The sequence below is a fragment of the Acinetobacter sp. YH12045 genome (assembly GCF_013419925.1).
Taxonomy (GTDB): Bacteria; Pseudomonadota; Gammaproteobacteria; order Pseudomonadales; family Moraxellaceae; genus Acinetobacter; species Acinetobacter amyesii.
In genome coordinates this window covers 57,672-115,342 of the sequence record NZ_VOZE01000005.1, presented here as the reverse complement: position 1 = coordinate 115,342, position 57,671 = coordinate 57,672, and the positions used below count along the sequence as shown (strand labels likewise).

Genomic DNA, 57,671 nt, shown 5'->3' with positions numbered 1-57,671 from the left:
CTGATTATCCTCATCCCTGCGGTATTTATTCTTTTACTGTTGGTGATTATCAGCATCGCAATGTGGATTTTTGGTGACGGTGCAGGCACTACATTACAAACTGCGACTGTTGTTGTATTTATTGCTTGCTTGATTGCTGGCTTCATGTTCTATCGCGACCTGCCAGATTTCAAAATTTCAATGCAAGGTTTTATGCAATCACAGAAAAAATGGAAATGCCGCGAATGTAATCATGAGTGGGAAATCTAAGCCGGCCATTTAAATTACATCAGCGTTAGTGCTGATGTGATTCATCATGAGAATGCGCGTGATCATCTTGATGATGCCCATGTGCATGATCAGACTTTTGGGTATGTTGGTGTACCACACATTCATCTTCTTCGATTTGTAATGTCATCTCCGTGATTCCATGTTCATGTTGCAACATTTCAATCGCCTCAAAATACAAGGCATTACGATCGGCTTCAGGTGCAAAGAGATGAACTGTCAAATGCACATTCTTTGATGTTATTGCCCAGACCTTTAACTGGTGAATACTCTCTACCCCATTGAGTGCCAATAAATCATTGCGTAACTTTTCTATGTCAATTTCTTCTGGTACACCTTCCAATAAAATATTGATGCTTTGTTTTAATAAAATCCAAGTTCTTGGTAAAACCCAAAAGCCAATGAGCACCGCAATTAGTGTATCGACCCACATCCAGCCCGTAAAATAAATAATCGCTGCACCAATAATTACACCAACCGAACCTAGAGCATCACTCAACACTTCTAGATACGCCCCCTTCACATTCAAGCTTTCTTGTGAACTGGAAAATAAAATACGCATCGAGATTAAGTTAATGATCAAACCAATAACGGCGACCATCATCATGCCCATACTTTGAATTTCCGGCGGCGTTGAAAAGCGCTGATAGGCCTCATACAAAATATAAATCGCCACCACAAATAGCATCAAGGCATTAAACAAGGCTGCCAAAATTTCAAAACGCTGATAGCCAAAGGTGCGTTTGTTGTCAGCAGGAAGCTTGCCAATTTTGATCGCGACCAATGCTATGGCAAGGGCTGCGGCATCGGTGAACATATGTGCCGCATCTGACAATAGCGCCAAACTTTGCGTCATAAATCCTGCAATGACTTCAATAATCAAAAACGTCGTGGTCAGTGCTAAGGCAAAACTTAATTTTTTGACATTCCCTTCCGTCACAACGGCATGGCTGTGGTCATGCCCATGATGCTCACTCATTATTTTCTGACCTTTATAAATTATATATTCTTCAGCCTTGAGCTTAACAGGTGCAGTAAACGTAATAAAATTACATTATTCAACCTTCAGTACTACGTTTTACCTTCAAGCTTAAAAACTGCTTTTTCTGCATCCTCTTTCAATTTATTCAAATTAATTTTTCGCGATCTAGATGACTGAAATTACTTATAAATATTTTTCAACACCTATTCACATATCATGACAAGCATGCTAATTTTCATCTTAAGTGTGATCTGTTTAAAACAATTAAATCATTCATCGCAGCGCACGAATGACTGCAATTAATATTTTTATTAATCAAGTAGTTATATTTAGCAACAAGGAGTTTAACAATGATGATACAAGCTCTGAAAAAAATCTATGCACTGTTGTCACAACAGATGAATCCAAAGTTGCAAGGAATGCACCTTTCGATTCCAGAAGCCGAGGGTGATTACGCCCAAGGGACTTATTTTGAAATTCTTGCGGCTCAACACCATCAAGACTTTCTCAGTCACCATACTATGGATTCAGCAGACCAATCCCCTACTGACTATCGCAATGCCATGTGGAATTTCTTAAGTGCCGCATTAAAAGGTCATAAAGATGCCCAATATCGCTTAGGTCTCGGTTATTTACGTGGAGAACTCGGCTTAGACCGCAATTATGAACTTGCAGAGCTTTGGCTCAGTAAAGCGGCTGCACAAGGCCATGAACAAGCAGACTACGTCTTACATCATGCCTATGAAGACATTGTTGTATAGTCATTGCTTCTCACGCAATAAAAAACCAGCCCGCAGGCTGGTTTTTTATTTTAAAACTGGAACTTAGTTACCAATTTTGCGGTATTTTTGACGCTTTGCAACAAGGTCATCACCATCACGTTTACGACGGTATTCTTCAAATTCATGGTAGTTACCCGTGAAGAATTCAGGGGTTTCACCTTCAAATGATAAGATGTGCGTTGCAATACGGTCGAGGAACCAACGGTCATGCGAGATCACCATGACTGTACCCGGGAATACTAAAATGGCATCTTCAAGCGCACGTAAAGTTTCGATATCCAAGTCGTTTGACGGTTCATCGAGTAAGATGACGTTTGCACCCATTTGCAGGATTTTCGCAAGTTGTAAACGGTTACGTTCACCACCTGACAATTGACCTACACGTTTTTGCTGATCTTGACCTTTGAAGTTAAAGCGACCGATATACGCACGAGATGCGATTTCGTATTCACCAATTTTCAAGATATCTAAACCGCCAGAAACTTCTTCCCAAACAGTTTTGTTGTCATCTAAGGTGTCACGAATCTGACCAACATAAGCCACTTTAACAGACTCACCCAGTGTAACTGTACCTGTATCTGGTTGTTGTTCGCCTGTCATCATACGGAATAGTGTGGTTTTACCCGCACCGTTTTCGCCCACGATACCTACAATTGCAGCAGGTGGTACAACGAACGATAAATCTTTATAAAGTGTACGGTCACCAAAGGATTTACTAATACCTTCAACTTCTACAACTTTATTACCTAGACGTGGACCAGGTGGAATATAGATTTCAGACGTTTCGTTACGCTGTTGGAATTCGCGTGAGTTAAGCTCTTCAAAACGCTCCATACGCGCTTTGTTTTTCTTTTGCTGACCTTTAGCATTTGAACGAACCCATTCAAGTTCTTTTTTCAATGCTTTAGCAAAAGATTCTTCTTGCTTCTGTTCTTGCTCTAAACGGGCATTTTTCTGCTCTAACCAAGAAGAGTAGTTGCCTTGGTATGGAATACCCATGCCGCGGTCAAGCTCTAGAATCCACTCTGCCACGTTATCCAAGAAGTAACGGTCATGGGTAATCGCAACGATCGTACCTGGGAAGTCTTTCAAGAAACGTTCCAACCATGATACTGATGAAGCATCCAAATGGTTCGTTGGTTCATCTAGAAGCAACATGTCTGGTTTAGACAATAACAAACGGCAAAGTGCAACACGACGGCGCTCACCACCAGAAAGTTTAGATACGTCTGCATCCCAAGCTGGAAGGTTAAGCGCAGCTGCAGCTTGATCCATTTGGTTCACAATATTATGTGCATCCCATGAATGGATAATGGCTTCTAACTTCTCTTGTTCTTTTGCAAGTGCATCAAAGTCAGCATCTTCTGCTGCATATTCTGCAAACACTTCATCAAGACGCGCCAAAGCATCTAACGGCTCACGTAAACCGTCTTCAACGTTACCACGAACGTCTTTGCTTTCATCCAATGGCGGCTCTTGTTCAAGGTAACCAATTTTGATACCCGGTTGAGCACGTGCTTCACCTGAGAAATCTTTATCTACGCCCGCCATAATACGAAGCAAGGTAGATTTACCTGCACCGTTTAGACCAAGCACACCAATTTTTGCGCCTGGGAAAAATGATAAAGAGATGTCTTTCAGGATTTCGCGCTTAGGCGGAACCATCTTCGACACACGGTTCATCGTGTAAATATATTGGGCCACTTAGGACTCCTCAATAGTCAAAACATATACGGAACAACACAAAGTTGCCCCTGCTCAATTGAGCGAAAAAATAATCGGCTATTATACGCATAAAGTCGTGAAAAAATAAGGTTTCGCACACGCCTTCAATGCATTGTTACAAGTTTAATGGCGAACAAAATTTAAACATGCGTTTTTAAGCATGATTTCGCTCATCTTTAGCTGAAAATTTTTCAACAATATGAATAATTATGATATTCATTTTATAAATAAAGCACTTTTATTCATATATATAAATGATAGACTATTTAAAAAATTAGCTCACTTAGATGATGTAATCATGACATATAAAGACGAAACTTTAGCAATTCACGCGGGGTATACCCCGGAAGCAACCACCAAAGCTGTTGCAGTTCCGATCTATCAAACAACATCATATTCGTTTGATAACACGCAGCATGGTGCTGATTTATTTGACTTAAAAGTTCAGGGTAATATTTATACCCGCATTATGAATCCAACCACGGCGGTACTTGAACAGCGTGTTGCAGCGCTCGAAGGCGGTATAGGCGCACTGGCGTTGGCATCAGGTATGGCTGCCATTACATATGCGATTCAAACCATTGCTGAAGCGGGCGACAATATCGCTTCTGTTTCGACCCTGTACGGCGGCACATATAACCTGTTTGCCCACACCCTGCCGAAACAAGGCATTGAAGTTCGCTTCTTTGATTATCAAAACCCTGAAGCGCTGCGTAGCCTCATCGATGACAAAACTAAGTTGGTCTTTGTCGAATCTATTGGTAACCCATTGGGCAATATTATTGACCTCGAAGCAATTTCGAAAATTGCGCATGAATTTGGCATACCTGTAGTCGTAGACAATACTGTTGCCACACCTGTTCTGCAAAAATCATTTGAATTTGGTGCCGACATCGTGGTGCACTCACTCACAAAATATATTGGCGGTCATGGTAATTCGATCGGTGGCATCATCGTCGATAGCGGCAAATTTCCTTGGGGCAAATACCCTGAACGCTTTAAATCACTCAACACCCCTGATCCAAGCTACCACGGGGTCAATTATGTCGAAGCCTTAGGTGACGCAGCCTACATTGCCCGTGCGCGCGTGGTCCCGCTGCGTAATACAGGCGCTGCGATCAGCCCGCACAATGTGTTTTTGATCTTACAAGGTTTGGAAACCTTAAGCCTGCGCATGGAACGTCATACTGAAAATGCGCAAAAAGTGGCGGAATATTTACAAGCGCATCCAAAAGTAAAATGGGTCAACTACGCTGGCCTAAAAGACCATCCTCAGCATGCTTTGGCGCAAAAATATGTCAAAGGCAAACCATCTGCGATTCTTTCATTTGGAGTTCAAGATGGCCTTGCAGGCGGCACGCGTTTCATCGATGCGTTGCAGTTATTTACTCGCCTTGTGAATATTGGTGATGCCAAAAGTTTAGCTTGCCATCCTGCGACCACGACACATCGCCAGCTCAATGAAGATGAACTCAAAGCAGCCGGTGTCAGCGTTGATATGGTTCGTTTATCGATTGGGATCGAGCATGCAGATGACTTGATTGCCGACTTAGAGCAAGCCTTAGCTGCTGTTTAAACCACAAGTGCACAATCCACAGGTCTTATTTTTAAGGCCTGTTTTTATTTCCATTTCAATTAAATAACCACCCCCACATTATCCGCCTTTCAATTTTGCGCATCTATGGCCCTGCTTCTATATTTATTTACAATTTTATTTATCTTGAAAATCGACTTTTTTAGGTTGCAACGATGTGGATAAAAGCACTTCTCTTTCACATATTTATGTGTTAAAAAATGAGTAAATAGGGATTTTAATTTAGAGTAAAAACTCTAAATATTATTTTATTATCAATTACTTATCATATGGCTTTTTTTTAATAAAACGCTATCATACCGCTGACTTAAAACAGCCCTGCACATAGCATTGTCGGGCCGATAAATGAATACAATAAAACTGATTTAACAGGGAACCTCATCGTGAATTCAAGACTTGAGAAACGTTTCGTTGACCGTGTCAACGGCAAGACCATTTTAATCACCGGTGCATCAAGTGGTATCGGTTTAACCACAGCGCATCGCCTTGCCAACGCAGGCGCACATGTTCTATTGGTTGCACGTACCAAAGAAACTCTTGATGCCGTAAAAGCTGAAATTGAAGCCACTGGCGGTAAAGCTGATGTTTTCCCATGTGACCTCAATGATATGGAATCCATTGATGCTGTGGCACAACAAATTCTCGCTTCCGTCGATCATATTGACATTTTAATTAATAACGCTGGCCGTTCTATTCGCCGTGCCGTGCATGAATCAACTGATCGTTTCCATGATTTTGAACGTACTATGCAGTTGAACTATTTTGGCGCGGTACGTTTGGTGATGAATTTACTGCCGAAAATGATGATTCGCCGTGAAGGTCATATCATCAACATCAGTTCGATTGGTGTATTGGCCAATGCAACGCGCTTCTCTGCATATGTTGCGTCTAAAGCCGCATTAGATGCTTTCAGTCGTTGCCTAAGTGCTGAAGTTCACTCGCATAATATTGCCATCACGTCGGTCTACATGCCATTGGTGCGCACACCAATGATCGCCCCAACCAAAATTTATAAATACGTACCAACCCTTTCTCCAGAACAAGCAACCGACCTGATTGCCTATGCCATCGTGAAACGTCCGAAGAAAGTCGCAACCAATTTGGGCCGTTTGGCTTCGATCACCTACTCCATTGCTCCTGACATTAACAATAAACTCATGTCGATTGGTTATAACCTGTTCCCAAGCTCTTCAGCGTCTATTGGTAAGCAAGAAAAACTCAATTGGGTACAAAAAGCATATGCTCGCCTATTCCCTGGTGAACATTGGTAAGACCTGACTCACCCTTTAAAAAGCCCTTTTGAGGGCTTTTTTTATTGGGTTTTATGCGGCAACTTTGCTACATTGGGCTGAGATAAAATCAACTTTTATAACAATGAAAACTCAAAACATTGCCATCGTCGGTGCAGGTACTGCGGGATTGACTGCTGCAGCAATGCTTGCTAATCAAGGCCATCAAATCTGCTTATATGAAAAAGTCTCACAACTTGAACCTGTGGGCGCAGGATTATTATTACAACCCGCCGGGCTGGCGGTTTTCGAACATTTAGGCATTTTGGAACATGCCTTAAGCCTAGGTGCTGTGGTAACAGGTCTGGAAGGTCAACTGGCTGGCGGCGACTTGCTGATAAACAGTCATTATCGTCAAGCCGATGAACGTTCATATGGACTCGGCATTCACCGTGCCACGCTCTGTCATGTCCTCGCATCCAAAGTCCGTGAATATCCTCAACACGTTGAGTGGTGTATGGCGCATGAAGTGCATGAACTTCAAGAATCCAGTGAGGGTATAAACGTAATTGGGCAGTCCGCAGATCAATCCTTTCAACGTCAGTTTGATCTCGTGCTGATCGCCAATGGTGCACCCAGCCATTTACGTCCTAAAGCGTGGGAAAAGCTCAACCAAGCCTATCCTTGGGGGGCGAAGTGGATCATCGTGCCTGAATGCGAAGTACTCAATCTGCAGATCTTGCATCAGTTCTATGACCGTTCCAATATCATGATGGGTGTGATGCCAACGGGAGCAATTCCAACGCAGCCTGAACAGCGCCTTTCGAGCATTTTCTGGAGTCTACCTACAGAAGATTTAGAGGGATTCTTAAAAACCAAGAACGCACAGCAGCAATGGTTGCTTGAAGTTTCGAAACGCTGGCCTAGTGTTGCAGAATGGTTAGCGCATGTGATTCCACATCCAGATGATCCGCAACAATGGCTATCTGCCAATTATCGTGATGTGGTGCTGTGCAAACTTGGTGAAGGTCGTATCGGCATATTAGGCGATGCTGCTCATGCCATGAGTCCACAGCTTGGACAAGGCGCCAATATGGCTTTGCTCGATGCATGGGCCATCAGTCAAGCTCTGCTTCAATATCAACAGGACTCCTCACTGCAAAACCTCTGGCAGGAGTATCATCAGCTACGGTTGTCCTCCGTGCGATTTTACCAATTTTTTAGTCGCTTGCTGACTCCTTTTTATCAATCACATCATCGCTGGACAGCACCGCTCCGTGATTTTTCATTTAGTGCTATGTATCAGCTGCCGTTTTTCCGCAAAGAAATGGCGATTACGATTTCCGGCTTAAAAACGGGTGCATTTGGGCACATGAATTATGCTGACATTGCCCGAAAGCCTGCAGATGATTCTGCGGCTGAACTGCGCAATTTAAAATTTGATTAAGAATTAACTCCCCATCATTCTCTTGATGGCTTACACTATAGTGCTGCTCAAATGCTGCGGCATTTATTTTTTGATTTTTGAATTGGTGAAATCCTCATGAACAACCTGCAATGGCTCGATGAAGTAAAATTTAACGAACAAGGCTTAGTGCCTGCTATTGCACAGCATCATCAAAGCGGGCGCGTATTGATGGTGGCATGGATGAACCGTGAAGCGTTGGCGCAAACTGCAGAAAAAAATCAAGCGGTGTACTTTTCACGTTCACGCAATAAGTTATGGCATAAAGGTGAAGAATCTGGCCATTTCCAAACCGTACATGAAATCCGTTTGGACTGTGATGCTGACGTGATTGTGCTACAAATTGAACAGCATGGCGGCATTGCCTGCCATACCGGCCGTGAGTCATGCTTCTACCGCAAGCTTACTGCCAATGGCTGGGAAATTGTCGATGCGCAATTGAAAGATCCTGCTGCAATTTATGGTGTAAAATCAGCAAATCCGCATACCCTTGCGATGAATGCATCCAATGCGCAATCTGAGCAAGTCGAAGTACTCGACTACTTAGGTAAAATGATGGCTGAACGCAAACAAGCTGATCCTGAGTCCTCTTATGTGGCAAAGCTTTACCATAAAGGCCTGAATAAAATTTTAGAAAAAATCGGTGAAGAAAGTGTTGAAACCATCATTGCCGCTAAAGATTTCAAAATCGAAGCCAATGAAGACAACAAAAACGATTTGATTTACGAAGTAGCAGACCTTTGGTTCCATACCATTGTGATGTTGGGTTATTTCGATATTGATCCTCAATTGGTACTTAACGAACTCGCTCGTCGTCAAGGCCTTTCCGGTTTGGTTGAAAAAGCCAACCGTCAGCACTAAGACGCAACCGTGCCAGATCTTAAAAAACCGACCGCGACCTATGAGCAGGCCACCGCCATAGATAACGCACGTCTTGGTAAATCATTTAAAGTGATTGCCTATGCTGGCACAGGTAAAACAACCACACTGCAAATGATCAGTGATGCCATGCCTCAGCGGCGTGGCATGTACTTGGCCTTTAACAAAGCCATTGCCACCGAAGCACAGAATCGTTTTCATCAAAATGTCGACTGTCGAACCTTCCACTCATTGGCTTATCGTAGTGTTCCACGTGGAGTGACTGACAAACTACGTCTACCACGTTTAAGTCCGAGTTTTATTGCCAAAGAATATCGACTAGAACCGATCACCTTACGTCGTATGATGGGCGGTCGTTATGAAAAATATGTACTCATGCCTTCGCGTTTGGCGAGTCTAGTAGCAAATGCTGTTAGTTATTTCTGTTCGACCAGTTCACAGTACCCTGCCCCACGACATCTCCAAGCACCGAGTTGGCTGCATCCTGACGATATCGAAAGCTTACAAAAGCATTTATATCCTGCCATTGAACGTCGTTGGTTAGAGTCGATTGATCCGAACCATGCAGCAGGGATTGGACACGATATTTATTTAAAACTTTGGGCTTTGTCTGAACCGAATATTCCTGCGGATTATGTGCTGTTCGATGAAGCTCAAGATGCTGACCCGCTAATGCTAGGGATTTTACTGAAACAGCGGAATACCCAAGTCATCTATGTTGGCGATGCGCATCAACAAATTTATGCATGGCGTGGCGCAGTCAATGCCATGCAGCAACTCCCTTTACCCGAATCCCGTTTAACCACGTCTTTCCGTTTTGGTGAAGAAATTGCCTTGAATGCCAATGCTCTACTGGGCGCATTGAACGAAACCGTGCCTTTATTGGGTAATCCGCAGCTCAACTCTAAAGTGGTCAATAAACCACATACCAAGATGCGCGATGCCATTTTATGTCGTACCAATGCACGTGCGATGGAACTGTTATTGGCGGGTTTGGTTAAGGGCGAAAAAGTTAGCCTGCAAGCAGATCACGCGCGACTCAATCGTTTTGTCGATGCTGCAGCCATGCTCAAGCAAGGCAAGCGCGTAGTCGATGTCCCAGAGCTTGCGTGGTTTAACTCATGGCATGATGTGCATGAATATTGTGAAACCAATGACGGCAGCGATATTAAACCGCTAGTGAAGTTGGTCGATGACCACGGTACTGACCCACTGAAAAAGGCGCTGGCGAAAATCACCCCGATTGATCAAGCCGACTACATCATCTCGACCGCCCATAAAGCCAAAGGTTTAGAATGGGATCGGGTACATATTGAAGATGACTACCAATTTAAGCTCAACGATAAAGATTATAAAATTAGTGACGAAGAGTTACGGTTACTTTACGTGGCTTGCACACGTGCTAAAGTAAGTTTAAATATCCATCATATTTATGACTTGATGCAGCACTTAAAACGTCAAATGCCCAAATCTTTGGCACAAGCGGTCAGCTAGTATGATGAAAAAGGTGAATAAACAATAAATCAGTAAAAGGTGCACCATGAAATTACAATCGATCCAACTCAAGCACACCCTTCATTTTACTGATATCACCCTCAATTTTAATTACCACGATCTGCCGATCACCTTAATTTTGGGTGATCAAAGTTCTGGAAAAACCTCCCTACTACGCTTTAGTTATCAGGCCCTCACTTGGTTCGCTGCACGTTATAAAGATTTACGCACCGCAGGCGTGGTGATGCTCGATCAAGACATCATGTTAAATCGCCTGCAATCGAAACTTGATATTCAAGTCAGTTTTCCCGAAGACATTGGCTCATTTCAGCTTTCAAGTGATCAACAAGACCAAGACCCACAATGTTGTTCATGGCAATTGTACAAAACCTTAAACAGTCAAGGCGTCGGCCTCAGTAAGGCCGAAACACAGCAATTAGAATCGATGGTTGCACTGTATCAAAAAGCCCTCAAAGCTGATCCGTTACAAGGATTGCCGCTCATTGCTTATTACCCTGCTGAACGCTTCGTCAACGATGTGAATATTCTTAATAAAAACAATCCTGCTATTTTTCAGACTTCACATGCCTATGAAATCTCGGCCATTCCCTTTACCACGTTTATTCGTTTTTTTGAGTGGTTCCGAGAAATATCCGACATCGAAAATGCGCAAAGTGCCGAATTAATTCAAAATTTATTACATCCTAAAACCCAAGCAGATACATCCAACGCATCAGACACGCCACTTTTTGGGCAAAAACTAGCACAAGCTCAGGCCGATCTACACGCGCCGTCACTCAGATCATTAAAACAAGCTTTAGAGACCGTGTTGCCCGATGTGACCAATATTTATCTGCAATATCACCCCAAATTACAGTTAATGGTCTGCTATCAAGGCAAAGACATGTTATTTCAACAGCTGTCAAATAGTGTGCGCAACCTTGTGGCCTTAATTGGTGATATTGTGCGTCGCCTCTGTCTACTCAATCCTCATAGCTTATATCCATGCCAAGAAGGTGACGGTATTTTATTGATCGACGCCATAGACCACCAACTCGATCAAAACATGACTCAAGTGATTTTGACCCGTTTAAATCAAGCGTTTCCACGACTCCAAATCATTGCCAGCGGCAACCGTCCTGAACTGATGGAACAGGCTTCTCGCTTTCAGTGCTTACAATTACAGAATAAAAAGCTCAGTGAGATTCAGCCTGAAAAACTACAAGAAACCTATGATCAAATTTATCAGCAGTTGCAACTCGGATCTAAACCATCGCTTCCACCTAAAACTGAAGAGATTGAATTAAATGAGCCGCTGAATAATCCGGATATCACCCAGCACATGTTGCAGTTAATCCAGACACAACTGACCGAGCAACAGCAACAAGAATTGGTAAGGGCTTTATCACAGCGGGGTGATCAGGACATTACGATCCAACCGCTGAGTTAAAAATACTGAGGTTGATTGACTGAGTGTAATCCATAGCCTCGATGTTTAAATATTCAGCAATAAGGCCGCAATAGATGTCTAGACAGTTTCGTCAGGCGTATAATGTGTAAGTGGGTCATAAAAAAGATTGATGTTGTTTTACGCATGTAATATGATCGGTTTTATTTGCAATTTTCATAGTAACATCGGAAATTGCTATCGCTTCACGAGTTGCGCAACACAGCTTGTTTTTAATTTTTTTTGACACACATGGCTTTCAAGATTGAATTTTTGGACTGCTCTTTGCTGTCCTGTAATCCTTGAAAGATGAAATACACCTAGGTTTCACCGCCTAATCATGACAATGGATACGAGTGTGCTACCGATTATTATATTGTTACCGTTAATACTAGGCACAACACTTGTCTCGTGGTTGAAGCAATTCTCTCGCGGGGTAACAGCTTTAGGGGCGATTGGCGTCAGCCTCAGCAGTTTAGTTTTATTATTGAGTCAGGCTCAAGATGTATTTAATGGCAAAACCATCATTCAAACATGGCCATGGCTCACTCAAGTTGGCATTGATTTCAGTTTCCGTCTTGATGCACTGGGCTTATTGTTTTCCCTGCTCATTACCGGGATCGGCACCTTAATTTATATCTATGCCTACTATTATTTAAGTCCAAAGAATTCGCTCAGTAAACTGTATTTTTTATTGATGCTGTTCATGGCTGCCATGCTCGGCATTTCATTGTCTAATAATTTAATTTTATTGCTTATTTTCTGGGAACTTACCAGCATTTCATCTTTCCTTTTGGTTGGTTATTGGAGCAATTACGACGCAGCTCAGCGTGGCTCTCGAATGGCTTTGACCATTACAGGTATGGGTGGTTTATGTATGCTGGGTGGTTTTGTTCTGTTGGCGCAAATCACGGGCACCTATCAGATTGATCAAATCCTAACGATGAGTAGCCAAATTCAGCAGCATCCGCTTTTTGTGCCCACACTCTTATTAATTTTAATGGGAGCATTTACTAAAAGTGCGCAGTTCCCTTTCCATTTTTGGTTGCCAAATGCTATGGCGGCACCGACCCCCGTCTCGGCCTATTTACACTCTGCCACGATGGTAAAAGCCGGAATTTTCCTGCTTGCACGCTTATTACCGATTTTTGCAGGCGCTGCGTTGTATCACAACTTGGTCACCTTTATTGGCTTATTTACCTTATGTATGGCAGCATTCTTTGCCATTTTCAAAGAAGATTTAAAAGGGCTTTTGGCCTATTCCACCATCAGCCATTTAGGTCTGATCGTTTGCTTACTGGGGATCGGTTCTCCCCTTGCAGTTGCGGCTGCCATTTTCCATATCATTAATCATGCGACCTTCAAAGCAGCCCTATTTATGATCGCGGGGATTATTGACCACGAATCAGGCACACGTGATTTACGAAAACTCTCTGGTTTATGGCAATTACTTCCGTTTACCGCAACGCTAACCATGATCACTGCGGCCTCTATGGCAGGTGTCCCATTAACCAATGGTTTCCTCTCTAAAGAGATGTTCTTTACTGAGCTTTTAGCCAATCTGACTGGGCCTGTGATGATCGTATCAGCCATCATTGCCACCTTTGCCGGTATCTTTGCTGTCGCGTATTCAGTACGTTTAGTTCACGGGGTGTTTTTTGATGGTCCACTGGGGAAAGAAATTCCCAATAAAGAAGCACATGAACCACCGTTTGGTATGCGCGCACCAGCAACATTACTGGCTGCTTTATGTATTTTAGTTGGATTATTCCCTGCCCTATTGGTTGAGCATATAGTCAACAGCACAGCACGTGCGAGTATTCAAAACCCTGCGTTTGAAGGTACACATTTAGCGATTTGGCATGGTTTAAATGCACCGCTTTTGATGAGTGTAATAGCACTATTGGGTGGTTTAATTTTCTACTTCGCATTGGCAAAGGGCGGCAAATTACGCCGGATCGACTTAGATCCATTTTTGGGTCGTTTGCAAGGTAAAGTGCTGTTCGACTTATTTTTAAAATATCTTTTACTCAGCTCAAGAAAATTCCGTCGCTTTACTGAAAATGGCAAATTACAAAGCTATGTATTGTGGATTTTAATCTTTAGTGTAGCCATCGTCATCGTTCCATTTTGGCTGCAAGGCATCGGCACAGGCAGTCGTGAACTGGTACATGCACCGGTCATCGCGATCGTTCTGTGGCTATTATTATTCTCTGCATGTTGGATGATGCTTTGGTTCCACCATGAACGGATTAAAGCCGTCCTCATCAGTGGTGCAGTCGGTCTGGTTGTGACCATGGTGTTTATCTGTTTCTCCGCTCCCGATTTGGCGTTAACACAGATTACTGTTGACGTGGTGACCACCGTGCTCTTACTCATGAGCTTATCGTTATTACCACAGCTCACCCCTTATGAGTCGAGCGTGTCACGTCGTTGGCGAGATGCATTGATTGCGATTATTGCAGGTCTAGGGATTGCATGGATTTCATGGTTGATCATGACCCGTGATCACAATTCCATTTCATGGTTCTTCATGCAGCAGTCTATCCCACTTGGTGGTGGTACCAATGTGGTCAACGTGATCTTGGTGGACTTCCGTGGTTTCGATACCTTTGGTGAAATTACCGTACTGGGAATTGCTGCAATTGGTACGCTATGCATGATGGATGGTATGCGTGCTCATGGCACCACCATTACGCAAGGTCTGACCTATCGTTTTAATCCGTCGCCACTGATGTTCCGTATTACCTCATCTTGGATTTTGCCTTTGGCCTTGGTGGTCAGTCTGTATATTTTCCTACGGGGTCATAACTTACCGGGCGGTGGCTTTATTGCAGGTTTAATTACCTCTTTAGCCTTAGTGATTCAATATATCGCGCTCGGTCAAGACCGTGCCGAACAATTGATTGGTGCAAAATCAGGTCGCTTATATGAAGTGTGGATTGGTATTGGTTTAACCATTGCGGGTTTGACAGGGATCGCTGCTTGGCTATGGGGCCGCCCATTCCTGACCAGTGCTCATATCTATGTCTCACCACCCATTTTAGGTGAAATGCACCTTGCCTCCGCTGCCCTCTTCGACACAGGTGTCTACATCACCGTGGTGGGCGCGACGATGTTAATGATTTCCGTCTTAGGCGACTCGCGTCACTCGAGTATGTCTGGTCCAGTTCCAAGAGGCGAATAAGATGATTAGTTTAGAATTTTTACTCGCTTCAGCCATTGGCTTACTGACCGCAACAGGGGTATACCTGATTTTGCGGGCACGTACCTTTCCTGTCGTGCTGGGTTTAGCCATGATTGGCTATGCCGTCAACTTATTTTTATTTGTCATGGGGCGTATTCATATCAACGCACCGGCTGTGTTAACGGAAACAACCAAAGCGACCGATCCTTTACCACAAGCCTTGGTCCTAACCGCCATTGTGATTGGCTTTGCGACCACTGCCTTTATCGTACAATTGGCTCTGCGTAGCCGCTATGAAACCGGAACAGATCATGTGGACTCCAAAGAAGAAATACCGCAAATTGACCCGCGGGAGGATGAGCCATAATGCATGACTTCATCCAATTTTGGACTACCCACAGCCCGATTTTCAGTATTTTAATTCCTGCAATTACTGCATTTATTTTAGTCCTGTTGGGCAACCCCGGCTCTGGCTCGTTGGCACATGACTGGCGACAACCTTGGCGGCGTGGAATCAGCTATGTTTCTGGCATCCTTGGGCTGATCACATCTATCAGTTATTTGATGATCGCCAGCTCTGGCCAAGTCTTGGTTTATAACCTGAGTGAATGGGCTGCACCGTTTGGTATTGTCTTAGTCCTAGATCGACTCTCAGCTTTCATGTTGGTGCTGACCTATGGACTTGCTGTGCCAGTGATGTGGTTTGCCAGCAAAGAATGGGACGAGCGTGGTCGTTATTTCCATGCCATGTGCCATTTCTTACTGATGGGTTTGTGTGGTGCGTTCCTGACAGGCGATTTATTTAACCTGTTTGTGTTCTTTGAAATCCTGTTGATGGCATCGTACGTTTTGCTCTTACACGGCCAAGGCAAAGCACGTTTTCAATTGGGTATTCATTACGTCACCATTAACCTATTTGCCTCTGCCCTCTTCCTGATTGGACTCGGGATGATTTATGGCAGTGTAGGTAGCTTAAATATGGCAGATGTTGCACGACTTATGCATTTGCTTGAAGCGGATCAACATCGTATTGCTGTAGCTGGTGCATTGTTACTGTTTACCGTCTTTGGCATCAAGGCAGCAATGCTGCCTGTAGGGTTCTGGTTACCGAAGACCTATGCTGTGGCAACCACTCCTGTCGCAGCCTTGTTCACCATTATGACCAAGGTCGGCATTTATGCCATTCTCCGTGTTAATGGCACTGTGTTTGACGATGGGATTAGCCGTGAAATCTTACAGCAGTGGCTATTACCGATTGGCTTAGTAACCTCGCTCTATGGTGCCTATGGTGCTATCGGAACGGATCGTTTACGTCGTTTTGTCGGTTTTATGATTTTGTCTTCTATCGGCACAATATTGGTTGCGATTTCACTCTTTAATACGGATGCATGGGCTGCAGGACTTTATTACCTGATTCACAGTACCATTATTGGTGCAGCTTTTTATATTCTATCGGGTTGGATTACCTCACAACGCGGCGAATTTAAAGATCATTTTAAAATTGCGCCCCGCATGAAACAGCATAATACAGTTGCTGTCTGCTATTTCATCATTGCGTTGATGATGGCTGGTCTACCACCATTTAGCGGCTTTTTGGGTAAAGTATTTATCTTACAAGCAACAGCCAATTCACCTTACCAAATCATGATTATTATAATTGTTTTGTTGGTGAGTTTACTCAGTATCATGGCATTTACCCGCGTTGGTTTTGTACTTTTCTGGCGTTCATCTCGTCCAGAAGATGATATTGATACTGAAGAATATCAACGTTATCAGGCTTTGCCGAATAAGGCTCCGCTACGCAATGACAAGACCATTTATCTACTATTAACAGCGCTTGTGGGATATATGGTCTTTGCTACACCAATCTATGACTATACCTACAAAACTGCGCAGCAAATTCAAGACAACCCATTATATGAATCGTTGCTATTGAAAAAGGATAAAGAAGGTCAAATTATCAGTGTTCAACCTTATAACCCTGAAAATTTACCTGAAACCAAATATGGTGGCGAATCAGCGGATCCAAATGCACACCTCATCCCTGCATTGATTGCGCCTGAAACCCTAAATGGCGAACATATTTCTGAATATAAGCGACGCCAAATTCAGGGACAGCAACAAGAAGAAAAATTGCCTGAAGAGACCCAGCTGAAACCAATGGAGGTGCCTTAACATGGCGACACTATCTTTATTCAATCGCTGGTTTCCGCATCCATTGGTATCAGTCATGGTTGGTCTGAGCTGGGTGATGTTAGCGCACAGTTTAGATGCAGCCACACTATGCATGGCCTTGGTTTTAGCAATTGTTATTCCGCGAATGGTTCGCCCTTTTATTGATCGAACACCCAATATCAACTGGCTGGCAGCATGTAAATTATTCTTTGTGGTGTTATGGGATATTATTGTCAGTAATATCCATGTTGCAAAACTCGTCCTTGGTCCGACACATAAATTGCATCCGAAATGGTTCCGTGTTCCTCTCGATACACAGCATGAAGAAGTCAATTCTCTGCTTGCGATGATCATCACCACGACACCCGGTACGGTGTCTGCCGGAATTGACCAAGACCGTGGTGATATTTTGGTCCATGCGCTGAGCACGGATGATCCTGAAGCAGAAATTCAAACCATTAAAGAGCGCTATGAACGCCCTCTCATCCTCATTTTTGGCGCTGATACAGGAGAGTCTGCATGACAATTTTACCTTATGCGCTTGGCATTTGTTTAGTTGCGGTGACGATCTCGATGTTACTGTGCCTCATCCGCTTGGTGATGGGACCTTCAGTTGTGGACCGACTACTTGCTTTAGATACTTTGTTCTTAAATGCCACCTGCTTAATCGTCATTTTAGGTATTTATTGGGCAAGTACATCAATGTTTGAAGGGGCTTTATTGGTTGCCATGCTGGGGTTTGTATCTACAGCTGCTTTAGCGCGTTATTTCACTACTGGCCACGTCATCGACTAGGAGTCCTTTAATATGCAATTAGTCATGGAAATTTTGGTCTCGATTTTTTTGGTGATTGGCGCTTTTTTCATGTTGGTCGGCGGTATTGGCATGGTTCGCCTACCTGACTTATTTATGCGACTGCACGCACCGACTAAATCAAGCACCTTAGGTTTAGGAAGTTTTCTAATTGCTGCAATTATTTATGCAGCATTTCAAGGCCGTTTTGGATTTGCAGAAATCCTGATCACGCTTTTTGCTTTTATCACTGCACCGGTTTCTGCAAACCTCATGGCACAAGCGGCATTACATTTACGACTGCGCTCGATGAGTGGTGATGCACCAGAAGCTCTGAATCGCCCTCTTCCTTGGCAGCGAACTCGGCGCCGTGCATTTCACTCTAAACGCCATTCAAAACCGGAGGATCTGGATTAAATCTAGATCCAGTTTTGATTATCCCTTATAGCCCAAAAGTCTTTAATTTTCATCCATAATTTCTCAAATACATTTCCCTGAGCCATATATTGCAAACGCTTTTGGTTATATGGCGTTGTCTTTAATCCATATTTTTCAGCTAAATCAATCAGTATATTTGTTTCATAACGACTTTGAAAATGATCAGACTAATTAGGCTGATATTGACTCATCTCAAGATTCGCAAATTCATAAAACAGCTGTACCATCACGGCATCTTGTCTTGAAACAACATTTTTCTGCTCATTAATCTGTAAACTAGCCTGCTCTCGTATAGCATCATATTCTGCTGTTGTGAGTTTTCGCTGATTCTTCCAGTGTGCATCGGGTACATAACCTGTTCCATAATATACATTCAACAATAGATATTCATGAAAATATTTTGCTGTCGCACGTTTTTCTTTGGCTGTTAAAATATTCAGATGAATCCATTCACTGCCAAGATGTATCGATGGATCACGCTTCATACCTTCTGCAATCCAATTTTTGGCCAGTTTAATATTACCGATCAACTCATAAGCTGTGCCTAAATTCACTGCCATCTTCGGTAAACCTGGATACTCAATTTCCAATTGCACGTAAAACCTTAATGGCTAAATCGTATTTACCTGCATAAATCTGATGTACGGCATAATCATTTTCTGCCTGATAGTCTATTGGGCTAGGATGCCTTGATACAAAGTTATTCAATTTCTCGTCATGATGTTCTTCGCGTTGATTTTCTTTTTATGAATCAGATGTATAAAAATCTTCTACATAGGTATTTAAACATGCCCAACTTGGCATAGTAATAAATAATGCGCTACTCAAAAGGATTATTTTTTTCAATTCATTATTTTTACAGATTGGCGGATTAAATATCATGTTCGACCTGTCTTTCATTGGCATATTATAATTTTAAAGTGATTGAGTTTTTAAATTACCGTTATTCAAACATAAAAAAGCCACCCAAAGGTGGCTTTTTTCATTCAGCGAACTGAATTATTCATCATCTTTTTTTGCTTCGTCAGTAGGAGGTAAGTCCTTGACCGCTTCCGCAATTAGACCAAACATATAGTTGCCATAAGCATTTGTTTTGTCGTAATGGAAACGCAAACGTGGCGTAATACGTGTTTTGATACGACGGCTTAGTTCATGACGCAAGAAACCAGATGCTTTATTCAAGACATCTAAAGTCTCTTTATTTGCGGCTTCACTTTGCTCATCGCCTAGCTCACGACCCATTACAGTCACATAAACTTCGGCATATCCTAAGTCTGGGCTCACCTTCACGGCAGAGATGGTCACGAGACCACCTAAGCGTGGATCTTTCAGCTCCTGACGGATCAGTTCTGACAACTCACGTTGTACTGTATCCGCCATACGCTTCAGACGTTGACTACCCGCCATTAAAGACTCCGTTTAATCAATTGAACATCGTACACTTCGATCTTATCTTGTGCTTTGATGTCTTTATAGCCTTTCACCGCAAGACCACATTCCATACCGGCACGAACTTCTTCAACCACATCTTTGTAGCGACGAAGAGATTCAAGCTCGCCTTGGAATACCACCACGTCATCACGTAATACGCGAATCGGTTTATTACGGTGTAATGTACCTTCAAGTACCATACAACCTGCAGCAGCACCGAATTTACTTGAGTGGAACACTTCACGTACTTCAGCAACACCCAGAATTGTTTCACGGTGTTCAGGCGCCAATTTACCGCTCATCGCATCTTTCACATCATCAATTAATTGATAGATGATCGAGTAGTAACGAATGTCGATACCATCAGCATCAGCTTTTTGACGTGCAGTATTATCAGCACGTACGTTAAAGCCGAGAAGAACCGCTTCTGAAGATTCAGCAAGTGTTACGTCAGACTCAGTGATCGCACCAACACCTGAACCAATAATACGTACTTTCACTTCATCAGTTGCAAGTTCAGCAAGTGCAACGTGTAATGCTTCCAAAGTACCACGTACGTCTGTTTTCAATACCACGTTGACAATAGGCACATCTTTCTTGCCCATAGACGCCATGATATTTTCAAGACGCATCGCAGATTGACGTTCAAGACGTTTTTGACGTTCACGATCCATACGCGCATCAGCAACTTCACGTGCTTTTTTCTCGTCATTTACAACAAGAACTTCATCACCTGCCATTGGCGCTTCTGGTAGACCCAAGATTTCCACAGGAATCGAAGGACCAGCAGATTTAATACGTTGACCATTTTCATCTGTCATCGCACGTACACGACCGTATGACGAACCTGCAAGAACAAGGTCACCCACTTTCAATGTACCGTTTTGAACAAGAATCGATGTTACCGCACCACGCCCTTTGTCTACACGTGCTTCAATTACAACACCTTGTGCTGCACCCTCTTCAGATGCTTTAAGCTCAAGAAGTTCGGCTTGAATTGAGATCAAGTCAAGAAGTTCGTCGATACCTGCACCTGAATGCGCAGAAACCATTGCCACGGGAACGTCACCGCCCCATTGCTCAGGTACGATTTCTTTCGTCGTCAACTCATTCAATACGCGATCTGGATCAGCAGACTCTTTATCCATTTTGTTGATAGCAACAATAATTGGCGTACCTGCTGCACGTGCATGGTCAATCGCTTCCGCAGTTTGTGGCATAACACCATCATCTGCTGCAACAACCAACACTACGATATCTGTAGATTTCGCACCACGTGAACGCATTGCAGTAAATGCTGCGTGTCCCGGTGTATCTAAGAAAGTAATAATACCTTTTTCAGTTTTCACATGGTAAGCACCAATATGCTGTGTGATACCACCTGCTTCACCTGCAGCCACTTTAGAGCGACGAATACGGTCAAGAAGTGATGTTTTACCATGGTCAACGTGACCCATAATTGTCACAACTGGCGGACGAGTGGTTTGGACACCACGCGCTTCTTCAGCTGCTTCAAGTAAGTTGTCTTCTGCTTGTGTATCCGAAACAAGTACTGGATTGTGACCCATTTCTTCAACAACAAGTGCTGCAATTTCTTGATCAATCGCTTGGTTTTGAGTAACCAATTCGCCCATTTTCATGAGTGATTTGATAACTTCGCGAACTTTAACCGCCATTTTCGCAGCCAAGTCAGCAACAACAATTGTTTCACCAATTTCAACATCATAAACTTGTTTTTTAACTGGTTTTTCAAAGCCATGCTTGTTCGCTTGACTTGTTTTCAAACCACGTTTATGTGAGTTATCACGGAAAGATTGCTCTTCGCCACGACGACCACCTTTTTTAGGTGAACGTGAATTGTTGGTATTGGTACCACGTTTAATTTCACGGTCTTCTTTCGCAAATGAATCTTCATATGCCTGACCTACAAGGCCGGCAGCAAGCGGAGAATCATCTACAACACGAATGGTCGCAGTAGTGTCTTCGTTAGAATACTTAGACGCCATTTGACGCATTTGCTCAAGCGTACGTTGTTGCGCTTCTTCAGCGGCTTTACGACGCGCCGCTTCTTCTACAGCTTTCAATTGTGCTGCTTGAGCTTCACGTGCTTTTTTCTGTTCTAGAGTTTCAACAGGTTTTGTAATTGGCTTGTTGTTTGACTTACGTTTTACAACAACCGCAGCTTTCGGTGTTTCTTGCTTCGCATGTTCTTGCTTCGCAGCAGCGCGCATTGCTTCTAAAGCTTGTTTCGCTTTAGATACTGGTTGTTGCTTCGGTTCTTCAGCTTTCGCTTCAACCTTAGGTTCCTGTTTACGTGCTTGTTGGTCAGCTTGTGCTTTCGCTAATGCTTCAGCTTTAATTTGCTCAGGATCCGGTTTAACAAATGTATGTTTCTTACGAACTTCTACATTAATCGTTTTTGCCTTGCCCGATGTACTCGCCACTTTAGCAGTACTGGTAGTTTTACGTTTCAACGTGATTTGTCCTGCATTGCCCGCATCCTGACCATGAACTTTTTTCAAATGGTTAACGAGGGCATTTTGTTGTTCAGTGGAGATAATATCGTCAGGTTTAGTTTGTGGTAAACCCGCATCACGAACCTGTTCCAGTAGCTTCTCAACTGGACGACCCACGCTGAGAGCTAACTCCTTAATCGACTTGTCCGTCATATATTACCTCCTAGTTAAACCATGATTCGCGCGCTTTCATAATAAGTTGACCTGCTTTTTCAGCACCTAAACCTTCGATATCAGAGATATCGTCAGTGGCTTGATCTGCAAGATCATCTACAGTTACCACACCGCGAGCGGCAAGCGCATATGCGATTTCTTTAGTCACGCCTTCCATTGCAGCAAGCTCTTCGCTTGGCTCTTGGATGTTTTCTTGTTGCTTCAATGCATCAGCCAATGCGATTTCTTTTGCACGACCTTGTAGCATTTCAACAGTTTCAGCATCAAGTTCGATCTCATCGAATGTTTCCGCAGGAACATACGCGATTTCTTCTAATGATGTGAAACCCATTTCAACTAACGCCATCGCTAAGTCTTCATCAATATCTAGACGTGTAACAAACATATCTAAATATTGTTGCGCTTCGTTTTGTTGGCGTGCGTGATATTCTTCTTCAAGCATCATATTGAGCTTGTAACCAGTCAATTCAGATGCTAAGCGTACGTTTTGACCTTGAGAGCCAATTGCACGTGCTAACTGATCACTCGTTGCAAAAATAATATCTGCAGTACGTTCTTCTTCATCAATCACGATACCTGATACATCAGCAGGCTCTAGAGCACTTGCAATGTACTGTGCCGCGTCATCAGACCAAACGACTACATCAATACGCTCACCATTTAACTCTGATTGAACTGCTTGGATACGTGTACCACGCATACCAATACATGCACCTACAGGATCAATACGGTGATCGTTTGTTTTCACAGCGATTTTAGCACGAACGCCAGGTTGGCGTGCAGCAGCCTTAATCTCAATGATTTCTTCAGCAATTTCAGGAATTTCTTTCTTCATCAATGCAATAAGCATTTCTGGTTTAGAACGAGAAAGTAATAACTGAGCACCACGGCCTTCACGGTTTACGTTAAACAAAATCGCGTTTACACGTTGTTTAGGACGTAGAATTTCTTTAGCGATCATTTCTTCACGCGCAAGATATGCTTCTGCATTGTCACCTAAATCAATGATAAAGCCATCTTTGGTTTGTTTTTTCACTTCACCGTAGATGAGTTCACCAACTTTAGATTCGTAAGCATCTGCAATTAGCGCTCGCTCTGCTTCACGAATTTTTTGAACAATCACTTGTTTCGCAATTTGTGCCGCAATACGACCAAAATCAATCGATTCAACTTCAAGTTCACGGATATCCCCAATTGCCCATTTTGCAGGATCTACATCAGAGATCGCATCTTGGCATGCTGGCATTTCGTGATCTTCGTCGGCAACCACTTCCCATTGACGGAAAGTACGGTAATCACCAGTACGACGGTCGATTTCTACACGTAGACGAGCTTCTTCCGAGTGAGTTCCCTCGTAGAATTTCTTCTTAGTCGCTGCAACTAAAGCTTGTTCAAGCGCTTCAAAAATTGCATCACGACTTACACCTTTTTCGTTACTAACCGTTTCTACTACGGTAAGAATTTCACGAGCCATAAGTCACCTATTCGTTCAGATTCTTATTTATTAAATTAATCTTGGAAAACCAGATTTGCTTTATCAATATTGTGGCTGTCAATATCCAACACTTGTTGCTTTTCAACTTCAACCTGAATCATTTCGTTCTCAAGGTCTACGTTAACAAGTTTGGCTTGGAATTTACGACGATTATCTACAGCACTGATCAAACGCAAAGCGACTTGCTGACCAATGTATGCCGTCATTTGTTCCAATTTAAAGAACTGACGATCCCAACCTGGAGATGACACTTCCAATGCATATTCGCCTGAAATTGGATCATGTACATCCAACATCGCACCCACTTGCTGAGTGACACGAACACAGTCCTGCACGCCGATACCACGGCCTTGCTCAACTTCGCCATCTTCATTGATGACAGGTTCTGCATTTTCATCAACTTCACGGTCGATATAAATACGTAACAGTGAACGTTTTCCTTGAGGTTGGAAATCAACCCCCCAAAGTTCTACATCACATGCTTGCACCGCTGGGGCAATTAAGTCCTGAAGTGCTTGAGTTTTATTTGATAGCTTCATTTACTCTCGTCAAATTTGTGCGATTCGATGGTCGAAATGACCACTACAGACCAATACGAAACTATAGTAGTAGTGAAACATGACGGTTTGACCAAAATACTGTCGACACTACACGATAGCCAATAAAAAAGGGCGTAAATCGCCCCATTATTACACAGAAAACCATAGTCCACTGTGCAAAAAGGCCCACCTAGTTGTGAGCCTCTTTTAGAAACTTGGTAGCGGGAGCTGGATTTGAACCAACGACCTTCGGGTTATGAGCCCGACGAGCTACCAGACTGCTCCATCCCGCATCAACATGCAAAAATTATATACAATTTCTTGGTCATTTTCAATCTAAAACAACCTGAAGAATTGCCCTACTGAGTTGCATCTCAGAGGATTGGTAGCGGGAGCTGGATTTGAACCAACGACCTTCGGGTTATGAGCCCGACGAGCTACCAGACTGCTCCATCCCGCATCAACATCACAATGACTTTCAGATAAACTGCTTATATAGATTGTGTGCTATATAAGATTGGTAGCGGGGGCTGGATTTGAACCAACGACCTTCGGGTTATGAGCCCGACGAGCTACCAGACTGCTCCACCCCGCATCAATATGCAAATAGTTTTCTCAGCTTTAAAAGCTGTCCATTTAAAAGTTTGCATCTTAAAAATAGAATTGATTGGTAGCGGGAGCTGGATTTGAACCAACGACCTTCGGGTTATGAGCCCGACGAGCTACCAGACTGCTCCATCCCGCATCAACAGAGTTTTGCTGCATACACCAACTTATGTTCTGGATTATAAGTTGGTGCGGAAGGGGGGACTTGAACCCCCACGCCCGAAAGCACTACCACCTCAAGGTAGCGTGTCTACCAATTCCACCACCACCGCAGCTGTGACGCATTCTAGTCGCAACACGTCAAAAAAGAAAGTGCTAAATAAATTATTCAGCGCTTTTTGGTGCAGTTGGCGAAGTTTCAGCCGATTTTGCAGGCGCAGTCGGTACTGAAGAAATCGCATTCAGACTATAAACATCTGTCGTTTGTTTCTTTGCAAACACAGCAAGTGTCAAGCTCGTAACGAAGAACAAAGCCGTTAAAATCGCAGTCAAACGGGTCATAAAGTTACCCGAACCCGATGCACCAAATACAGTTGCAGCACCGCCGCCACCAAAAGATGCACCCGCATCTGCGCCTTTACCATGCTGAACTAAAATCAGCACGATCATTAAAATCGCTAAGATAATATGTACCACCAGCACAAACGTATGCATGCTGAACTCCTAATTATTTTGTATTTGCAAATGCTTGAGCAATTTTATAAAACGACTCTGCATTTAATGATGCACCACCGACCAGCGCACCATTGATATCCGGACAGGCTGCCAACTCTACTGCATTTTCAGGTTTTACACTACCACCATAAAGAATCGCAGTATGAAGTCCCATTGGGGTGATTTGGCTTAAACCTTCACGAATTTTAGCGTGCATCGCTTGCGCATCTTCAGGTGACGCTGTTTTACCTGTGCCAATAGCCCAAATTGGCTCATAAGCTACCACAATTTGTTTCCACTGCTCTGCTTGTACAACAGCAGCAATATCACATATTTGTTGTAACACAATCTGTTCTGCTTGGCCGCTTTCACGTTGTTCTAAGCTTTCACCCACACAATAAATCACAGTCAAACCTGCGTTTAATGCATTTTTTACTTTTTCATTAATGATATGCGGTTGATCAGCGAATATTTCACGGCGTTCCGAATGACCAATCAGTACAAATTCAACACCATAATCTTTTAATAGCTCAGCACTGAGTTCACCCGTATATGCACCTGTACCTGCAACGCGAGAAACGTCTTGTGCAACGGTCATAATATTACGGCTAGCTTGTGTTAATTCATTTTGCACCGTGGTCAGAGCAATAGCTGTTGGTGCAACCCCAATATGACATGCCGCTTCAGCAATATTTTGTTCATCTAATAATTGCTTAAAATTCTTAAGAAGTGCGCCAGCATCGGCTTGCAATGGGTTCATTTTCCAGTTACCCACTACCCAAGGCGTAATCGTCGAACCCGACATATTTATCCCACATGACAAAGATGAAATCGGGCACATTCTACACGTAATTCATAATTATGAAGATAAATTTCAACACATTTGCAAGTTCGAAGCACGCCAGTCACTCCAAGATCTTCACTTTTCTGTAAAAAAATTAAGCAGATTTAAGGACTGGTTCATGCTTTTTACCAATTCTTAGCTAGTGACAACACTTTAAGATATGGTATTTTTGTGCAACAAAAGTATAATTTTGCTATACCAATTATAAACAGACTGAAGCATAGGCAAGTAAAAGCATGACAGCAGTTCAAGGTTCTTCAAGATTTACGGGGTTTATTCGTCGCTTAGTTGACGAAGGGCATCTGTCTGCCGAAAAAATGCAAACAGCGCTGCAAAATTCAAAAAAGGCTCATCAAGATATCGTGCCGCATTTGATTCAGGAATATCAACTTTCAGCACGCCTGATCGCTGAAACCATCTCGATAGAATTCGGTGAACCGTTTTTTGATATTTCGACTTATGACACCTCCTTAATTATTCGTGATGAATTTGAAGATAAGTTAATTACCAAGCATCGTATTTTGCCTATTTTTAAACATGGCAATTTATTATTCGTTGCGATCAGTAATCCCACCAATATTGAAGCAGTGGATGCCATTCGATTTGGTAGTAAGCTGAATACTGAAACAATTATTGTTGAACATGACAAACTTGAAAAGTTAATTGAACAGAACTTTTCTGAAGAAAGTACTTTTGACTTTGATGATGACTTTGATCTTGATTTAGAACAGGAAACTATTGATCCAGCGAAAGAAGATGAAGATGAGGCAACGGGGGATGAAGCTCCGATTGTTAAATACATCAATAAGCTGCTAGTCGACGCAATTCGTATGGGTGCATCTGACTTACACTTCGAACCCTACGAAAAAACCTATCGCGTCCGCTACCGTGTCGATGGCGTGTTAAGAACAATTACAAATCCGCCCTTGCAGCTCGCTACTCGACTCGCTTCACGTTTAAAAGTCATGTCACAAATGGACATCTCGGAAAAGCGTATACCTCAAGACGGTCGTATCAAGTTAAAGCTGTCAAAGAACAAAGCTATCGACTTCCGTGTGAACTCTTTACCGACATTGTTTGGTGAAAAACTTGTTCTACGTATCCTTGATCCATCTAGTGCGATGCTAGGGATTGATGCGTTGGGTTATGAACCGGATCAAAAAGAACTGTTCATGCAGGCTTTAGAAAAACCACAAGGCATGCTACTCATTACCGGTCCAACGGGTTCCGGTAAAACCGTATCTCTATATACAGGTTTAAATATTCTCAACCGTGAAGATACCAATATTTCAACTGCCGAAGACCCTGTGGAAATTAACTTAGAAGGGATCAATCAGGTCAACGTAAATAATAAAGTCGGCCTCACCTTCTCTGCAGCCTTAAAATCATTCTTACGTCAAGACCCTGATATTGTGATGGTCGGTGAGATTCGAGATTTAGAAACGGCTGAAATTGCAATTAAAGCGGCTCAAACAGGTCACATGGTGATGTCTACACTGCATACCAATAGTGCACCTGAAACACTGACACGCTTACGCAATATGGGCGTGCCTTCATTTAACATCGCGACATCCGTGAACCTTGTCATTGCGCAGCGACTTGCACGTCGCCTATGTTCACAATGTAAAGAAACAGTAGACGTACCAAAACAAAGTCTATTGGAGCTTGGTTTTACCGAAGATGATTTAAATACACCAGAATTCCAAATATACCAGCCTGTGGGTTGTGCCGAATGCCGTGAAGGCTATAAAGGTCGTGTGGGTATTTACGAAGTCATGAAAGTGACACCTGAAATTTCAAGAATTATTATGGAAGACGGCAATGCCTTACAAATTGCCGAAGCTTCAAATCAAGCAGGTTTCAACAATTTACGCCGTTCAGGCTTAATTAAGGTCATGCAGGGGGTGACTTCACTTCAAGAAGTCAATCGTGTGACCAGTGAGTAAGTGAATTAGTATTTAAAAATAAGGATAAATTCATGGCTGTAAAAAAAGCGCAGATGATGCCAACCTTCAGTTATGAAGGCGTGGATCGCAAAGGGGCGAAAATCAAAGGGGAAATGCCTTCGCGTAATATGGCTTTAGCTAAAGTCACTTTACGTAAGCAAGGCATCACCATTAAAACCATTCGAGAAAAACGTAAAAACATTCTCGAAGGCTTGATGAAAAAGAAAGTATCCACTTTGGATATCACGGTATTCACGCGCCAACTTGCAACCATGATGAAAGCCGGTGTACCGCTCGTTCAGGGGTTCGAAATCGTGGCGGAAGGCTTAGAAAACCCAGCCATGCGTGAAGTGGTCTTGGGGATTAAAGGTGAAGTTGAAGGTGGCAATACATTTGCTGGTGCACTCCGTAAATATCCGCAGTATTTCGACAACCTATTTTGCTCATTAGTTGAATCAGGTGAACAATCGGGTGCACTTGAAACCATGTTAGACCGTGTTGCAATTTACAAAGAAAAAAGTGAATTGCTTAAGCAAAAAATTAAAAAAGCCATGAAATACCCAGCTGCGGTAATTGTTGTCGCGGTTATTGTGACGATCATTTTGATGGTGAAAGTAGTTCCCGTATTCCAAGACTTGTTTTCATCGTTTGGTGCAGACCTACCTGCCTTTACCAAAATGGTAGTGAACATGTCGGAATGGATGCAAAAATATTGGTTCTTCCTCATCATTGGAATTGGCGCTGTGATTGCTGGTTTCATGGAAGCAAAAAAACGTAGCAAAGCTTTCAGAGACTTCTTAGACAAAGCTGCACTCAAAGCACCAATTTTTGGGGATTTGGTTTATAAAGCAATTATTGCCCGCTATAGCCGTACCTTGGCAACCACTTTTGCTGCCGGTGTACCCTTAATTGATGCGCTTGAATCAACTGCAGGTGCAACCAACAACGTGGTCTATGAAACAGCAGTCATGAAAATTCGTGAAGATGTGGCGACTGGTCAACAGCTGCAGTTTGCGATGCGTGTCACCGATAAATTCCCATCTATGGCGATTCAAATGGTGGCTATTGGTGAAGAATCCGGTGCCTTGGATGCTATGCTAGACAAAGTGGCAACGCATTATGAAAATGAAGTGGATAATGCCGTAGATGGCTTAACTTCGATGATGGAACCCTTGATTATGGCGGTACTAGGTGTCCTCGTTGGTGGTCTTGTGATTGCAATGTATCTTCCAATCTTCCAAATGGGTTCTGTGGTTTAATGCAAGAATTAATAACATATTTAATTAATACACCAATTGCGTTATATATCGCAGTTGGGATTTTTAGTCTTTGCATCGGTAGTTTTTTGAATGTAGTAATTTACCGCACACCAAAGATGATGGAACAAGAATGGCGTACGGATTGCCAACTGTTTTTACATCCGGATCAACCGATTATTGACGAAACAAAGATCACCCTGAGCACACCTGCTTCAACCTGCCCAAAATGCAAAACGCCCATTCGTTGGTATCAAAACATTCCAGTCATCAGTTGGATCGTGTTACGCGGAAAATGTGGAAGTTGCCAAAATTCAATCAGTAGCCGTTATCCACTGATTGAATTACTCACCATGATCTGTGCGCTGATTGTTGTTGCAGTTTTTGGTCCAACTATCCAAATGCTGTTTGGTCTAGTGCTGACTTATGTATTGATTGCCTTAACATTTATTGACTTTGACACCCAACTTTTACCTGACCGCTATACCCTTACTTTGGCTGCATTCGGGCTTGGCGTGAATAGCTATGCCATTTATACCTCTGCAACCTCAGCCATTTGGGGGTATATCATCGGGTTCTTATGCCTATGGATTGTTTACTTTTTATTTAAAATCATAACTGGCAAAGAAGGCATGGGCTATGGTGACTTTAAACTTTTAGCTGCGTTGGGTGCATGGATGGGCCCTTTCCTGCTCCCACTGATTGTATTACTCTCTTCACTAGTAGGTGCAATTATTGGCATTATTTTGCTCAAAGTTCGTAAAGAAAACCAACCTTTTGCATTTGGTCCCTATATTGCCATCGCTGGATGGATCGCCTTTTTATGGGGTGATCAAATTATGAAAATTTATTTGGGTCAATAAGGTCGTTGTATGACATTTGTCTTGGGTTTAACAGGTGGTATTGGTAGCGGTAAATCTGCTGCAAGCAATTGGTTTGAACTCCAAGGCATTCAAGTGGTCGATGCTGATATCGTTGCACGCGAGGTTGTCGAACCGGGGCAACCCGCACTGATTCAGATTCAACAACAATTTGGTGATTGGGTTCTACTGGAAAATGGTGAGTTAAATCGGCGCGCTTTACGTGAATATATCTTTAAAGATCCTACAGCACGTCAAGCACTTGAAGCCATTACCCATCCTGCAATACGTCAGTCCATTATCCAACAGTTAAATGAAGCCACCAGCCCCTATGTCATCTTGGTTTCGCCGCTGTTATTTGAAACCAATCAACATGAATTAACCAATCACACCTTACTTATTGATGCCACAGAACAATTGCAAATTCAGCGTGCATCACAGCGCGATGGTCAAAATATCGAGCAAATCCAAAAAATCATTCAAGTGCAAATGTCGCGTCAGGAAAAGCAAAAAATTGCAGATGATATCGTGCTGAATGATGGTCATTTAGATCATCTTTATGCACAGCTTCGGCCGTTGCATCTCAAGTACTTAGCGCACGCTGAAAAAAGCTAAATAAAAAAGCAGTCTTACTCAGACTGCTTTTTTTTGTTGTTCGAGTTGCTGCTCTAGACTGTCCTTTCGTCCCAACCATTTCCACGGTTGAATCGCTCCAATCCCCATCCCGACCAATCCACACACAATTGCAAAACTTAAGGGTTCATTCAGCAGCGGTACCGCTAAAATTGCAGCAATAAAAGGTGCCAAAGTTACGATACTTCCGGCTTTAAATGCACCCAGACGCTTGATCGCCTCTACATACGTTAAAGTCGCAATAATCACCACAAAAATACCGTGAAAGATAACTTGTCCAATGAGTTGCAATGGCTCTGGGTCAGACCAATGTTTAGGGAAAAATAGTAGATAAATAGGTACGAATACCACGGCAGACCAAACCGCAACCCCCGCCATGGCATGCCAAGCAGAGAGCCTCCATTGCTTAAGCAATACCGTAAATATCCCCCACCAAATGGCACTGATAAAAAATAGCAAATCACCTAAACCAAATGCCACACCAGTCTCGACGTACATTAAATAGCTCATTAAGCTAATGGCAGAGACCATAATCACCACACTGATCCACGTATGCTTATCGAGCGGCTGCTTGAAGATCAAAAACGCGGCTATGGCTGTACATAAAGGAATACAACCATTGAGGAAAATTGCAGCATGGGCCGCAGGAGCATAATGAAATGCGCTATAGGCCGTTAAACAATAGGTCACCCCACCGAGCATAGCAAGGATAAAAGGCTCTTTTTTCCATAAAAAAGCCGTATCTTTTTTATAAATCAAAATTGGCATTAAGATGCAAAATGCCAAAGCAAACCTGAGCGCCGTGATATCCCAAGCACTGATTCCCCAATTGGCGCTTAAACGCGCCGTTAAGGTAAATCCACCCCAAATACACATGGTAATGAACACATATAAATAACCTTGCTTTTGAGGAGACATCATCACTGCTATTTCAATTCATTATTACGTTGACGGCATGCTTCATACAATGCCATACCGGTTGCGACACTGACATTTAAGCTTTGCAAATTACCAGCCATTGGAATGTAAACAGTTTGATCACATTGCGCCTGCGTAATAGGACGTAAACCTGTATCTTCAGCGCCCATCACCACACATACACCCGTACCTGTGAAGTCAAAATTTTGAATCGGCAATGCTTTTTCATCTAGCATAGTGCCGACCACACGTACATTAAAGTCTTCTTTGATTTGAGCCAAGGTACGTGCCAAGTTCGTCACCTGAATAAACTTCACTTTTTCAGCACCACCTGCAGCAACTTTACGGGCTGTTGGGGTAAGCGTCGCTGAACGATCACGCGGTGCAATCACCGCTTCAACACCCATGGCTGCCGCTGTACGAATGCATGCACCAAGGTTATGTGGATCTGTAATATGATCTAATGCCAATAGCAACGCATTTGGATTGGCTTGTAATAAAGCCTCTAAATCTTTTTCGTTCAAAACTGGATGTGGACGTACAGCAGCAACCACACCTTGATGGAACGGTTGTCCCGCAAGTTTTTCCAAACTATCACGGCTAGCTTTTTGAATGCTGACACCAAACGGTTCTGCAAGCTCAAAAATACGTTTTAAACGCTGATCATCACGTCCTTTTAACGCAAATAAAGTTAAAACGCGTTCTGGCTCAAGTTCCAGTAATGACTCCACTGAATGAACGCCATAATAATATTCCGGTTTCGCCATGAACGACCTCTAAATTGCAAACTTCGATAAACTTTTGAACAGGGTATGATATCCCTAGAGCACAGCATAGGCTGCCAAAAAGAAAAATCCTGCAAAGCAAGCTTTACAGGATTTATGCTATGACACATAGTTTAACCGATTTGAGGTTAAAAAACTGTGCCTAAATGGATTGAATCATTAGCCTTCTAAGTGGCACACATAATCCAACACTTCGTCTGTTTCAATTTTAAATCGGCTATTACCTGGCACGTAGAATGATTGACCCGCACGGAATAGTTCGCTTTCTTCGCTATCTGCAATTTGAACACGACATTCACCTGAAATAATTTCCATACGTTCAGGTACATGGGTTTCAAAAGTCAGCGCTTGTTCAGTTGGAAGCAACACACCCAGTGTTTTCTTTGTTCCATCTTCAAATTGCACAGTATGGCTGATGCATAGACCGCCAAAATAAACATTTGATTTTTTGATGACTGATACATGATCAAACTGTGCTGACATGCGTTTTCTCCAGATAAAGCATATTTATAATATTTTGATCGATGTAGTTTAATTGTGCTGCAAAAACTAATCAATCTGTGTTGAAAACTGTGCGATAGATAATTACAAAAATCTGAGTACTGGATGTGCCCCTATTTCATCCCACCACCTCAACATTGAGAGTCTAAAACAAGCTGTGCTGTTGTACAAAATACTTTTTTGTTTCATCCACTAAAGTCCTAGTTAGGGTCTATTGAAACGCTGCAAAATCATTTCACAGATATATACATGGATAATGAATTATATGGACGGATTTAAGAGACCAAATCATGACGTTTTAAGGCAATAACACGTTAGATTAGATACAAGAATACATACACAAACGTGTTTTGTGAGAACTTAGCAAAATGTTGGATGATTTAAGCTCACGTTATGCAAGATCATTTACTCTTTGCATCACTACACTGCGTGCTTACGGCAGATACGAAACTAATTTCTTATTAAACTGAAATTTAGGATAGAATTATGAGGTTTTTCGTCATCTTAAAATAAAACTTATCTTGTGACCAAAACAAAACTTAATTATCTTTAACTAGAACTTTTCGCAGCTCGGATGCGTTTATGCTGACACATTTAACTCTGATCAATTTTGCATTAGCCGACCATTTAGCCATCGACATTGAACAAGGCTTTAACGTCCTGACGGGTGAAACAGGTGCTGGTAAATCTTTGCTGCTAGACGCACTATCAGCATGTTTAGGTGAACGAACAGACACCAACTATGTGCGCTATGGATCAGACAAAGCCGATGTGACAGCGACCTTTAGCTACCAAGAGCACAGTCCTGAAGCACTGTGGCTCAAAGAACATGAGCTGGATGATGAGTCTGGAGAAATCCATTTACGTCGCGTGATTTTTGCAACAGGTCGTAGCAAAGCATGGATTAATGGACGTCCGAGCAGCTTATCTGAGTTAAAAGAAATTGGCCGCTTATTGGTACAACTCTATAGCCAACACAGCCAACAACAACTCTTGGAACCGCCTTATCCAAAACATTGGCTAGATCGCTATTACAATTTTTATCAGCCTGCTCAAGCCGTGCGTGATGCCTATAGCAAATGGCAAAAGGACATTCGTCAGCACCAAGCAGCGCTCGATGCCCAAGCCACACGTAAGCAACGGATAGAAACACTTGAACTTCAATTGGAAGAACTTGAAGACCTTGTGCAAACGGACTACAAAGAAATCGAGCAAGAATTTGACCGTCTCAGTCATCATGAACATATCATGCAAGATTGTAGCTATGGTCTAAATGCCCTCGATGACGCCGAGCAAAATATCAATCAAGAAATGGGCGCGATCATTCGTCGGATTGAATCGCATGCAGGACGTAGTGAACAACTTTCTGAAATTTATACGTCGCTACTGAACGCTCAAAGTGAAATTGAAGATGCCACCGCAAATTTACGTCAGTTTATTGATCGTCAAAGTTTTGATCCTGAACGTATGGACGAATTAAATACCAAACTGGAAGTTTTTCATCGCTTAGCGCGTAAATATCGTACTCAGCCTGAAGATTTAAAACAAGAATACGAAGCATGGCAACTTGAGTTAGAGCAACTGCATCAGCTGGAAGATCCTGAAACGTTGGCAGAACAAGTTGAGGTTTCTCATCAAGACTTTTTAGCCAAAGCACAGCATTTGGATGATATTCGTCGTGAAGCGTCTACCCCATTGGCGAAGCAATTGACCGAACAAGTGAAGCAGCTCGCGCTCCCAGAAGCACATTTTGAATTTAAATTTGAACCGCTTGAACATGTTTCGAGTGAAGGTTTAAGCTTTATTCAGCTGTTATTCACAGCCAACAAAGGGATTCCTGCTCAGCCTCTAGCACGCGTGGCATCGGGGGGTGAATTGTCACGTATCGCCTTAGTCATGCAAGTGATGAATGCTGAAAAAACCGAATCCGAAGTGTTAGTCTTTGATGAAATTGATGTCGGGATCAGTGGCGGAACGGCAGAAATTGTCGGGCGTTTGTTGGCTGATTTGGCGCAGCATGTTCAAATTCTATGTATCACGCATCAAGCGCAAGTTGCAGCACAATCCGATCAGCACTTGTTGGTGAAAAAACGTCAAACGGATCCTGCAAGCAGTATCATTATCGAATTAGAAGAAGATGATCGGATCCAAGAGCTGGCTCGAATGACTGGTGGTGTGGAGATTAGTCAAACGACCTTACAACACGCAAAACAGTTGCGACAATTAAAATTTCAACATAGTTAATTTTTGATGCTTTCAAAAAAGCCTGTGTATTCAAAGTACACAGGCTTTTTTCTTAAATACACTATTTGACAATCCCCTGATACACAAAGGCTTTCGAGCCTAAGCTATAGCGTAAATATTTATACTGCGGCTGATGTTGTTGATTGAGTAACATAACATCCACGTGTTTCGGACTGATTTTGAGATATTCATTACCGCTACGACGATCGGTTTCATAATGGCAGTCATAATCTACCGAGATTTGATCTAGTTTCTTTTGCTTAGTTTGAAATACATAAGATTTAAGTAACTGTTTTGGTCCAACTTCAACAGCTCTTAAATGATGTAGTCCACTGCAATTATCACCTTTATAATAACTCTTCACCAAATATACGGTTTTATTTTGGATGTTGACCGGCAAAATTTGATTGATATAGCCTGAGTCAAATTGATCTAAATGTTGCGTTTTTCCCGTTGCATATTGCACATAGCTGCTCCACTCCCCCATGGTGCCTCCGCCAGACACATCAAAACTATAAAATTTAAGTTTTTTATCTGGTGAATATTGCACATGAACAAAACCTTGCTTTTCGAGTTGCGTAAATCCGTAGTGAAAACTGCTCGGATCTGCCGCAATGACATCCACAATTTCACGTTCTATCGCTTCATTGACCTCATAAAAATTTAAGTTTTTATATTTTTTAATCACCTGAGATTCATGTTTTTGTAAGTCAGCGCTTCCTGCAAAGCCTGAAATAGGTAGGCTTGCACAGAGTGCCATCCCTATTATTTTTGAAAAATGTGTCATTGTTTTACCCTCAGTTTATCCTGCTATTTTAAGCAATCCTTATCATCCATCACGTATATCTTCTCCTCACTTTTGTACTGCTGTTGTTCAAATCACCAATCATCGCTTCACAATTCACCACATTGCAGACCCGCCTGCACGATGAAGATTTTTAGCATGTCCCTCACTGGTCGAGCATGACAAATATTGAATTTGCAGAAAAACTCATTGTTGAAAACTTGTGAGTCTAGTATGTTGATAAATACAACGTTATTCGAATGCAATTCCCCCCAAGAATCAAACTTACCCCAATAAGGAGAAGCCATTAGGTGACTAAACAATACCTCACACACCGCTGCCTGATTGCTCCACCCGAAATGAACGATGAATTCTTTGCCAATACGGTGATTTATTTAGCGCGACATGATGAAGATGGCGCTCAAGGCATTATTATTAATCGTCCTTCGGGCTTGCAGATCAAAGAACTCTTGAATGATTTGGAAATTGAGGCAGATAATGTGCATCCTCATGAAGTGTTGCAAGGTGGACCTTTGCGCCCAGAGGCAGGTTTTGTTCTTCATACTGGTCAACCGACATGGCATTCGTCTATTGCTGTAGGTGAAAATGTCTGCATTACCACGTCTAAAGATATTTTAGATGCGATTGCACACAATGAAGGTGTGGGTCGTTATCAGGTGGCTCTAGGCTATGCCAGTTGGGGTAAAAGCCAATTAGAAGAAGAAATTGCTCGGGGTGATTGGCTCATTTGTGACTCAGACATGGATTTAATATTTAACTTACCTTATGACGACCGCTGGGACGCTGCCTATAAAAAAATGGGCGTAGACCGCATGTGGTTATCATCTGAGATTGGACATGCCTGATTTACCACAATATCAAATGATTATGGCCTTTGACTTTGGCACACAAAAAACAGGAATAGCTGTGGGACAAGCCCTGATTGAAAGTGCAAATCCCCTGCCACTCTTTCCCATGAAAGATGGCATTCCCAATTGGGATAATCTACTCAAGATTGTGAAACAGTATCAGCCGGATTTGTTCATCGTGGGTCTACCGCTCAATATGGATGATAGCGAATCTGAACTCTCCACACGTGCGCGTAAATTTGCACGACGCCTTCGCCACCAAACCAATATTGAAACCTTGATGGTCGATGAACGCTTAACGACACGTGAAGCGCGTGATGAATTAGATCATTATCAAGCCCAAGGCCGTGCGAAGAATCTTTCTGCCGACAGCCTTGCTGCAGCATTGTTTATTGAAAGTTGGTATCGAAATCCAGTCGGGCTAAAACCTTAAGCGCTTTCAACAAACAGGCAAATAAAAAAGCATCCAAAAGAGGATGCTTTTTTATGCGCAAGATTGATCACTCAATGCTGCGCAAATGAAATGATTGGGGATAACTTAGTTTTTATCCACAATATGAATCGTGGTGGTTCGACCCGCGACAAAAGCCAACTGATCATGCGGTACTTCATCCAGTACAATTTTCACTGGTACACGCTGTGCCAAACGGACCCAACTAAAGGTTGGATTGACATTGGCCAGTAAGCCATCAGTCGAGGTACGTTCACGGTCTTCAATCCCTGTTGCAACGCCTTGTACATGGCCTTTATAAACTTCAGAACTTCCCATCAGTTGGATTGTTGCAGGTGCGCCAACATAGATTTTATCCAGTTTGGTTTCTTCAAAATATCCCACAACATACAATTGTTGACGGTCAATTAAGGCCGCCACGGCTTGTCCTACTTTGACGTAATTCCCTGCTTTGAGTTCAAAGTTAGACAAAGTTCCATCTGTTGGTGCAACCACTTCCGAACGTTTTAAATTCAATTCTGCCAAATGTAAACTGCTATTGGCCGCTTCAATTAGGGCTTTTTGCTGCACCACACTGGCTTTGGCTTGTTCAATCGCTGCCTGAGTTTGCTCATACTCTGCATGTGATTGATCACGTACTGCAAACATTTGATCTTGTTCTTGTTTTGAAATCGCACCGTCCATCAAACTTGCATAACGATTTGCATTTTTATCTGCAAGATTAATATTGGCTTGCGACTTCACTAAATTCGCTTTGGCTTCAGCAAGCTGCGCTTCAGCCCCTGCGAGTCCTGCTTTGGCTTTCGCCAAGTCAGATTTGGCTTGCTCAAAATCCAAGGCTTGACGTGCCACATCTATACGAAACAGCACTTGGCCTTTTTTCACTTGTTGGTTGTCTTGAACTAAAACGTCTGTGACCAAACCTGAAACATCCGATGACACTTGAATCACGTCACCACGTACCCGTCCATCACGCGTCCATGGTTCCGAATTGTAATAGTCCCAAATATGTTTCAGCGCAAGTAATGCGCCGCATAGCACGATTATCAACAATACAGGCCGAACATATTTTCGGACATTCAAATTGGTCATACGATTACCTCAATCATTTCATTTTTTTAGGGGCTTAGAACTGGCAGAAAATAAAGATTTCATGCACCAGCCAAAGCAACATCACAAATACACCCAAATAAAAAATATTGGGCATCGGCACCCAATCTTGCGCCATCCATCGGTCAAGCAAACGCATGATGATCCGCAATAACAGATAGGCCAATACCGCTTGAATCAATAGAATGGGCACATAGACGCCATATACATTTAGCTCACCCATGTTGTGCCTCGACCTGTAAATGATTTGGAGTCTGCTGTGTTAGAACATGACACAAACTGCTTTGAATATTGTTCAGTGAATACTGAATTCGATGCATAACATCGTCGTTTTCAATACCCTGAACGGCCTGATTCAATCGTTGAATTCGCTCTACAATTTGCTGTTTCAAGCTCATATACACATTATTTTGCCCTTGTTCCATGGCACGAAAATAGTCATCTAAATCTTGTTGTAACTCTTCGAGTTCGCTGACTAGTGCATCATTCGGATCGAGTTTATTCATGAGTTCTTGCAAGCGGGTCAAATCAATCACCGCACTGGCTTCCACCAAAGCCCACTCGATCTGTTGTTTCAAGTTCCCTGATTGCACCATTTTGCTATTTAGGATGCCGATTCGGTCCAACATACTGCGTAAATGCACCCGAAACGGTAAGCCGTACGGCAGATATAAAGCCTGACGCAGTGCCTTGTAATGCTGTGAAAGTATGCGTTGGGCCGTCATATCTGGTGACATCGCACGCACTAAATGAATAATAAACACCGAAATAATGGGTCCCAAAACCGTCCCAATCGATGCATCAAAGAAAAACACCTGATCAAGGCTAAAGCGGTTTTGAAAATTCAGCCCCATGATGGTCCCCATCAAAAGCGGCAAGCTGATCCCAATCAAAGGCGGATGTAAAAACAGCATCAGACAGAACATCACAAACGGTGCTAGCACCACGATCAACTGCCAAAAGGCGGTCACATGCGGAAAAATGCCATAGGCGTAGATGAACACCATGAACGCCGCATACATATTGGCGCGAATAAACATTTTCAATGCAGGAACAGGATTATCCATTGCCGTTAAAATACAGGCACTGATCGCAGCCATTTCAGCCATCATAAATCCAGCTTTCCAACCACTAACGATCCAAAAACCCGTGGAAATTAAAATAATCAGACACGCAGACACTCCGCCACGAATAGCAACCCCCGCATCTCGGTGCAAAGTCGGATAATGACTATTGCTCAAGGCGGTCAGTGTGGTTGGTAAAGTGGAGTCGCCTTGCTGTACCCGCTGCCAAAGCAGACGAATCGCACGAATATTCTGAATAAAATGGCGAATATCCATTTTTAGACTACCCAAAATCACCTGCTGTGATGGCAATGCCTGTGTCTGAATGTGTTGAAAATCTTGCTCAAATTGTTCAGGTAATTGATTAAGTTCACTTTCCTCAATCTGATGTTGATCTAATAAAAACGCGGCAATATGTTCATGGGCTTGCTTGAGTGCCGTCCGATAATGTGTGTCTAAACCGTCTAATTGTTTCATCCGCTCAGACATGGCCACCAAGTTACTGACCAACAAACTCAACTGATGCAAGATTTCCTGCAACGGACGTGTCATGCCTTTTAAGGTTGATTTTTCATAAGACAAATGCACCGCCATGACATGTATATCCGCGATATCTCGTGCAATATTGCCGAGGTTTTTTGAATAATTTTCTAGTTCGGCAGGCTCTAATAAAATTTGATCAAAAATTTCTTTGGTATCGGCAAAGGTTTTACTCACCCGTGTTTCGACTGCAGGACCAATATGCATTGGAAATAATGTCGTAGTCACGATGGCACTACATACCACACCCACCGTAATTTCGAGAAAACGCCCCAAAGCCATATCGAAGATCGAAGCGGTATCAATAAAATACACGACGTTAAAACAGATAATGACCGTGGTATAACCCGCCAACATGGAAACATAACTACGAGGCGTACGGTCTAGCAGTGACAAATACAGGCAAAACCCAACCCAAACCGCCAAAAAAACTGTAAACAGTACTGGCATATGAATAAGATGTGGCAGTGCCACCACTGAAACAGCCGCCCCTAAGAATGTTCCTAATACACGATACAAACTTTTTGAAGACGTCATCCCTGAATATGGATTCGCGATCACGAAAACGGTGCCAATTGCCCAAATCGGATAAGCCAAATTCAGTACAAAGGCTACATACAATGCCAACATGCCCGCGATGAACGTTTTGGTCGCAAAAATCCAGTCCATTTTATTGGGCCGAAAAGCGAGTATTTGTTTCGTCAGCAGCATGATTGATCTCGTCGGTTTGCTTCTTTTTAGTGAAAACGGCCTCGTATCGAATGCTTAAACATTCGACAGCACAACCTGTATCACGGCACAGAAATGACTAGAAATTTCAATAAGTAAAGAAGCGATTCAAATCGTGTTTCAAACCATTTGAATACAAAAAGTAATGTGCAACATTGCCTGCGCATCGAAAGAATGGGCAATATTTATTCAATATAGGATATTTTCACAACAATTTTGCTAAAAAAACAAATTAAAGTCAATATTAATATCTTATTTTGATAATTGACCTATATTTTAAGTGCGTATTTCAATTTTTTATTATGCTTTTATCAGAATAACCCAAGAAACCCTGTGATATTTCAGATTTGTTTCATTTTCAATGTAGAAAAGCGCAACATCAGGCCGAGCAATTTGTTATAAAGTAACTTAACGATTCATTTTTTATTGTGACCAAGCAGGTTCTTATGGCGCTTTCCAGTTTTGGTAAAATTCTCACCGTACTCGACTTATTTTCAGTTGCTCGTCCCATCATCAATGTCGACATTATTAGTGAAGAATTAGGCTTATCTAAACCAACGAGCTATCGCTATTTAAAAGAACTGGTTTCTGCTGAATTATTGCAGCGCCTCAGTGGGACTTCTGGCGATTACACACTGGGTTCAAAAATTGCTGTGCTTGATTTTATTTCTCGCACCACCGATCCATTGGTGCAAATTAGCATTCCCTTCATGAAAGAAATTGTGGAACGCACAGAGTCTTGTTGCTTATTGACGCATCTGAATATCGACTCTTGCATTGATGTACATCATGAACTTTATAAAGACTATGCAGCCTTGGCATATGGTCGAGGTAGCCCACGTCCAATGTACAAAGGCTCATCGTCTAAAGTGATTTTGTCGCAGTTACCTAAGCAACGGATTTTAGATTATTACCACCGTTTTGCGGACGAGTTATCACAAGTTGGTTTTGCGCATAATGAAGAAGAATTTATGCTGCAAATGAAAAAGATTAAAAAGCAGGGTTATTATTTTTCCAATGGTGAAGTTGACCCGAATATGTCGAGCTTATCGATTCCGATTAAGTTTTCCAGTAAAGAACCCCCACTTGCTTTGACCCTATTGGCGTCTAAAAATCGTTTTGAATTTATGAATTTTCAAAAAGTCGTAGAAATGATGCAAGACTGTACAGCGCGTATTGAGAAAAAATACAGCAGTATGATGGAAGAATCGGACGCCATTTAAATCTGATCAGATTGCGCAAAACTGATGCGATGTTGTAAAGATGATATTTAATTAATCTGATAAACCCATATTATTAATTGAATTTATTAATTATAAATATTGGATAAATTATCATAATATGATTATTGTTCTTTAGCAGTCATCTCAGCCATGTGTTCCATGATTTCAGTTGATTGTCGCTATACTCTTCCTCAGAGAAAGAAAAAAGCTCATCTAGATATGGGCTTTTTTTACGGCTGTTGATCATAGAAATAACGAAAGGTTAAATTCACCCTCGGCTCAGTCACTTTCATCGACTTCATTAGGGCATGCTTCCAATATCGTTGGGTTTGCCCACGCATCACGATCAACTGTCCACTTTGCAGTAAAAGCTGTACTTTCTCTTGAGTGCTCTTATGTTTAAAGCAAAACTTTCGGCTTGCACCAAAACTCAAAGATGCGATCACCACCTGCTGTGTGGGTGAAAGCAAAGATGGCTCATCATCACTATGCCACCCCACCGCTTGCGTACCATTTTCGTATAAATTGGCCAAACAGGAATTAAACGTCTGACCCACCCGTTGCTCAATATATTTCTTTAAGCGCAGTAAAGCTGGATTCCAGATCAATGCCTGCTTTTGCATGCCCGAATAGTGATACTCATAATGAGCATCTCCATACCAAACCACTTTTCGTTCCGTTTGATAATACTGTCCATGCAAAATGACTTCATCATGCTGCCAAGCTAACTGCGTGAGGAAATAGCGTAAATATTTTTCACTGTCTTCAGCATTGAAGATCAGTTCATAATCTTCAACTTCACCATCATAGGGCAGCAGGTTTGCATGCGGTTCAGGCGCAAATAATTCAAAATTCATCGGTTCAACTCAACACTGTTTGGCGCAGCACCATGATGCTGATGTCGTGAGCACATTTAAAAAATATCTTAGCCGAAAAACTCTCGTCACAAATCAAAACATTGTCATTACTTGTCGCATAGAATTTTCAGTCTTAGACTAAAGCTCATATTCACAATAAAAATAATTGCTTATGAACCTGTGGCAGCTTTTCCAAAAATTACGTCCATTCGTACAGCCATACCGCTGGCTGGTGGTCGTGACGCTGATCTTGACCTTAATTGGCTCACTCACGGCACAGGTGAATGCCCTGACACTCAAATATGCCGTAGACAGCATCAATCAGCTTTTACAGCAAGGCCTCGGTCTAGCCAATGGTTGGCATATATTAATCACCATCACCGTAGTCTTATTGGGAAAAGAAGTCATCAATGCCATCGTGCAATTTGGACAAAAATCGTTTGGTGAAAAATTACGTATTTTAATTTCTCAGGATTTGTCCCAAGGCATTATTGAAAAATTTATCACCTATCGATTGGCATTCTTCGATCAACAAGACAACCAAGCAGGCAAACTCCAAACTCGAATTGATCGGGGGGTTAGCTCGCTCACACGACTGGTTCAAATCTTTTTTATCGATATTTTACCGTTATTTACCAGTGCTATTATTGCACTGGGCTTAATGTATTATGCCAATGTTTGGGTTGGCGTGGTGGCCACAATTATTGTGCCGATTTATTTTTGGCTAACTTTCAAACAATCACAAAAACTGGCAGGCAAACGCCGTGCCCTACGCGATAATTTTGAAAAGAAAAATCAGGGTATTCTGAGTATTATCAACTCGATAACGGTCATTAAATCTTTTAACAAAGAAGCCGTCGAATCGAAAAAACAATTAAATCTGCAAAAGTCGCTGACTGAAAACCAGATGCAGACACGGCAAACCAGTTATATCTTTGACGGACTCAAAACCTTTATTGAACAGGTCGGTGTGGTACTGATCATCATTCTGACAGCCTATTTTGTTTTGGATGGGCAAATGAGTATCGGGATGATTATGTATCACGTGTTGTTATTTAATAATGTCTCTGCCCCGATTCGCTCGCTGCATCGTATCTATGATGAAATTAACTCTGCGATGATTTATTCGGAAAGCTTCTTTAACATCTTAGAAGCGGATCATGAAATTGAAACCAGTGGCACTGCTCAACCTCCGATTCAAGGTCAGTTTGAATTAAGCAATGTCGACTTTAGCTATCCCAATGGTTTTCAGGCACTGCACCGTATCAACATGACCATCCAACCGAACAAAATCACCGCCTTGGTTGGTTTATCTGGGGCTGGAAAATCGACATTAATTAGCTTACTGGATAAGTTTTATCATCCTCAAGCGGGCAATATCAAACTCGATGGCATCGATTTAGAACAGATTGATACACAGTATTTACGTGAAAATATTGGTTTGGTATTGCAAAAAAATCATATTTTCCCAGGTTCAATTTTTGAAAATATTCGCTATGGCAAAAGTACAGCTACAGAGCAAGAAGTCTTTGATGCAGCACGGAAAGCCTCGATCCATGATCAGATCTTAAAACTTCCGCATGCCTATGAAGCCGATGCTTTACTGCTCTCAGGTGGACAGCAACAGCGCATTGCCTTGGCACGCATGTTTCTAAAAAATCCGCCGATTATTTTCTTGGACGAACCGACGGCTAGTTTAGATGCGATCGCTGCTGAACAAATTAAAAATAGTCTGGATCAAATTAAGCAAGGGCGTACCGTCATCATGATTTCGCATAGTTTGTCGCAAATTATCGATGCTGATTACACCTATGTGATGAAAGACGGACAAATCGTAGAACACGGGGAGCATCATGATTTGTACCATCAAGAAGGTGCTTATAAGCAAATCTTCGATGCGATGGCGAAAAGTTTAAATATTGACAAAATTGCCCGTACTTTTGAAGAAGACGAAGAAACACATAGTTAATTTTAGACAAAAAAAAAGCCCATCGTGTGATGGGCTTCGTTCATATTGGTTTTTATCAATTAACGCTGAACTTTTTGCTCAATTTCTTCAACACTGGTGTGACGGACATCTAGACCTTTCACCATATAAATCACTTGTTCAGAGATATTTCGAGCATGGTCACCAATACGTTCAAGTGAACGCAGCACCCAAAGTACATTCATGACCCGAGTAATGTGCCGTGGATCTTCTATCATATACGTCATGAGGGTACGGGTTGCCGATTGGTACTCGCGGTCAATATCAGCATCAGCCAAAAGAACACGTAAAGCCTGATCTACATCCAAACGTGCAAAGGCATCGAGCGCATCATGAATCATCACGCGGACTTGGTTGCCAATATGCCGTGTTTCCATATAACCACGCGGTGAACCACCCTCTTCACACAAGCTTTGTGCAATACGGGCAATTTTTGCCGCTTCATCACCAATCCGTTCTAAATCGGTGTTGGCTTTCGACATCGCAATCACCATGCGTAGATCAATCGCAGCAGGATGACGGCGCGCCAAAATCAGGGTAAGCGCTTCATCAATTTCAGTTTCCATACGGTTCACCGTATTGTCTTGAAATTGAACATCGATCGCCATCGTTGCATCCGTATCCAATAAGGCATGAATGGCATTTGCAACCTGCTGCTCCACCAAACCACCCATGGTCATAAATTTGGTATGCACATCCTGCAATTCTTCATTGAATTGCGAAGAAATATGATGGTTTAAAACAGGATTATTAGGCAAAGCGAGTCTCCACTACAACGTGAATCGGCAGATTTTAGTGCCATATTAAAGCATATTGATTGTGAAACTTTTATGACCATGGCCTATTTCTTTAGTAAGATCGATGGCTGATTTTTCTGATCGACCAACCATGCATTCATTTCCACTAAATCAGCTTCCGTTAATTTCCCAACTGAGGCTTTAAGTTGTAGAACATGTATTAAATAATCGTACTTAGAATTCAGATAATCTTGACGGGCTGAAAAGGCATTACGCTGTGCCAGTAGCACATCAACCATAGTTTTCAGACCTTCTTGGTACTGGGCTTGTGAGGCCAAAGACACTTGCGCGGAAGAATCCATCGCGGCTTTACGTGCCTGTAATTTACTTTGATCCGTTTCGACTTGCATATAAGATTTTTTTACATCGGTTTGTGCTTTTCGAATTGCTGCATCCACCTGTGCTTGGCTTTTTTCAACATTGATCGCCGCTTGCTTAATGGATTTCTGTGTCCGTCCACCATTAAACACATTCCAGTTCATTTCAATCCCCACCTGATCAAATTGACCATCTTGCGACATGATGGATTGTGGACTTTGCTTGTTATAACCATAGGTCCCTACCGCTTCAATCTGAGGATATAAGGCAGCTTTTTCGACGCGTTTGCCATCTTCCGCATAACGTTGTTGCATACGCGCTTGTAAAATGCCTAGGTTCTGCTCCTGAGCCAGTTCTTCCCACGCTTGTACATTGTTTGGAATCGGTTTTTCAAACTGAAAATCTTCACGTAACACCGCCAAATTTTCTCGATATGGCCCAATCAACTGTTGTAATTGTTCCTGCGCCAAAACCAATTGAACATTAGTCGCCATGCGGTTGGCCCGAGCATTTTGATATTGAGCATTGGCTTCGCTGACATCACTTTTTGCCACCAAACCTTCTTTTAATTTAGCATTCATCATGCGCAGCTGTTCCGATAGCGCCTGTTCTTCTTGTAAGTTGGCAACCGTCAATGCTTGCTGACGTAGGACATTAAAATAAGCTTCAGAGACATTTAAAATATGATCTTGTTTTTGAATCCGCAGATTGATTTCACTTAAATTAATCGAGGTCTTGACTTGCTTCAGCCCTTCCCATGCATCCCAACGAAAAATGGGCTGACGGGCAGTGAGCGCAATTTGTCTTGTTGTGGTGCTGTCTGGCATAATCAGCCCGGCTTGAGCGCCGCTTTGGTTGGAATTTTGATTTTTTCGAGTCACATTCCCAGAGATTGTTACCGTCGGGAGTAAGTTCCCATTGGCAATCCCCAAATTCAATTTATCCGCTTCATATTGTAGTTTATTGGCTTGCCAATTGGGGTCTTCTTGTTTTGCACGTTCATAAGCTTGCACAAGGTCTAGCGCACACGCCCATTGACTCGTGAAAAGCAAACAAAGACCCACCACAACTTTTTTGTTCATTTTTTTTGTAAATTCCTAATATTCAAATACCCGAGATTGAATATTCAAGCCTAAAACTAAGCAGATACTAATCATATCCTTACAAATTTCCGTATGATTTTTATTAATTTTTTATATCAAATGCGACAAAACCAGATAATTTCAGTCGTTTTCAGACACTACTCACAACGCTATAACAAAGAACTGTACAATAGTACACATATTGCACGTGTTTCATCTATAAAATAGTCGACATTCCATCGGACAATACCACTTCTATAGCGCATCGAGTTCCTGTGTCAAAATTTTTTCAGCTGCCTGCAAAGTTTAGTGCAATGTTTTTATGTTTCAGTATGTTGAATGGATGCCAACAACAGCCTGAACCTCAACCTGCACCAGAGTTTCCCAACAATAAGACTGTTCAAAAAGAAGCAGTCGATTTGTCTTTGCTGTGCAGAAAACTTGAAAAAAACATGCTGGAAATAGACGATCAACGAACAACTTTCGCTTTAGAACAAATCAACCAAGATCTCAAAGTCTGCTTACCGCTATTAAAAGCGGACGAACAAAAAAAATTACTGCGTTTGTCCAATCAAATGTATCGCAACTTTTTACATGTTGAACGTACAGCTCAACAGCAAATGGCGTTCGAACAATTTGCCTTTGATATGGCTCAGCATCCCACCATTCAACAAAATCATTATGAGCAGCTCACTGCCCGAGATCAGTATTTACTGAAACATAAAGGCCAAGCTTATGTGGAGTTGTTCGATGCAGGTGAAGGACAGTTACGCTATCGCCGCAGTCCTGAATATTTAGCCAAAATTTTTGCGCCTTATATGGAAGAATCTGAGCAAGTCTTTATTGAAAAACTGGCTGAACAAAATGCACAACCTGCCTTGCTGCAACAAAGTTTAGCCATTGAGCCACAAGAGATTGCGACACGTGCAATTTTTTGGGAAGACTATCTCAAACAATATCCAGATAGCCCCTACAAAAAAGATGCACAACAATTGCTATATCAATATAGCAAATTGTTATTTATTGGTTCGACACATAGTCCCGTTTCTAATGATTTTTCAGACCGCCTCAGTATTCAAGCCAGTTCTTTAGAAGAAATTGAACGCTTGGCTCAACTAAAAAACTCCAAATTGGCAGATCAGGCGCGTTTATTTTTAAAATTATTAGATCAAAATACTGCTGCATCTAATCAGCGATCAGAAGCACAGCTGTTGAATTTAATTGGTGTCCGCAATCCTGATCCGCATTATAAGAAAGACTGTTTTAGTGACGCCATCTGTGTAAATCAGTCCTCTACTTAGCCAATGCAAGTTCAATTGCACACGGGCCTAGCCAAAATTCTGCACTTGAAAATCGATGAAAAATAACACTGTTTTAAAACAGCCTTCATGCTAATATCCGCACAAAGCTTGACGGAGCGCAGGTAATTTCCTGCTGAGATCATCTAAATTTAGTTCGCTAAATTTAAGGATGAGTACCGTTGAACCTGATCAGGTTAATACCTGCGTAGGAATCAAGCCATCTAAAAACTTAAGCCCTTCTTATCTCTTGGTTTTACGCCTTTATTTTCAGGTGAATCCATCAGATAAACTGCCACGTTTTTGGTCGTGCTTGATTCGTTGATGTCATTCATAAGGATCATTGCAATGAACCAATTAACGAATCTCACCGCTTCAGATCGCGCTGCTCAGCATGAACAAGATGCTAAAGATCTCACTCGTATTCTCCCCGCGTCAAAAAAAGTCTATATCCAAGGCTCACGTCCAGATATTCGCGTACCAATGCGTGAAATCAGTCTTACAGATACGCCTACAGGTCTGGGTGGAGAAAAAAATCTACCGATTATGGTCTATGACACCTCTGGTGCTTATACCGACCCCAATATTCAAATTGACCTGAATCAAGGTCTACCTAATGTCCGTGAATCTTGGATTGAGTCTCGAAATGATACGGAAATACTCGATACCTTAACTTCAAAATTTGGACAAGAGCGTCTTCGAGACATCCGCACTGCAGAGATTCGTTTTGCGCATATTTCAAAACCGCGTCGCGCTCGTCGTGGACACAATGTCTCTCAAATGCACTATGCCAAACAAGGCATCATCACCCCTGAAATGGAATACATTGCGATTCGTGAAAATCAGCGCCAGCGTGAAGGTGTTGATATGCGCCAACATGCCGGTCAAAATTTTGGCGCACGCAATTTAACTGAAATCACCCCAGAATTTGTACGTCAAGAAGTGGCTGAAGGTCGTGCCATTATCCCTGCCAACATTAACCACCCTGAATGTGAACCGATGATTATTGGTCGTAACTTCTTGGTGAAAATCAATGCCAACATTGGTAACTCAGCACTTGGTTCAAGCATCGATGAAGAAGTGGCAAAAATGACTTGGGCAACTCGTTGGGGCGCTGACACCATCATGGATTTATCGACAGGTAAAAATATCCATGAAACCCGCGAATGGATTATTCGCAACTCCCCTGTACCGATTGGCACCGTGCCGATTTACCAAGCTTTAGAAAAAGTTGATGGTGTCGCAGAGGACTTAACCTGGGAAATTTTCAAAGACACACTGATTGAACAAGCCGAGCAAGGTGTCGATTATTTTACGATTCACGCAGGCGTGCTGCTTCGTTATGTTCCACTCACCGCCAACCGTTTAACTGGTATTGTGTCACGTGGCGGATCCATCATGGCGCAGTGGTGCTTAGCGCATCATGAAGAAAACTTCCTGTATACGCATTTTGATGAAATCTGCGAAATCATGAAAGCCTATGATGTGTCATTCAGTTTAGGTGATGGTTTACGTCCAGGGTGTATTCAAGATGCTAACGATGAAGCTCAATTTAGTGAATTACGCACCTTAGGTGAATTGACTCACCGTGCATGGGAACATGATGTACAAGTCATGATTGAAGGCCCTGGCCATGTCCCAATGCATATGATCAAAGAAAATATGGATCTACAACTAGAAGTTTGCAAAGAAGCGCCTTTCTATACCCTTGGACCACTCACCACCGATATTGCCCCGGGCTATGACCACATTACCTCTGCCATTGGTGCGGCAATGATTGGTTGGTATGGCACCGCCATGCTGTGTTATGTGACCCCGAAAGAGCACCTTGGTCTACCAGATAAAAAAGACGTCAAAGACGGCATTATCACCTACAAAATTGCAGCCCATGCCGCAGACCTTGCCAAAGGTCATCCTGGTGCGCAGGCTCGTGATAATGCATTATCCAAAGCACGCTTTGAATTCCGCTGGGAAGACCAATTTAATCTGAGCTTAGACCCTGATACAGCGCGTAGCATGCATGATGAAACTATGCCGAAAGAAGCACATAAATCAGCCCATTTTTGTTCGATGTGTGGACCTAAATTTTGCTCGATGAAAATCACACAAAATGTGAGAGATTATGCAAAAAATCAGCAAGATATGCAGCTTTCTTCAGAATCTAATCCTGAAATTGAAACAGGTTTACAGAGCATGAAAGCGGCCTATCATGAACATGGTCAAAAGTTGTACCACAAAGTGTAAAGCTTAAAAAAAATCTTTTGTATTCAACAAAATCTCGGTTAGGATGAAATGGAAGATTTCATCCTAATTAGCGCTTATGAATATTATTAAACAGGCCACATATAACAAAAAAGATTACAGCATTGAAGGGCGTGAACATCTTTATAAAGGCTTTATTCAAGTTGAAAAAGTTCAGCTTCGACACCGCTTATTCCATCAAGACAGCATGATTCCAACCATTCAGCGTGAATTGATTCATCGTCCTGAAGCAGCAGGTGTGCTGATCTATAGTCATCAACAACAAAAATTTGCCTTAATTGAACAATTCCGCATTGGGGCGATTGATGATGAAACTTCGCCATGGCAACTAGAGATTATTGCCGGCGTGCTCGATGGTGATGAATCTGCTGAAAGCTGCATCCGCCGTGAAAGTTTGGAAGAATCAGGCTGTGAATTAGATGCACTACAGCATTTATTTAGTTTTTATCCCTCTGCGGGTGCCTGCGCGGAATTATTCCACCTTTATAGTGCTGAAGCTGAACTTCCTGAACATGGCGGAGTCTTTGGCATGCCTGATGAAGGAGAAAATATTCAATTGCATATCTTAAACTATACTGATATTCCTGAATTATTAACCAATGGTCGGCTAAAAAACGCACCTGTCATTATGGCCTTGCAATGGTTACAACAACAAATACATACTACAAGGAATGTCTAAGGGGAAGGACATGACTTTAAGGGATACACCACAATACGACTGGACACTGATCCAGATCTCGGACACACATTTAATGGATCAGGAAGATCTTGAATTTGTCCGCATGAATCCAGAGCAGAGTTTTCACGATGTGATTCAACAAATTCAGTTGAACCATCATCACATCGATACGCTTGTCCATACTGGCGATCTTGCACAAGTGCCGGTAGAGCGTACCTATGCGCGTTATCTCGAATATATGCAACAGCAGCCGTTTCCGTTTTATCAGATTCCGGGGAACCATGACGAAGCGTCTTGCTTCCCATTTCATCAACAGGAAGATCGTGCTCACTGCATCGCATTAGGCAATTGGTGTCTGATTTTACTGAACAGTGCGGTTAAAGGAAAAGTGGATGGTTGGGTATCACAACAGCAGTTGGAACAATTAGATCAGTTACTCACAGCACACCCAAAGCAACACATCATTGTGGCATGCCACCACCACCCTTTTGCCATGCAATCGCATTGGATAGATCAGCATAAACTAAAGAACGCTGAACATCTCATAGATGTGCTTTCACGCCATGACAATGTCAAAATTGTACTATGCGGACACGTACATCAAGACTCGTCTAATCAATGGCGCAATATTCAGTTTTTATCGACGCCTTCGACCAGTGTTCAGTTCAAACCGCATAGTGAAAATTTTGCCTTAGATGAGGCTTTACCAGGGTATCGTGCACTCTATCTGAATGATAATGGTGAATTTAAAACTGAAGTTGTTCGGGTCAAATTGAAACAACCTCAAATTAATGTTGAAATTTCAGGTTATTAACTTTTCAATTTGATTTTTTTGCTTTACTTTATGGCTTCTAAAGGAAAAGTGATAGTTAGAATCCAAACATCAAAGACTATCAATAAGCAGAAAAAGTCTATATGATGACGACCCCCACAGAAGGAAACTCTGTGTTGGGTGGATAAAAAACTTGCATATCACCATATTTTTTGCGTATAGATATATGCATATGATGAGGAATGCCCTACATGGCGAATGACAACCAAAATCAAGTCTTAGACGAACAAACTGATGTAGTAGACGAAAAGTCTACCAAACGCGTGCGCAAATCAAAGCCAAAGGCGACTGAAGGTGGTTCTACTGCAAGCTTATTTGGTATTGAACCTTATCAGCCTAAAAAGAATGAAGAATACATGTCTGAAGGGCAACTTGAGCATTTCCGTCACATCTTATTGGCGTGGAAAGCTGAGTTAATGTCTGAAGTAGACCGTACTTTGAATACCATGCAAGACGAAAATACTGCGCTTCCAGATGTGAACGACCGTGCAACGCAAGAAGAAGAATTTGCGATTGAACTTCGTACACGTGACCGTGAACGTAAACTGATCCGTAAAATTGAACAATCAATTGAAGCGATCAAAAATGATGACTACGGCTTCTGTGAAACGTGTGGTATCGAAATTGGCTTACGTCGCCTAGAAGCACGTCCAACAGCAACTTTATGTATCGACTGCAAAACACTTGCAGAGATCAAAGAGAAGCAAAATAACGGTTAATTCTGTGTTGAGTAATTCCTCTCTAGCCCTCCCTTTAAAAAAGGGAGGGAAAGTTGCAGAGCATTACGTGGGTCGGTTTGCGCCATCGCCAACCGGCCCTTTGCATTTTGGCTCTTTAATTACAGCAGTCGCAAGCTACTGCGATGCCCGTGCCCATCAGGGGCAATGGGTCGTTCGTATCGAAGATACCGACATTCCACGTATATTCCCCGGCAGCGAAGAACACATCTTACGTTGTATTGATGCATTTCAATTCGAACCAGATACCGAGATCATTTTCCAAAAAGACCGCCTCGAAATCTATGAGCAAGTCATTGCGCATTTGCATGCCCAAGACTTGGTCTATGCTTGTCAATGCACCCGAAAAATGCTCGGTTCGAATCATATCTATCAAGGTACATGTCGCAATCTGGGCCTTCCCCTTCAGGATCAGGCCATTCGAATCAAAGTCGATGCACAGAACATTTGTTTTACCGACCGCTTACAAGGGACGCATTGCTCCAATCTGCAACAAGATTTGGGCGACTTCGTCTTAAAACGCCGTGATGGCATTATCAATTATCAACTTGCTGTCGTGGTGGATGACTACCTACAAGGGATGACCCATGTCGTACGTGGAGCTGATCTTTTGGACAATACCGAACGTCAAATTTGGCTCGGACAGGTTTTGGGTTATCCACGCCTTGAATACATGCACTTGCCATTGGCAATGAATAATCAGGGACAAAAACTGTCAAAACAGAATATGGCTCAAGCTCTTGATTTAAACCAAGCAGCACCTTTATTGCAACAAGCATTGCAGGCCCTACACCAACCGCCAGTCGACTTAGACACGCCGCGTATTATGCTGCAACAGGCGATTGCGCAGTGGGATATTCAACATATTCCCCATGGCACAGCATTGCCTCAAATCTATCAATAAACCCAAATATTGATCTAAGCCAATCACTCGATTTTCAATTGAATTATGCTTTAATAAAGTGATCAATCGACCATTGGAGAGCCTAATGTTTTTTATTTTTGGAGTTGGTCCGAAAACCAAAGTCATTGAAAAGAGCCAATTTACTTGCCCTGTCTGCCGAAGCAGAACTCAGTATGAGTTAAAACAGCAACGTAATTATTTTTCTTTATTTTTTATCCCATTGATTCCACTATCTAAAGCCAAGGCGAGCTTGGTCAAATGTCTCCATTGTGGAACGGAGATGCCAGCCAGTGTCCTCCACCATGCATCTCCCGATCCGCAACGAGATACCAATTTAGAAGCTTGATTCTTCTTTACTTGGGTTTACTTCTTTGGTCGTCGCATCGATCTTTAAGATCAGACTCACCATAACCGCACAGATAATCAGAGAAGACCCCCCATAACTAATAAACGGTAAGGTCAAACCCTTGGTAGGAAGCATGCCCATGTTCATGCCGGCATTCACCAAAATTTGCAGCAAGAAGATAATACTAATGCCATAAGCCAAGTAGCCTGCACGTAAGTATTGATGACGTAAAGCACGATGACCAATGCGAATACAGCAGATCAACATCACAAATGACAGCGTCAATACGGTCAAAATCCCAAAGAAGCCAAATTCTTCGCCCAAAACCGCCAACATGAAGTCGGTATGTGCCTCAGGTAAATACGACATTTTTTGAATACTATGACCCAAGCCGACACCAAACCATTCACCGCGACCAAAAGCCATTAATGCATTGGACAACTGATAGCCTGCGCCTAATGGATCATTCCATGGATTTGAGAAGGACATCAAACGTTCTAAACGATAAGGTTCAAATAAAATCAAGAACACAAAGGCCATGATGATCGCACCAAAGGCAATTGCGAACTGAATCAACGGTGCACCTGCGAGGAAGAATACCCCTAGCATGGTTAAGGCAATCACCACCGTCGCCCCTAAATCGGGCTCTGCCATGACTAAACCGACGGTTGCAGCCATAATCACTGCCAATCGTACCAAGCCCTTGATGTTATTGCGGACTTCTTCAGCACGTCGTACCACATAGTCCGCGGTAAATATCGCCATCATGACTTTGGCGACTTCCGAAGCCTGTAAGGTGAAACCAGCAATACGAATCCAACGTTTAGAACCATTGACCTCTGTCCCGACAGCCAATACAGCAGCCAGTAAGATAATCGTGATAATCCATAAAAAGAAGGTGTTGTTAAACCAGACATTTAACGGCACTTTATAGGCGATATAGGCGGCGGCGGCGGCAGCGGCAATCGAAATACCGTGTCGTGAAATGTAATGAAAGGCATTTTCATGCATGCGTTCTGCATAAGGCATCGATGCAGATGCCACCATGATCGAACCAATACACAACAATGCCAAAACACAGAACACCAGAACATTGCGCACGTTGACCTCGGCAGGTAACCGAGGAAGCCAACGCTCTACAACTTCATTTATTCTATTTATGGTCGTCTGAGCCAACCCAGCCATACAACTTTCCTTATCGTTCTTTTAAACGAGTGCATTCACACAATCAACAAATTGGTGTCCACGCTCACTGTAGCCTTTAAACATATCAAAACTTGCGCACGCTGGAGACAATAACACCACATCATTGGCTACCGCATTTTGTTGGCACAGCTCAACCGCTTGTTTCAAACTTTCAGCATGAATCAGCGTGGTTGTCCCTTCAATCGCTTTTTCAATAATTGGACGATCTTCACCAATCAATACCGCAACTTTGGCATATTTTGAAAGTGAATCACGCAGCGCAGTAAAGTCCTGCCCTTTGCCTTGACCACCTAAAATAATCGCCACTTTACCGCCTTTAGCTTCAATCGCAGCACCTAGACCATCAATCGCAGCTAAAGTCGCACCAATATTGGTACCTTTAGAGTCGTTATAATAACGAACACCTTTCACTTCTTTGACAAATTCACAGCGGTGCTCTAAACCTTTAAAGGTTTTCAAAGTTTCCAACATGCCTGCTAGTGGCAAACCAATCGCTTCACCCAAAGCCAAACATGCCAAGGCGTTTGCCACATTATGAGTCCCTTGAATATACATATCTGCACTTTTCAGTAAACGCTCACGACCACGTGCCAACCAAATTGTGCCATCAGTATCGCGTAAAATACCAAACTGATTCATATCCGGTGCATTTAAGCCAAAGCTTTGCATTGGAGTAGCATCTGGAACCAATGGACGTGTTAATGAGTCATCACGGTTATACACCACTTTTTTCACCGCTTGGAAAATACGATGCTTCGCAGTGTGATAGCCCATCATATCGCCATGACGGTCCAAATGGTCTTCACTCATGTTCAACACCACAGCCACTTCTGCTGCCAAGTTCGACGTGGTTTCTAATTGAAAACTTGAAAGCTCTAAAACATAAAGTTCAGGATCATCTTTGGTGAGATCCAAAGCCGGACGACCCAAGTTTCCACCCACTGCCACTTTTTTGCCTGCATCTGCTGCCATGAGACCAAATAAAGTCGTTACGGTACTTTTCGCATTCGAACCTGTAATCGCGACAATTGGCTTATCTGTCGCACGACGTAAAATTTGAATTTCTGAAACCACAGGAATGTTGGCTGCAATGGCCGCCTGAATTTGTGGTAATTTTGGATCTAGCCCTGGACTGATTATAATTTCTTCTGCTTGAAGTAATAAATCTTGATCCAACTGACCGAAACTAGTTTGTACATCACTTGGAATTTGATCATGACCCGGTGGAACTGCTCGTGAATCGGTGACTGCAACGCGGTAGCCATGGCTATGTAAGAAATTCACTGCGGAAACACCAGAAATCCCTAATCCGGCAACAACCTTCAATCCACCACGCTGTATTAACATTTTCGCCCCATTTTTTGGTCGGTTTTTAAATCTGACAAAATGTTAGCACTTTGCTGTTTTGAATGCTTTTTATGTTTTCACTTTCTCGCAGTTTTTTTGTGTCCGCTCGTAAAAAAACCGCCCATCTTGGGCGGTTTCTTCAAGCAATTGACGGTGAGCTTATTTCCATTTCACCGCTTGTACTTCAGCTTTTTTTGCAGATGGATTATCCGAAGCTGAACATCCACAACCGCCTGCACAGCCTGCGACCATTTTGGGCTTTAACCATTTGGCTAAACTGTTCCAACCACGGTTTGCACAGTGCTCAGATAAAGTTGTGAAGACTGAGTTTGATGTTTTTGGAAATACCTTCTTAAACACCACGACAGCACTCCAAATCACCAATACCGCA

The 57,671-nt window shown here is 42.5% G+C and carries 52 protein-coding genes, 5 tRNA genes and 1 riboswitch (2 of these 58 cut by a window edge); of the genes, 30 read left to right on the top strand and 27 right to left on the bottom strand.

Annotation, left to right across the window (positions count from 1 at the left end; translation table 11 throughout):
• Positions 1-249, top strand: partial view of a hypothetical protein gene (locus tag FTU02_RS08575; RefSeq protein WP_078189395.1) — the 3' portion only. 93 nt of this gene lie to the left of the window's left edge; 249 of the gene's 342 nt are visible here — the last part of the coding sequence; its start codon lies beyond the left edge, outside the window; its stop codon occupies positions 247-249.
• A gap of 25 nt (positions 250-274) precedes the next feature.
• On the opposite strand, the gene FTU02_RS08570 is transcribed toward FTU02_RS08575, so the two are convergent.
• Positions 275-1,246, bottom strand: coding sequence for a zinc transporter (locus tag FTU02_RS08570; protein WP_180042170.1), 972 nt, complete (start codon positions 1,244-1,246; stop codon positions 275-277).
• Positions 1,247-1,599: 353 nt separating this feature from the next.
• Between FTU02_RS08570 and FTU02_RS08565 the strand changes: the two genes are divergently transcribed.
• A complete protein-coding gene (locus FTU02_RS08565; protein ID WP_180024277.1) occupies positions 1,600-2,010 on the top strand; it encodes an SEL1-like repeat protein in 411 nt (136 codons plus the stop codon).
• Positions 2,011-2,073: 63 nt separating this feature from the next.
• On the opposite strand, the gene ettA is transcribed toward FTU02_RS08565, so the two are convergent.
• A complete protein-coding gene (gene ettA, locus FTU02_RS08560; RefSeq protein WP_180042172.1) occupies positions 2,074-3,735 on the bottom strand; it encodes an energy-dependent translational throttle protein EttA in 1,662 nt (553 codons plus the stop codon).
• 319 nt (positions 3,736-4,054) lie between these two features.
• Here ettA and FTU02_RS08555 point away from each other — a divergent pair, with 319 nt between their 5' ends.
• The 12 genes from FTU02_RS08555 (at position 4,055) to FTU02_RS08500 (ending at position 18,435) form a co-directional block, all read left to right on the top strand.
• Positions 4,055-5,332: an O-acetylhomoserine aminocarboxypropyltransferase/cysteine synthase family protein gene (locus FTU02_RS08555; protein WP_180133240.1), complete on the top strand. Its 1,278-nt coding sequence runs from the start codon at positions 4,055-4,057 to the stop codon at positions 5,330-5,332.
• A 401-nt stretch (positions 5,333-5,733) separates the two neighbouring features.
• Positions 5,734-6,621 carry an SDR family NAD(P)-dependent oxidoreductase gene (locus tag FTU02_RS08550; RefSeq protein ID WP_180024275.1) on the top strand — a complete coding sequence of 296 codons (888 nt, stop codon included), beginning with the start codon at positions 5,734-5,736 and terminating at the stop codon, positions 6,619-6,621.
• A gap of 103 nt (positions 6,622-6,724) precedes the next feature.
• A complete protein-coding gene (locus FTU02_RS08545) occupies positions 6,725-8,026 on the top strand; it encodes an NAD(P)/FAD-dependent oxidoreductase (RefSeq protein ID WP_180156725.1) in 1,302 nt (433 codons plus the stop codon).
• A 96-nt stretch (positions 8,027-8,122) separates the two neighbouring features.
• Positions 8,123-8,905: a bifunctional phosphoribosyl-AMP cyclohydrolase/phosphoribosyl-ATP diphosphatase HisIE gene (hisIE, locus tag FTU02_RS08540; protein WP_180026546.1), complete on the top strand. Its 783-nt coding sequence runs from the start codon at positions 8,123-8,125 to the stop codon at positions 8,903-8,905.
• A 9-nt stretch (positions 8,906-8,914) separates the two neighbouring features.
• Complete coding sequence (locus FTU02_RS08535) at positions 8,915-10,417, top strand: UvrD-helicase domain-containing protein (RefSeq protein WP_111884125.1); 1,503 nt, start codon at positions 8,915-8,917, stop codon at positions 10,415-10,417.
• A gap of 46 nt (positions 10,418-10,463) precedes the next feature.
• Positions 10,464-11,867, top strand: coding sequence for an AAA family ATPase (locus tag FTU02_RS08530; RefSeq protein ID WP_180156723.1), 1,404 nt, complete (start codon positions 10,464-10,466; stop codon positions 11,865-11,867).
• Positions 11,868-12,210: 343 nt separating this feature from the next.
• On the top strand, positions 12,211-15,051 hold the full coding sequence (locus FTU02_RS08525) for a monovalent cation/H+ antiporter subunit A (protein WP_180156864.1): 2,841 nt from the start codon (positions 12,211-12,213) through the stop codon (positions 15,049-15,051).
• Position 15,052: 1 nt separating this feature from the next.
• Positions 15,053-15,418, top strand: coding sequence for a Na+/H+ antiporter subunit C (locus tag FTU02_RS08520; protein WP_078192550.1), 366 nt, complete (start codon positions 15,053-15,055; stop codon positions 15,416-15,418).
• Positions 15,418-17,226: a monovalent cation/H+ antiporter subunit D gene (locus FTU02_RS08515; protein ID WP_180156721.1), complete on the top strand. Its 1,809-nt coding sequence runs from the start codon at positions 15,418-15,420 to the stop codon at positions 17,224-17,226. The genes FTU02_RS08520 and FTU02_RS08515 overlap by 1 nt, the downstream gene beginning before the upstream one ends.
• A 1-nt stretch (position 17,227) precedes the next feature.
• Positions 17,228-17,749, top strand: a complete 522-nt coding sequence (locus FTU02_RS08510; RefSeq protein ID WP_111884121.1) for a Na+/H+ antiporter subunit E — start codon at positions 17,228-17,230, stop codon at positions 17,747-17,749.
• Positions 17,746-18,021, top strand: coding sequence for a monovalent cation/H+ antiporter subunit F (locus FTU02_RS08505; RefSeq protein ID WP_078192553.1), 276 nt, complete (start codon positions 17,746-17,748; stop codon positions 18,019-18,021). Before FTU02_RS08510 ends, FTU02_RS08505 begins: the two co-directional genes overlap by 4 nt.
• Positions 18,022-18,033: 12 nt before the next feature.
• On the top strand, positions 18,034-18,435 hold the full coding sequence (locus tag FTU02_RS08500; protein WP_111884120.1) for a Na+/H+ antiporter subunit G: 402 nt from the start codon (positions 18,034-18,036) through the stop codon (positions 18,433-18,435).
• Between the two features lie 188 nt (positions 18,436-18,623).
• On the opposite strand, the gene FTU02_RS08495 is transcribed toward FTU02_RS08500, so the two are convergent.
• The 12 genes from FTU02_RS08495 to tpiA form a co-directional block, all read right to left on the bottom strand.
• The gene (locus FTU02_RS08495) at positions 18,624-19,052 is read right to left on the bottom strand and encodes a hypothetical protein (RefSeq protein ID WP_180156719.1); all 429 of its coding nucleotides are present in this window, start codon (positions 19,050-19,052) and stop codon (positions 18,624-18,626) included.
• 403 nt (positions 19,053-19,455) lie between these two features.
• Complete coding sequence (locus FTU02_RS08490) at positions 19,456-19,863, bottom strand: ribosome-binding factor A (RefSeq protein WP_078189413.1); 408 nt, start codon at positions 19,861-19,863, stop codon at positions 19,456-19,458.
• Positions 19,863-22,556 carry a translation initiation factor IF-2 gene (gene infB, locus FTU02_RS08485; protein WP_111884116.1) on the bottom strand — a complete coding sequence of 898 codons (2,694 nt, stop codon included), beginning with the start codon at positions 22,554-22,556 and terminating at the stop codon, positions 19,863-19,865. The genes FTU02_RS08490 and infB overlap by 1 nt, the downstream gene beginning before the upstream one ends.
• A gap of 10 nt (positions 22,557-22,566) precedes the next feature.
• Positions 22,567-24,051 (bottom strand): transcription termination factor NusA, encoded by a 1,485-nt coding sequence (gene nusA / locus FTU02_RS08480; RefSeq protein WP_078192558.1) that lies wholly within the window; start codon positions 24,049-24,051, stop codon positions 22,567-22,569.
• Positions 24,052-24,086: 35 nt separating this feature from the next.
• A complete protein-coding gene (gene rimP / locus FTU02_RS08475) occupies positions 24,087-24,611 on the bottom strand; it encodes a ribosome maturation factor RimP (protein ID WP_180126953.1) in 525 nt (174 codons plus the stop codon).
• A 216-nt stretch (positions 24,612-24,827) separates the two neighbouring features.
• Positions 24,828-24,904: transfer RNA gene (locus tag FTU02_RS08470), tRNA-Met, on the bottom strand.
• Positions 24,905-24,994: 90 nt separating this feature from the next.
• A tRNA-Met gene (locus tag FTU02_RS08465) sits at positions 24,995-25,071 on the bottom strand.
• 58 nt (positions 25,072-25,129) lie between these two features.
• Positions 25,130-25,206: transfer RNA gene (locus FTU02_RS08460), tRNA-Met, on the bottom strand.
• Positions 25,207-25,279: 73 nt separating this feature from the next.
• Positions 25,280-25,356, bottom strand: a tRNA-Met gene (locus FTU02_RS08455).
• Between the two features lie 48 nt (positions 25,357-25,404).
• A tRNA-Leu gene (locus tag FTU02_RS08450) sits at positions 25,405-25,489 on the bottom strand.
• 52 nt (positions 25,490-25,541) lie between these two features.
• Entirely contained in the window at positions 25,542-25,871 is a 330-nt protein-coding gene (gene secG, locus FTU02_RS08445) for a preprotein translocase subunit SecG (protein ID WP_180156717.1), read from the bottom strand.
• 13 nt (positions 25,872-25,884) lie between these two features.
• Positions 25,885-26,676 carry a triose-phosphate isomerase gene (gene tpiA, locus FTU02_RS08440; protein ID WP_180062795.1) on the bottom strand — a complete coding sequence of 264 codons (792 nt, stop codon included), beginning with the start codon at positions 26,674-26,676 and terminating at the stop codon, positions 25,885-25,887.
• A 275-nt stretch (positions 26,677-26,951) separates the two neighbouring features.
• Here tpiA and pilB point away from each other — a divergent pair, with 275 nt between their 5' ends.
• The 4 genes from pilB to coaE are packed head-to-tail and all read left to right on the top strand — an operon-like array spanning position 26,952 to position 31,392.
• Complete coding sequence (gene pilB / locus FTU02_RS08435; protein WP_180156715.1) at positions 26,952-28,661, top strand: type IV-A pilus assembly ATPase PilB; 1,710 nt, start codon at positions 26,952-26,954, stop codon at positions 28,659-28,661.
• Positions 28,662-28,693: 32 nt separating this feature from the next.
• A complete protein-coding gene (locus FTU02_RS08430; protein ID WP_078192563.1) occupies positions 28,694-29,920 on the top strand; it encodes a type II secretion system F family protein in 1,227 nt (408 codons plus the stop codon).
• Positions 29,920-30,780: an A24 family peptidase gene (locus tag FTU02_RS08425; protein WP_180156713.1), complete on the top strand. Its 861-nt coding sequence runs from the start codon at positions 29,920-29,922 to the stop codon at positions 30,778-30,780. The genes FTU02_RS08430 and FTU02_RS08425 overlap by 1 nt, the downstream gene beginning before the upstream one ends.
• A gap of 9 nt (positions 30,781-30,789) precedes the next feature.
• A complete protein-coding gene (coaE, locus tag FTU02_RS08420; RefSeq protein ID WP_180156711.1) occupies positions 30,790-31,392 on the top strand; it encodes a dephospho-CoA kinase in 603 nt (200 codons plus the stop codon).
• 18 nt (positions 31,393-31,410) lie between these two features.
• Here coaE and FTU02_RS08415 read toward each other — a convergent pair whose 3' ends face one another.
• The 3 genes from FTU02_RS08415 to FTU02_RS08405 form a co-directional block, all read right to left on the bottom strand.
• Positions 31,411-32,328 carry a DMT family transporter gene (locus tag FTU02_RS08415; RefSeq protein ID WP_373684229.1) on the bottom strand — a complete coding sequence of 306 codons (918 nt, stop codon included), beginning with the start codon at positions 32,326-32,328 and terminating at the stop codon, positions 31,411-31,413.
• A gap of 8 nt (positions 32,329-32,336) precedes the next feature.
• Complete coding sequence (gene rlmB, locus FTU02_RS08410; RefSeq protein ID WP_168378207.1) at positions 32,337-33,095, bottom strand: 23S rRNA (guanosine(2251)-2'-O)-methyltransferase RlmB; 759 nt, start codon at positions 33,093-33,095, stop codon at positions 32,337-32,339.
• A gap of 177 nt (positions 33,096-33,272) precedes the next feature.
• Positions 33,273-33,596: a pyrimidine/purine nucleoside phosphorylase gene (locus tag FTU02_RS08405; RefSeq protein ID WP_067763086.1), complete on the bottom strand. Its 324-nt coding sequence runs from the start codon at positions 33,594-33,596 to the stop codon at positions 33,273-33,275.
• 600 nt (positions 33,597-34,196) lie between these two features.
• Here FTU02_RS08405 and recN point away from each other — a divergent pair.
• The gene (gene recN, locus FTU02_RS08400) at positions 34,197-35,858 is read left to right on the top strand and encodes a DNA repair protein RecN (protein WP_180156706.1); all 1,662 of its coding nucleotides are present in this window, start codon (positions 34,197-34,199) and stop codon (positions 35,856-35,858) included.
• 61 nt (positions 35,859-35,919) lie between these two features.
• Here the strand turns inward: recN and FTU02_RS08395 are convergent, their stop codons facing one another.
• Positions 35,920-36,645, bottom strand: coding sequence for a hypothetical protein (locus FTU02_RS08395; protein WP_162689751.1), 726 nt, complete (start codon positions 36,643-36,645; stop codon positions 35,920-35,922).
• A 308-nt stretch (positions 36,646-36,953) separates the two neighbouring features.
• Here FTU02_RS08395 and FTU02_RS08390 point away from each other — a divergent pair, with 308 nt between their 5' ends.
• Positions 36,954-37,508 (top strand): YqgE/AlgH family protein, encoded by a 555-nt coding sequence (locus FTU02_RS08390; protein WP_078189425.1) that lies wholly within the window; start codon positions 36,954-36,956, stop codon positions 37,506-37,508.
• Positions 37,501-37,944 carry a Holliday junction resolvase RuvX gene (gene ruvX, locus FTU02_RS08385; RefSeq protein WP_111884874.1) on the top strand — a complete coding sequence of 148 codons (444 nt, stop codon included), beginning with the start codon at positions 37,501-37,503 and terminating at the stop codon, positions 37,942-37,944. The genes FTU02_RS08390 and ruvX overlap by 8 nt, the downstream gene beginning before the upstream one ends.
• A 105-nt stretch (positions 37,945-38,049) precedes the next feature.
• On the opposite strand, the gene FTU02_RS08380 is transcribed toward ruvX, so the two are convergent.
• Genes FTU02_RS08380 through FTU02_RS08370 form a run of 3 tightly spaced genes read right to left on the bottom strand, consistent with a single transcriptional unit; the run spans position 38,050 to position 41,387 of the window.
• On the bottom strand, positions 38,050-39,054 hold the full coding sequence (locus FTU02_RS08380) for an HlyD family secretion protein (RefSeq protein WP_180156704.1): 1,005 nt from the start codon (positions 39,052-39,054) through the stop codon (positions 38,050-38,052).
• A gap of 34 nt (positions 39,055-39,088) precedes the next feature.
• Positions 39,089-39,295 carry a DUF1656 domain-containing protein gene (locus FTU02_RS08375; RefSeq protein ID WP_078192571.1) on the bottom strand — a complete coding sequence of 69 codons (207 nt, stop codon included), beginning with the start codon at positions 39,293-39,295 and terminating at the stop codon, positions 39,089-39,091.
• Complete coding sequence (locus FTU02_RS08370) at positions 39,288-41,387, bottom strand: FUSC family protein (RefSeq protein WP_180156702.1); 2,100 nt, start codon at positions 41,385-41,387, stop codon at positions 39,288-39,290. Before FTU02_RS08370 ends, FTU02_RS08375 begins: the two co-directional genes overlap by 8 nt.
• 464 nt (positions 41,388-41,851) lie before the next feature.
• Here FTU02_RS08370 and FTU02_RS08365 point away from each other — a divergent pair, with 464 nt between their 5' ends.
• Complete coding sequence (locus FTU02_RS08365) at positions 41,852-42,628, top strand: IclR family transcriptional regulator (RefSeq protein ID WP_180026532.1); 777 nt, start codon at positions 41,852-41,854, stop codon at positions 42,626-42,628.
• 230 nt (positions 42,629-42,858) lie between these two features.
• On the opposite strand, the gene FTU02_RS08360 is transcribed toward FTU02_RS08365, so the two are convergent.
• Positions 42,859-43,485 carry an alpha-ketoglutarate-dependent dioxygenase AlkB gene (locus FTU02_RS08360; RefSeq protein ID WP_180156701.1) on the bottom strand — a complete coding sequence of 209 codons (627 nt, stop codon included), beginning with the start codon at positions 43,483-43,485 and terminating at the stop codon, positions 42,859-42,861.
• Between the two features lie 172 nt (positions 43,486-43,657).
• On the opposite strand from FTU02_RS08360, the gene FTU02_RS08355 reads away from it, so the two are divergent.
• Entirely contained in the window at positions 43,658-45,454 is a 1,797-nt protein-coding gene (locus FTU02_RS08355; RefSeq protein WP_078189432.1) for an ABC transporter ATP-binding protein, read from the top strand.
• Between the two features lie 59 nt (positions 45,455-45,513).
• Here the strand turns inward: FTU02_RS08355 and phoU are convergent, their stop codons facing one another.
• Together phoU and FTU02_RS08345 are read right to left on the bottom strand one after the other, a co-directional pair.
• Positions 45,514-46,230, bottom strand: a complete 717-nt coding sequence (gene phoU, locus FTU02_RS08350; protein WP_078189433.1) for a phosphate signaling complex protein PhoU — start codon at positions 46,228-46,230, stop codon at positions 45,514-45,516.
• An 83-nt stretch (positions 46,231-46,313) separates the two neighbouring features.
• Entirely contained in the window at positions 46,314-47,669 is a 1,356-nt protein-coding gene (locus FTU02_RS08345) for a TolC family outer membrane protein (protein ID WP_180116046.1), read from the bottom strand.
• A 314-nt stretch (positions 47,670-47,983) separates the two neighbouring features.
• On the opposite strand from FTU02_RS08345, the gene FTU02_RS08340 reads away from it, so the two are divergent.
• The 7 genes from FTU02_RS08340 to FTU02_RS08310 all read left to right on the top strand — a co-directional run bounded on the left by FTU02_RS08340 (position 47,984) and on the right by FTU02_RS08310 (position 54,727).
• Positions 47,984-48,970 carry a hypothetical protein gene (locus FTU02_RS08340; protein ID WP_180156862.1) on the top strand — a complete coding sequence of 329 codons (987 nt, stop codon included), beginning with the start codon at positions 47,984-47,986 and terminating at the stop codon, positions 48,968-48,970.
• A 102-nt stretch (positions 48,971-49,072) separates the two neighbouring features.
• Positions 49,073-49,199: riboswitch (TPP riboswitch) on the top strand.
• Between the two features lie 116 nt (positions 49,200-49,315).
• Positions 49,316-51,211 carry a phosphomethylpyrimidine synthase ThiC gene (gene thiC / locus FTU02_RS08335; protein ID WP_078189435.1) on the top strand — a complete coding sequence of 632 codons (1,896 nt, stop codon included), beginning with the start codon at positions 49,316-49,318 and terminating at the stop codon, positions 51,209-51,211.
• A gap of 76 nt (positions 51,212-51,287) precedes the next feature.
• A complete protein-coding gene (locus FTU02_RS08330) occupies positions 51,288-51,908 on the top strand; it encodes an NUDIX domain-containing protein (protein WP_180156699.1) in 621 nt (206 codons plus the stop codon).
• Positions 51,909-51,918: 10 nt separating this feature from the next.
• On the top strand, positions 51,919-52,722 hold the full coding sequence (gene cpdA, locus FTU02_RS08325; RefSeq protein ID WP_180156697.1) for a 3',5'-cyclic-AMP phosphodiesterase: 804 nt from the start codon (positions 51,919-51,921) through the stop codon (positions 52,720-52,722).
• A 209-nt stretch (positions 52,723-52,931) separates the two neighbouring features.
• Positions 52,932-53,459, top strand: a complete 528-nt coding sequence (gene dksA, locus FTU02_RS08320; RefSeq protein WP_078189438.1) for an RNA polymerase-binding protein DksA — start codon at positions 52,932-52,934, stop codon at positions 53,457-53,459.
• A 4-nt stretch (positions 53,460-53,463) separates the two neighbouring features.
• Positions 53,464-54,381: a tRNA glutamyl-Q(34) synthetase GluQRS gene (gluQRS, locus tag FTU02_RS08315; protein ID WP_373684222.1), complete on the top strand. Its 918-nt coding sequence runs from the start codon at positions 53,464-53,466 to the stop codon at positions 54,379-54,381.
• 85 nt (positions 54,382-54,466) lie between these two features.
• On the top strand, positions 54,467-54,727 hold the full coding sequence (locus tag FTU02_RS08310) for a zinc-ribbon domain-containing protein (protein ID WP_078189439.1): 261 nt from the start codon (positions 54,467-54,469) through the stop codon (positions 54,725-54,727).
• On the opposite strand, the gene ftsW is transcribed toward FTU02_RS08310, so the two are convergent.
• From ftsW to FTU02_RS08295, 3 genes are all read right to left on the bottom strand, one after another.
• Entirely contained in the window at positions 54,716-55,912 is a 1,197-nt protein-coding gene (gene ftsW, locus FTU02_RS08305) for a putative lipid II flippase FtsW (RefSeq protein ID WP_078192579.1), read from the bottom strand. The two genes, FTU02_RS08310 and ftsW, sit on opposite strands and share 12 nt — an antisense overlap.
• Before the next feature lie 21 nt (positions 55,913-55,933).
• Complete coding sequence (gene murD / locus FTU02_RS08300) at positions 55,934-57,280, bottom strand: UDP-N-acetylmuramoyl-L-alanine--D-glutamate ligase (protein ID WP_180156695.1); 1,347 nt, start codon at positions 57,278-57,280, stop codon at positions 55,934-55,936.
• 159 nt (positions 57,281-57,439) lie between these two features.
• On the bottom strand, positions 57,440-57,671 hold the 3' portion of the coding sequence (locus FTU02_RS08295; protein WP_180039944.1) for a DUF6587 family protein. It continues 20 nt past the right edge of the window; the window shows 232 of its 252 coding nt (coding positions 21-252); its start codon lies beyond the right edge, outside the window; the stop codon is at positions 57,440-57,442.

What these genes read in the sequence shown, in the direction of transcription:
- FTU02_RS08360 (WP_180156701.1), bottom strand. Translation starts at nt 43,485, where the DNA reads ATGAATTTTGAATTATTTGCGCCTGAACCGCATGCAAACCTGCTGCCC.
- secG (WP_180156717.1), bottom strand. Translation starts at nt 25,871, where the DNA reads ATGCATACGTTTGTGCTGGTGGTACATATTATCTTAGCGATTTTAATG.
- FTU02_RS08405 (WP_067763086.1), bottom strand. Translation starts at nt 33,596, where the DNA reads ATGTCAGCACAGTTTGATCATGTATCAGTCATCAAAAAATCAAATGTT.
- FTU02_RS08330 (WP_180156699.1), top strand. Translation starts at nt 51,288, where the DNA reads ATGAATATTATTAAACAGGCCACATATAACAAAAAAGATTACAGCATT.
- FTU02_RS08425 (WP_180156713.1), top strand. Translation starts at nt 29,920, where the DNA reads ATGCAAGAATTAATAACATATTTAATTAATACACCAATTGCGTTATAT.
- FTU02_RS08340 (WP_180156862.1), top strand. Translation starts at nt 47,984, where the DNA reads ATGTTTTTATGTTTCAGTATGTTGAATGGATGCCAACAACAGCCTGAA.
- FTU02_RS08415 (WP_373684229.1), bottom strand. Translation starts at nt 32,328, where the DNA reads ATGTCTCCTCAAAAGCAAGGTTATTTATATGTGTTCATTACCATGTGT.
- FTU02_RS08515 (WP_180156721.1), top strand. Translation starts at nt 15,418, where the DNA reads ATGCATGACTTCATCCAATTTTGGACTACCCACAGCCCGATTTTCAGT.
- FTU02_RS08500 (WP_111884120.1), top strand. Translation starts at nt 18,034, where the DNA reads ATGCAATTAGTCATGGAAATTTTGGTCTCGATTTTTTTGGTGATTGGC.
- FTU02_RS08375 (WP_078192571.1), bottom strand. Translation starts at nt 39,295, where the DNA reads ATGGGTGAGCTAAATGTATATGGCGTCTATGTGCCCATTCTATTGATT.
- recN (WP_180156706.1), top strand. Translation starts at nt 34,197, where the DNA reads ATGCTGACACATTTAACTCTGATCAATTTTGCATTAGCCGACCATTTA.
- FTU02_RS08525 (WP_180156864.1), top strand. Translation starts at nt 12,211, where the DNA reads ATGGATACGAGTGTGCTACCGATTATTATATTGTTACCGTTAATACTA.
- cpdA (WP_180156697.1), top strand. Translation starts at nt 51,919, where the DNA reads ATGACTTTAAGGGATACACCACAATACGACTGGACACTGATCCAGATC.
- nusA (WP_078192558.1), bottom strand. Translation starts at nt 24,051, where the DNA reads ATGGCTCGTGAAATTCTTACCGTAGTAGAAACGGTTAGTAACGAAAAA.
- rimP (WP_180126953.1), bottom strand. Translation starts at nt 24,611, where the DNA reads ATGAAGCTATCAAATAAAACTCAAGCACTTCAGGACTTAATTGCCCCA.
- FTU02_RS08570 (WP_180042170.1), bottom strand. Translation starts at nt 1,246, where the DNA reads ATGAGTGAGCATCATGGGCATGACCACAGCCATGCCGTTGTGACGGAA.
- infB (WP_111884116.1), bottom strand. Translation starts at nt 22,556, where the DNA reads ATGACGGACAAGTCGATTAAGGAGTTAGCTCTCAGCGTGGGTCGTCCA.
- FTU02_RS08310 (WP_078189439.1), top strand. Translation starts at nt 54,467, where the DNA reads ATGTTTTTTATTTTTGGAGTTGGTCCGAAAACCAAAGTCATTGAAAAG.
- FTU02_RS08365 (WP_180026532.1), top strand. Translation starts at nt 41,852, where the DNA reads ATGGCGCTTTCCAGTTTTGGTAAAATTCTCACCGTACTCGACTTATTT.
- murD (WP_180156695.1), bottom strand. Translation starts at nt 57,280, where the DNA reads ATGTTAATACAGCGTGGTGGATTGAAGGTTGTTGCCGGATTAGGGATT.
- thiC (WP_078189435.1), top strand. Translation starts at nt 49,316, where the DNA reads ATGAACCAATTAACGAATCTCACCGCTTCAGATCGCGCTGCTCAGCAT.
- FTU02_RS08545 (WP_180156725.1), top strand. Translation starts at nt 6,725, where the DNA reads ATGAAAACTCAAAACATTGCCATCGTCGGTGCAGGTACTGCGGGATTG.
- ftsW (WP_078192579.1), bottom strand. Translation starts at nt 55,912, where the DNA reads ATGGCTGGGTTGGCTCAGACGACCATAAATAGAATAAATGAAGTTGTA.
- FTU02_RS08355 (WP_078189432.1), top strand. Translation starts at nt 43,658, where the DNA reads ATGAACCTGTGGCAGCTTTTCCAAAAATTACGTCCATTCGTACAGCCA.
- tpiA (WP_180062795.1), bottom strand. Translation starts at nt 26,676, where the DNA reads ATGTCGGGTTCGACGATTACGCCTTGGGTAGTGGGTAACTGGAAAATG.
- FTU02_RS08395 (WP_162689751.1), bottom strand. Translation starts at nt 36,645, where the DNA reads ATGACACATTTTTCAAAAATAATAGGGATGGCACTCTGTGCAAGCCTA.
- coaE (WP_180156711.1), top strand. Translation starts at nt 30,790, where the DNA reads ATGACATTTGTCTTGGGTTTAACAGGTGGTATTGGTAGCGGTAAATCT.
- hisIE (WP_180026546.1), top strand. Translation starts at nt 8,123, where the DNA reads ATGAACAACCTGCAATGGCTCGATGAAGTAAAATTTAACGAACAAGGC.
- FTU02_RS08490 (WP_078189413.1), bottom strand. Translation starts at nt 19,863, where the DNA reads ATGGCGGGTAGTCAACGTCTGAAGCGTATGGCGGATACAGTACAACGT.
- ruvX (WP_111884874.1), top strand. Translation starts at nt 37,501, where the DNA reads ATGCCTGATTTACCACAATATCAAATGATTATGGCCTTTGACTTTGGC.
- FTU02_RS08505 (WP_078192553.1), top strand. Translation starts at nt 17,746, where the DNA reads ATGACAATTTTACCTTATGCGCTTGGCATTTGTTTAGTTGCGGTGACG.
- FTU02_RS08510 (WP_111884121.1), top strand. Translation starts at nt 17,228, where the DNA reads ATGGCGACACTATCTTTATTCAATCGCTGGTTTCCGCATCCATTGGTA.
- FTU02_RS08520 (WP_078192550.1), top strand. Translation starts at nt 15,053, where the DNA reads ATGATTAGTTTAGAATTTTTACTCGCTTCAGCCATTGGCTTACTGACC.
- FTU02_RS08345 (WP_180116046.1), bottom strand. Translation starts at nt 47,669, where the DNA reads ATGAACAAAAAAGTTGTGGTGGGTCTTTGTTTGCTTTTCACGAGTCAA.
- pilB (WP_180156715.1), top strand. Translation starts at nt 26,952, where the DNA reads ATGACAGCAGTTCAAGGTTCTTCAAGATTTACGGGGTTTATTCGTCGC.
- FTU02_RS08565 (WP_180024277.1), top strand. Translation starts at nt 1,600, where the DNA reads ATGATGATACAAGCTCTGAAAAAAATCTATGCACTGTTGTCACAACAG.
- FTU02_RS08380 (WP_180156704.1), bottom strand. Translation starts at nt 39,054, where the DNA reads ATGACCAATTTGAATGTCCGAAAATATGTTCGGCCTGTATTGTTGATA.
- FTU02_RS08370 (WP_180156702.1), bottom strand. Translation starts at nt 41,387, where the DNA reads ATGCTGCTGACGAAACAAATACTCGCTTTTCGGCCCAATAAAATGGAC.
- dksA (WP_078189438.1), top strand. Translation starts at nt 52,932, where the DNA reads ATGGCGAATGACAACCAAAATCAAGTCTTAGACGAACAAACTGATGTA.
- FTU02_RS08530 (WP_180156723.1), top strand. Translation starts at nt 10,464, where the DNA reads ATGAAATTACAATCGATCCAACTCAAGCACACCCTTCATTTTACTGAT.
- rlmB (WP_168378207.1), bottom strand. Translation starts at nt 33,095, where the DNA reads ATGGCGAAACCGGAATATTATTATGGCGTTCATTCAGTGGAGTCATTA.
- FTU02_RS08555 (WP_180133240.1), top strand. Translation starts at nt 4,055, where the DNA reads ATGACATATAAAGACGAAACTTTAGCAATTCACGCGGGGTATACCCCG.
- FTU02_RS08430 (WP_078192563.1), top strand. Translation starts at nt 28,694, where the DNA reads ATGGCTGTAAAAAAAGCGCAGATGATGCCAACCTTCAGTTATGAAGGC.